Source organism: Sediminibacterium ginsengisoli, assembly GCF_900167075.1.
Classification (GTDB): Bacteria; Bacteroidota; Bacteroidia; order Chitinophagales; family Chitinophagaceae; genus Sediminibacterium; species Sediminibacterium ginsengisoli.
In genome coordinates this window covers 57,672-115,342 of record NZ_FUWH01000012.1, presented here as the reverse complement: position 1 = coordinate 115,342, position 57,671 = coordinate 57,672, and the positions used below count along the sequence as shown (strand labels likewise).

48 protein-coding genes (2 of these 48 cut by a window edge) are annotated in these 57,671 nt (G+C 46.5%); 37 read left to right on the top strand and 11 right to left on the bottom strand.

Translation table 11 applies throughout. The features are described from left to right. On the top strand, positions 1–2,058 hold the 3' portion of the coding sequence (locus B5D42_RS16325) for a glycoside hydrolase family 3 C-terminal domain-containing protein (protein WP_078832607.1). 120 nt of this gene lie to the left of the window's left edge; 2,058 of the gene's 2,178 nt are visible here — the last part of the coding sequence; its start codon lies off the left edge, out of view; the stop codon is at positions 2,056–2,058. A 103-nt stretch (positions 2,059–2,161) separates the two neighbouring features. After that, on the top strand, positions 2,162–3,691 hold the full coding sequence (locus B5D42_RS16320; protein ID WP_078832606.1) for a S10 family peptidase: 1,530 nt from the start codon (positions 2,162–2,164) through the stop codon (positions 3,689–3,691). Positions 3,692–3,758: 67 nt separating this feature from the next. Here B5D42_RS16320 and murA read toward each other — a convergent pair whose 3' ends face one another. Both murA and B5D42_RS16310 read right to left on the bottom strand, forming a co-directional pair. Beyond that, the gene (murA, locus tag B5D42_RS16315) at positions 3,759–5,066 is read right to left on the bottom strand and encodes a UDP-N-acetylglucosamine 1-carboxyvinyltransferase (RefSeq protein WP_078832605.1); all 1,308 of its coding nucleotides are present in this window, start codon (positions 5,064–5,066) and stop codon (positions 3,759–3,761) included. A gap of 116 nt (positions 5,067–5,182) precedes the next feature. After that, positions 5,183–5,947, bottom strand: coding sequence for a DUF4290 domain-containing protein (locus B5D42_RS16310; RefSeq protein WP_078832604.1), 765 nt, complete (start codon positions 5,945–5,947; stop codon positions 5,183–5,185). A 118-nt stretch (positions 5,948–6,065) separates the two neighbouring features. Here B5D42_RS16310 and pheS point away from each other — a divergent pair, with 118 nt between their 5' ends. The 4 genes from pheS (at position 6,066) to B5D42_RS16290 (ending at position 8,572) form a co-directional block, all read left to right on the top strand. Next, positions 6,066–7,097: a phenylalanine--tRNA ligase subunit alpha gene (pheS, locus tag B5D42_RS16305; protein ID WP_078832618.1), complete on the top strand. Its 1,032-nt coding sequence runs from the start codon at positions 6,066–6,068 to the stop codon at positions 7,095–7,097. Between the two features lie 72 nt (positions 7,098–7,169). After that, positions 7,170–7,907, top strand: a complete 738-nt coding sequence (gene recO / locus B5D42_RS16300; RefSeq protein ID WP_078832603.1) for a DNA repair protein RecO — start codon at positions 7,170–7,172, stop codon at positions 7,905–7,907. A 46-nt stretch (positions 7,908–7,953) separates the two neighbouring features. Further along, a complete protein-coding gene (locus tag B5D42_RS16295; protein ID WP_245825733.1) occupies positions 7,954–8,262 on the top strand; it encodes a type II toxin-antitoxin system RelE/ParE family toxin in 309 nt (102 codons plus the stop codon). A 10-nt stretch (positions 8,263–8,272) separates the two neighbouring features. After that, positions 8,273–8,572, top strand: a complete 300-nt coding sequence (locus B5D42_RS16290) for a HigA family addiction module antitoxin (protein WP_078832617.1) — start codon at positions 8,273–8,275, stop codon at positions 8,570–8,572. 92 nt (positions 8,573–8,664) lie between these two features. On the opposite strand, the gene B5D42_RS16285 is transcribed toward B5D42_RS16290, so the two are convergent. Continuing rightward, entirely contained in the window at positions 8,665–9,837 is a 1,173-nt protein-coding gene (locus tag B5D42_RS16285) for an amidohydrolase family protein (protein ID WP_078832601.1), read from the bottom strand. Between the two features lie 317 nt (positions 9,838–10,154). Here B5D42_RS16285 and rplM point away from each other — a divergent pair, with 317 nt between their 5' ends. From rplM to B5D42_RS16245, 8 genes are all read left to right on the top strand, one after another. Beyond that, positions 10,155–10,598 carry a 50S ribosomal protein L13 gene (rplM, locus tag B5D42_RS16280; protein ID WP_078832599.1) on the top strand — a complete coding sequence of 148 codons (444 nt, stop codon included), beginning with the start codon at positions 10,155–10,157 and terminating at the stop codon, positions 10,596–10,598. Positions 10,599–10,633: 35 nt separating this feature from the next. After that, on the top strand, positions 10,634–11,023 hold the full coding sequence (gene rpsI / locus B5D42_RS16275; protein WP_078832598.1) for a 30S ribosomal protein S9: 390 nt from the start codon (positions 10,634–10,636) through the stop codon (positions 11,021–11,023). A gap of 105 nt (positions 11,024–11,128) precedes the next feature. Next, positions 11,129–12,028, top strand: coding sequence for a 30S ribosomal protein S2 (gene rpsB, locus B5D42_RS16270; protein ID WP_078832597.1), 900 nt, complete (start codon positions 11,129–11,131; stop codon positions 12,026–12,028). Between the two features lie 139 nt (positions 12,029–12,167). Further along, positions 12,168–13,007, top strand: a complete 840-nt coding sequence (tsf, locus tag B5D42_RS16265) for a translation elongation factor Ts (protein WP_078832596.1) — start codon at positions 12,168–12,170, stop codon at positions 13,005–13,007. A gap of 161 nt (positions 13,008–13,168) precedes the next feature. Continuing rightward, the gene (gene pyrH, locus B5D42_RS16260; protein ID WP_078832616.1) at positions 13,169–13,885 is read left to right on the top strand and encodes a UMP kinase; all 717 of its coding nucleotides are present in this window, start codon (positions 13,169–13,171) and stop codon (positions 13,883–13,885) included. Positions 13,886–13,943: 58 nt separating this feature from the next. Further along, positions 13,944–15,242 (top strand): TolC family protein, encoded by a 1,299-nt coding sequence (locus B5D42_RS16255; RefSeq protein WP_078832595.1) that lies wholly within the window; start codon positions 13,944–13,946, stop codon positions 15,240–15,242. A 125-nt stretch (positions 15,243–15,367) separates the two neighbouring features. After that, on the top strand, positions 15,368–17,764 hold the full coding sequence (locus B5D42_RS16250; RefSeq protein WP_139367209.1) for a hypothetical protein: 2,397 nt from the start codon (positions 15,368–15,370) through the stop codon (positions 17,762–17,764). A gap of 34 nt (positions 17,765–17,798) precedes the next feature. Continuing rightward, on the top strand, positions 17,799–18,947 hold the full coding sequence (locus tag B5D42_RS16245; RefSeq protein ID WP_217698847.1) for a methionine aminotransferase: 1,149 nt from the start codon (positions 17,799–17,801) through the stop codon (positions 18,945–18,947). Positions 18,948–19,005: 58 nt separating this feature from the next. Here the strand turns inward: B5D42_RS16245 and B5D42_RS16240 are convergent, their stop codons facing one another. Both B5D42_RS16240 and B5D42_RS16235 read right to left on the bottom strand, forming a co-directional pair. After that, a complete protein-coding gene (locus tag B5D42_RS16240) occupies positions 19,006–19,755 on the bottom strand; it encodes a hypothetical protein (protein ID WP_078832593.1) in 750 nt (249 codons plus the stop codon). 3 nt (positions 19,756–19,758) lie between these two features. After that, entirely contained in the window at positions 19,759–20,940 is a 1,182-nt protein-coding gene (locus B5D42_RS16235; protein WP_139367208.1) for a hypothetical protein, read from the bottom strand. A 684-nt stretch (positions 20,941–21,624) separates the two neighbouring features. Between B5D42_RS16235 and B5D42_RS16230 the strand changes: the two genes are divergently transcribed. From B5D42_RS16230 to B5D42_RS16220, 3 genes are read left to right on the top strand one after another with little or no spacing between them, the layout of a single operon-like run. Further along, positions 21,625–22,833: a hypothetical protein gene (locus tag B5D42_RS16230; protein ID WP_078832591.1), complete on the top strand. Its 1,209-nt coding sequence runs from the start codon at positions 21,625–21,627 to the stop codon at positions 22,831–22,833. Then, positions 22,826–23,578, top strand: a complete 753-nt coding sequence (locus B5D42_RS16225) for a hypothetical protein (protein ID WP_078832590.1) — start codon at positions 22,826–22,828, stop codon at positions 23,576–23,578. The genes B5D42_RS16230 and B5D42_RS16225 overlap by 8 nt, the downstream gene beginning before the upstream one ends. A gap of 22 nt (positions 23,579–23,600) precedes the next feature. Then, positions 23,601–24,314: a hypothetical protein gene (locus B5D42_RS16220; protein WP_078832589.1), complete on the top strand. Its 714-nt coding sequence runs from the start codon at positions 23,601–23,603 to the stop codon at positions 24,312–24,314. Positions 24,315–24,382: 68 nt separating this feature from the next. On the opposite strand, the gene B5D42_RS16215 is transcribed toward B5D42_RS16220, so the two are convergent. From B5D42_RS16215 to B5D42_RS16195, 5 genes are all read right to left on the bottom strand, one after another. Then, complete coding sequence (locus B5D42_RS16215; protein WP_078832588.1) at positions 24,383–25,177, bottom strand: TIGR00266 family protein; 795 nt, start codon at positions 25,175–25,177, stop codon at positions 24,383–24,385. Between the two features lie 142 nt (positions 25,178–25,319). After that, complete coding sequence (locus B5D42_RS16210; RefSeq protein ID WP_078832587.1) at positions 25,320–28,919, bottom strand: efflux RND transporter permease subunit; 3,600 nt, start codon at positions 28,917–28,919, stop codon at positions 25,320–25,322. 48 nt (positions 28,920–28,967) lie between these two features. Then, positions 28,968–30,161 (bottom strand): efflux RND transporter periplasmic adaptor subunit, encoded by a 1,194-nt coding sequence (locus B5D42_RS16205; protein ID WP_078832586.1) that lies wholly within the window; start codon positions 30,159–30,161, stop codon positions 28,968–28,970. Between the two features lie 26 nt (positions 30,162–30,187). Beyond that, on the bottom strand, positions 30,188–31,552 hold the full coding sequence (locus B5D42_RS16200) for a TolC family protein (RefSeq protein WP_078832585.1): 1,365 nt from the start codon (positions 31,550–31,552) through the stop codon (positions 30,188–30,190). Further along, complete coding sequence (locus B5D42_RS16195) at positions 31,549–32,178, bottom strand: TetR/AcrR family transcriptional regulator (RefSeq protein WP_078832584.1); 630 nt, start codon at positions 32,176–32,178, stop codon at positions 31,549–31,551. Before B5D42_RS16195 ends, B5D42_RS16200 begins: the two co-directional genes overlap by 4 nt. A 230-nt stretch (positions 32,179–32,408) precedes the next feature. Between B5D42_RS16195 and B5D42_RS16190 the strand changes: the two genes are divergently transcribed. The 16 genes from B5D42_RS16190 (at position 32,409) to B5D42_RS16115 (ending at position 51,770) form a co-directional block, all read left to right on the top strand. Further along, the gene (locus B5D42_RS16190; protein WP_078832583.1) at positions 32,409–33,041 is read left to right on the top strand and encodes a DUF502 domain-containing protein; all 633 of its coding nucleotides are present in this window, start codon (positions 32,409–32,411) and stop codon (positions 33,039–33,041) included. Between the two features lie 120 nt (positions 33,042–33,161). Then, the gene (gene serC / locus B5D42_RS16185; RefSeq protein ID WP_078832614.1) at positions 33,162–34,235 is read left to right on the top strand and encodes a 3-phosphoserine/phosphohydroxythreonine transaminase; all 1,074 of its coding nucleotides are present in this window, start codon (positions 33,162–33,164) and stop codon (positions 34,233–34,235) included. Between the two features lie 68 nt (positions 34,236–34,303). Next, positions 34,304–34,900, top strand: a complete 597-nt coding sequence (locus B5D42_RS16180; protein WP_078832582.1) for a TetR/AcrR family transcriptional regulator — start codon at positions 34,304–34,306, stop codon at positions 34,898–34,900. Positions 34,901–34,974: 74 nt separating this feature from the next. Beyond that, the gene (locus B5D42_RS16175; protein ID WP_078832581.1) at positions 34,975–36,300 is read left to right on the top strand and encodes an inositol-3-phosphate synthase; all 1,326 of its coding nucleotides are present in this window, start codon (positions 34,975–34,977) and stop codon (positions 36,298–36,300) included. Next, the gene (locus tag B5D42_RS16170; protein ID WP_078832580.1) at positions 36,297–36,749 is read left to right on the top strand and encodes a phosphatidylglycerophosphatase A family protein; all 453 of its coding nucleotides are present in this window, start codon (positions 36,297–36,299) and stop codon (positions 36,747–36,749) included. Before B5D42_RS16175 ends, B5D42_RS16170 begins: the two co-directional genes overlap by 4 nt. 3 nt (positions 36,750–36,752) lie before the next feature. Beyond that, positions 36,753–37,124 (top strand): GtrA family protein, encoded by a 372-nt coding sequence (locus B5D42_RS16165; RefSeq protein WP_078832579.1) that lies wholly within the window; start codon positions 36,753–36,755, stop codon positions 37,122–37,124. Between the two features lie 8 nt (positions 37,125–37,132). Next, positions 37,133–39,685, top strand: coding sequence for a DUF5686 family protein (locus B5D42_RS16160; protein WP_078832578.1), 2,553 nt, complete (start codon positions 37,133–37,135; stop codon positions 39,683–39,685). 85 nt (positions 39,686–39,770) lie between these two features. After that, entirely contained in the window at positions 39,771–41,093 is a 1,323-nt protein-coding gene (locus B5D42_RS16155; protein WP_078832577.1) for a DUF4833 domain-containing protein, read from the top strand. A 2-nt stretch (positions 41,094–41,095) separates the two neighbouring features. After that, on the top strand, positions 41,096–42,037 hold the full coding sequence (locus B5D42_RS16150; protein ID WP_078832576.1) for a phosphatase PAP2 family protein: 942 nt from the start codon (positions 41,096–41,098) through the stop codon (positions 42,035–42,037). 101 nt (positions 42,038–42,138) lie between these two features. Next, positions 42,139–43,374, top strand: a complete 1,236-nt coding sequence (locus tag B5D42_RS16145; RefSeq protein WP_078832575.1) for a DUF1015 domain-containing protein — start codon at positions 42,139–42,141, stop codon at positions 43,372–43,374. Positions 43,375–43,439: 65 nt separating this feature from the next. Then, on the top strand, positions 43,440–44,456 hold the full coding sequence (locus B5D42_RS16140; protein WP_078832574.1) for a tetratricopeptide repeat protein: 1,017 nt from the start codon (positions 43,440–43,442) through the stop codon (positions 44,454–44,456). Between the two features lie 50 nt (positions 44,457–44,506). Beyond that, positions 44,507–44,782, top strand: a complete 276-nt coding sequence (locus B5D42_RS16135) for a 2TM domain-containing protein (protein ID WP_078832573.1) — start codon at positions 44,507–44,509, stop codon at positions 44,780–44,782. 51 nt (positions 44,783–44,833) lie between these two features. Then, a complete protein-coding gene (locus B5D42_RS16130) occupies positions 44,834–46,615 on the top strand; it encodes an AMP-dependent synthetase/ligase (protein WP_078832613.1) in 1,782 nt (593 codons plus the stop codon). Between the two features lie 244 nt (positions 46,616–46,859). After that, a complete protein-coding gene (locus B5D42_RS16125) occupies positions 46,860–47,837 on the top strand; it encodes a c-type cytochrome (protein WP_078832572.1) in 978 nt (325 codons plus the stop codon). A 118-nt stretch (positions 47,838–47,955) separates the two neighbouring features. Further along, positions 47,956–49,821 (top strand): PAS domain-containing sensor histidine kinase, encoded by a 1,866-nt coding sequence (locus B5D42_RS16120; protein ID WP_078832571.1) that lies wholly within the window; start codon positions 47,956–47,958, stop codon positions 49,819–49,821. A gap of 101 nt (positions 49,822–49,922) precedes the next feature. Beyond that, entirely contained in the window at positions 49,923–51,770 is a 1,848-nt protein-coding gene (locus B5D42_RS16115; RefSeq protein ID WP_176113045.1) for a hybrid sensor histidine kinase/response regulator, read from the top strand. 1 nt (position 51,771) lies between these two features. Here the strand turns inward: B5D42_RS16115 and B5D42_RS16110 are convergent, their stop codons facing one another. Further along, positions 51,772–53,325: a hypothetical protein gene (locus tag B5D42_RS16110; RefSeq protein WP_078832569.1), complete on the bottom strand. Its 1,554-nt coding sequence runs from the start codon at positions 53,323–53,325 to the stop codon at positions 51,772–51,774. A 212-nt stretch (positions 53,326–53,537) separates the two neighbouring features. On the opposite strand from B5D42_RS16110, the gene B5D42_RS16105 reads away from it, so the two are divergent. The 4 genes in view from B5D42_RS16105 to B5D42_RS16090 are tightly spaced (at most 39 nt apart) and all read left to right on the top strand, a layout consistent with a single transcriptional unit that may run on beyond the window. Beyond that, complete coding sequence (locus B5D42_RS16105) at positions 53,538–54,704, top strand: 2-isopropylmalate synthase (protein ID WP_078832568.1); 1,167 nt, start codon at positions 53,538–53,540, stop codon at positions 54,702–54,704. Between the two features lie 39 nt (positions 54,705–54,743). Continuing rightward, positions 54,744–56,147 (top strand): 3-isopropylmalate dehydratase large subunit, encoded by a 1,404-nt coding sequence (leuC, locus tag B5D42_RS16100; protein ID WP_078832567.1) that lies wholly within the window; start codon positions 54,744–54,746, stop codon positions 56,145–56,147. A gap of 16 nt (positions 56,148–56,163) precedes the next feature. Next, on the top strand, positions 56,164–56,748 hold the full coding sequence (gene leuD, locus B5D42_RS16095; RefSeq protein WP_078832566.1) for a 3-isopropylmalate dehydratase small subunit: 585 nt from the start codon (positions 56,164–56,166) through the stop codon (positions 56,746–56,748). Between the two features lie 6 nt (positions 56,749–56,754). Further along, on the top strand, positions 56,755–57,671 hold the 5' portion of the coding sequence (locus tag B5D42_RS16090; RefSeq protein WP_078832565.1) for an ATP-binding cassette domain-containing protein. The gene runs 520 nt beyond the window's last position; the window shows 917 of its 1,437 coding nt (coding positions 1–917); it begins with the start codon at positions 56,755–56,757; the stop codon falls past the right edge of the window.

The following is a 57,671-nucleotide window of genomic DNA, read 5'->3' as shown; positions in this document are numbered from 1 at the left end:
AGCAAACTTACGCTTGAGGAAAAGATCAAACAGATGAACTACAGCAGCCCGGCTGTGGAACAACTACACATTCCGGCCTACAACTGGTGGAACGAAGCCCTGCACGGGGTAGGGCGTTCAGGTGTGGCTACCGTATTTCCCCAGGCGATCGGACTGGCCGCTACTTTCAACGATAGTCTTGCAAAAGCAGTTGCAACGGCTATATCGGATGAAGCCCGTGCCATGTATAACGCGGCCATCCGGAAAGACTACAGGATGCAATATGGCGGATTAACTTTCTGGACACCCAACATCAATATATTCCGCGATCCGCGCTGGGGGCGTGGCCAGGAAACTTATGGTGAAGATCCTTTTCTCACTTCGAGAATAGGTGTGGCATTTGTAAAAGGATTGCAGGGGGATGATCCGCGCTATCTCAAAGTAGCCGCATGTGCCAAACATTACGCTGTGCACAGCGGTCCGGAAAAAACAAGACACGAGTTCAATGCCCAGGTTTCGATGAAAGATCTCTGGGAAACGTATCTGCCCGCCTTCAAAGCACTGGTAGATGTAAAAGTGGAAGCGGTAATGTGCGCTTATAACAGAACCAACGATGCGGTCTGCTGCGGCAACACCTATCTTTTAAAAAATGTATTGCGGGACCAGTGGAATTTCCGCGGTCATGTGGTATCAGATTGCTGGGCGCTTTCCGATTTTTACCAGGGGCATAAGATAGTAACCGGCGCCGTACCAGCAGCCCTGCTTGCACTGAACAGTGGTGTAAACCTGGAATGCGGCAGCACATTCCCAGCATTGCTGGAAGCAGTAAAGCAAGGCCTGGTAACAGAGAAAAAAATAGACAGTTCACTGGCCATTTTATTAAGAACACGTTTCCGGCTGGGTATGTTCGATCCGCCGCAATCGAACCCATACAACAAAATTCCGGAAACAGTGATCAACAGCCAGGCTAACCGCGATCTTGCACGGAAGACGGCACAGCAGTCCATCGTGCTGCTGAAAAACAACGGGGTGCTGCCGTTAAGAAATGATCTCCCCAAATATTTCGTTACCGGTCCGAATGCCACTTCCATTGAAGCATTGCTTGGGAATTATTACGGCATCAACAATCAATTCGTAACAGTGCTGGAAGGGATCGCCGGCCAGGTAAAACCCGGAAGCCAGTTATTATACCGGCAGGGAATTTTACTGGATCGTCCGAATGCCATTGATGCGGACTGGACTTCAGGTGAAGCTAAAAATGCGGATGCCACCATTGTTGTGATGGGTATTAACGGGCAGCTGGAAGGAGAAGAAGGCGAAACCATTGCATCTCCTTTCAACGGCGATCGCTTAGATTACAATATCCCGGAACACCAGGTAAATTTCCTTCGTAAACTGAAAGCGGGGCATAACAAACCCGTGATCGCGGTGATCACCGGCGGCAGCCCGATGAATCTTGCGGAAGTACATGAGCTGGCAGATGCGGTATTGCTTGCATGGTATCCCGGCGAAGAAGGTGGCAATGCAGTGGCCGATCTGATTTTCGGAAAAGTATCACCTTCCGGAAAACTGCCGGTTACCTTCCCAAAATCGCTGGATCAGTTACCGGCTTATGAAGATTATTCGATGAAGGGAAGAACCTATCGTTACATGACGGCAGAACCCATGTACCCGTTCGGCTATGGCCTGAGTTACACAACATTCAACTACAGCAACCTGAAGCTTTCATCATCCGTTACCGATAAAACGAAGACAATAACGGCAACGGTAACAATTCAGAATACCGGCAGCCTTGCGGCAGATGAAGTAGCGCAGTTATACCTTACAACTGAAAACGCGGGTGCAAATATGCCTTTGTATTCGCTGAAAGGATTTAAACGGATCCGGATAAGGGCTGGCGCAACTGCAATTATCAGCTTCACCTTAACGCCGGAAATGCTGATGCAGGTTAACGAATCTGGTCAGCGGCAATTGCTGCCGGGGAAAATAAAAATACAGATCGGCGGGGCATTGCCCGGGAAAAGAAGTGAAACACTCGGTGCGCCGAAGCCCGTGGAAGCGATGCTTACCGTTCGTTGATCGGGTCGTTCCTGAAACAATAAATTACCTACATTTAGGCTTGAGAAAATGAAAACTGAGCGCATATGCGCTCAGTTCTTTTATGCTTTAAACCAAATCTAACATGAAAAAAAGCCTGCTGTCCCTGGCACTCTGCTGCAGCATTATCTCGTTTGCGCAAAGGCCGGTTGTTTCAGATTCAGTAGCGGCCAGAAACGACAAGCCGCAATCTGCTCCCAAAAGAACCCTTGACGCGGAATCCAGTGTTACCACGAAAGGTGAAGTAACCATCAAGAACCAGAAAGTTCCTTATAAAGCCATTGCAGGCACATTGCCTGTATGGGACGACGACGGCAAAGCCATCGCCGGCATCTTCTATACCTACTATGAGCGCACAGATGTGAACGACCGCACTACCAGGCCACTCGTGATCTCCTTCAACGGCGGACCCGGCACGGCTTCCGTATGGATGCAGATCGGTTATACCGGCCCGCGTATCCTCAAAATTGATGATGAAGGCTATCCGGTACAACCTTATGGTATGAAAGATAACCCGCACTCTATCCTCGATGTGGCAGACATTGTATACGTAGACCCTGTGAATACCGGTTTCTCACGCCAGCTGGTCAAAGATGTTCCGGGATCGAAATTCTACGGAGTTAACGCAGATATCCGTTACCTCGCAGAATGGATCAATACTTTCGTGAGCCGGTACAACAGGTGGGCCTCGCCTAAATACCTGATCGGCGAAAGCTACGGCACAGCACGTGTGGCGGGCCTCGCACTGGAACTGCAGAGCAATCACTGGATGTACCTGAACGGTGTGATCCTGGTATCACCTACCGATCTCGGTATCGAAAGGGATGGCCCGGTTGCAGCGGCATTGAAACTGCCTTATTTCGCAGCTACAGCCTGGTACCACAAAGCACTCAGCGCCGACCTGCAGAAAAAAGACCTCACTGCATTCCTGCCCGAAGTAGAGCAGTTCACCATCAATGAATTCATCCCCGCGCTTGCCATGGGACATACCATCAGCGATGCGAAGAAAAAAGAAATTGCTGCAAAAGTGGCCCGCTATTCCGGCATCAGCGAAAAAGAAGTGCTGCAGCAGAACTTCGATATCCCTACCAATTATTTCTGGAAAGAACTGCTGCGCGACAGGGGTTATACCGTTGGCCGCCTCGATTCACGTTACCTCGGGCTTGATAAAAAAGACGGGGGCGACGGACCTGATTTCAATGCGGAACTTACTTCATGGCTACATTCCTTCACACCGGCCATCAATATGTACCTGCGTGAAGAGCTGAAATACAAAACCGATCTGAAATACTATATGTTCGGACCAGTTGGCCAGTGGGACAGAACCAACAACAGAACCGGCGAGAACCTGCGTGCCGCTATGGCGCAGAATCCTTACCTGCATGTGTTTGTACAGTCGGGCTATTATGATGGCGCCTGTGATTATTTCAATGCGAAATACAACATGTGGCAGATGGATCCGGGCGGAAAACTGAAAGACCGTATGTCGTGGGAAGGCTACCGCAGCGGTCACATGATGTACCTGCGCAAGGAAGATCTTTCTACCAGCAACGAGCACCTGCGCGAGTTCATCAAAAAATCGACTCCTAAACCAGGTCAGCCTGCAAAATACTAGGTCGGCAATACAATAATGAGAAAGCCAGTGTACAACACTGGCTTTTTTAATGCGATGAACGAACGGCTTAGTCAATTCGCCGGATGGCTGCGCCGATATTATTTAACCGTTGATCGATGTATTGATAGCCGCGATCGATCTGTTCAATGTTCTGGATAATACTTTTTCCTTCTGCGCTCAATGCAGCGATGAGCAATGCCTGACCGGCGCGGATATCGGGGCTGCTCATGCTGATGCCGCGGAGGTTATGTTTTCTGCCCAGACCTATCACCGTTGCGCGGTGCGGATCGCAGAGGATGATCTGTGCACCCATGTCGATCAGCTTATCCGTAAAGAACAACCTGCTCTCGAACATTTTCTGGTGAATGAGTACGCTGCCGATGGCTTGTGTGGCTACAACGAGTACAATACTCAACAGGTCCGGCGTGAACCCGGGCCAGGGATGATCATAAATAGTGAGAATGCCGCCATCCATAAAGGTCTGGATCTCGTAGCTGTCCTGCGCGGGAATATGAATATCGTCTCCCGTAATAGAAAACTGAATACCCAGCTGCGCAAACTTATCAGGGATCACACCCAAATGAGCAACACCGGCATTTTTGATGGTGATCTCGCTCTGCGTCATGGCGGCCAGGCCGATAAAGCTTCCGATCTCTATCATGTCGGGGAGCATGCGGTGTGTGGTACCTTTCAATGTTGTTACGCCCTCAATCTGCAGCAGGTTGCTGCCGATGCCGGTGATCCTGGCACCCATCCTGTTCAGCATATGACAGAGTTGCTGCAGGTAAGGCTCGCAGGCGGCGTTATAGATAGTGGTGATCCCTTCAGCCAGAACAGCTGCCATTACAATATTGGCCGTACCGGTAACGGAAGGTTCATCCAGCAGCATATAAGTTCCGGTAAGCTGAGATGCCGATAATTTGAAACAGCCGGCCTCTTCATCGTATTCGAATTTCGCGCCCAGCTTTTCAAAACCGATGATATGGGTATCCAGCCTCCTGCGTCCGATCTTGTCGCCGCCTGGTTTGGGGATATAGGCTTTTTTGAAACGGGCGAGCATGGGCCCTGCCAGCATTACGCTGCCGCGCAGTTTCCCGCCTTTTTTACGGAAAGCTTCTGAAGCGAGATAATCCTGGTTGATATCATCGGCCTGCAGTATACAGCTATGCCTGTCGGTACGGGTAATTTTTACGCCGATATCTTCCAGCAGTTCCAGCAGCAGGTTTACATCGAGAATATCCGGTATGTTGGAAATGGTTACGGGCTCTGCGGTGAGTAATACCGCTGCCAGGATCTGGAGCGCTTCGTTTTTCGCACCCTGCGGGTGAATATCTCCCTTCAGCTGACGGCCACCTGTTACTTCAAAAGCACTCATAAAGACGTTGGATTAAATGACACAACGAATATAAGCAGGGATAAGAGTGTTTCAGCCGGTTAGCGGCAATAAAAAAGCCGGCGGATGCCGGCTTCCTGTAAATAGTATTCTTGTGATCAATACCTTTTTTTGAACTGACCACCGCCGTTATTATTGTTACGGTTATTATTGTTACGTCCGCCACCGTTATTATTGTTACGGTTGTTGTTGCGTCCGCCGCTGTTGTTATTATTGTTGTTGCGGTTGTTACGGTTGTTGTTGTTACGGCCACCGAAATTCTGCTGCCAGCGTCCGCCGCTTCTGCCACCGCTGTTGCCGTAGTCATCGCGCTCAAAATTCTGATTGCGGTGTTTGATATAAGGCGTGTTGCTGAACTCCAGTTCACCGCCGGTGATATTGTTCAGCTCACTGCGGATGGCATCATCGTGTACCAGTTCTTTATGCCAGTTACTGTAAGCAAGCTTCATGTAATAAGCAATGGCATGCGCGAAACCGGCTTTTTTCTCAGGGTTCTCTTCTTTCAGCGCCTTGTCGATCACCACTTCCAGGTTTTTACCCAGGTGGGCATACCTCGGGTGGCGTTTCGGATAAGGCAAAGGATCCGGTTTCTGTTTATAGGTCTCTCTTTGCGGAATAGGATATGGACTATCTACATCCAGCTTGAAATCGCTGATGAAGAACAGGTGATCCCATAATTTATGCTTGAAATCCTCAACGTTTTTCAGATGCGGGTTCAGAAAGCCCATCAGTTCAATCACTGCATTCGCCTGCTGCTGCCTCTTTTCCCTGTCTTCAATGGTAAGGAGAAATTCAACCATCTTCTGTACGTGACGGCCGTATTCCTTCATCCCAAGGTAATTTCTGTCGGTATTATATTCCATGTAATTGTGAATCTGCAAAGGCAAATGTAAGCATTGCCGGCGCTATATGGCAATATTTATGCAACAGGCGATGTTAAATCCTCCTTTACACATATCAAATCTGCGTTATCTTCGCCCCATGGAACAGTTAGTGCAACAGATGGAGGCCTATAAAAAGGAAATGGCCGCTTTTGAAGGTAAAACACCCGAAGCGGTTGAGGCTTTCCGTATTAAATTCCTCGGTACCAAAGGAATTGTAAAGGATGTAATGGGCGGGATGAAAGAAGTGCCGAACGAGCAGAAAAAAGCTTTCGGCCTGGTACTGAACGAGTTCAAACAGTTTGCAGAAGCAAGATACGAGGAACTGAAAGCAGCTACCGCTACTGAAGGCGGCGAAGCTGCTGCCGGCTACGACTGGAGCCTGCCCGGCGACCAGATCGGTGTGGGAACAAGACATCCGCTGAGCATTGTCCGTAACCAGATCGTTTCCATTTTCCGCAGGCTGGGTTTTGCGGTTGCCGAAGGACCTGAAATTGAAGACGACTGGCACAATTTCGGTGCTATGAACCTGCCGGAAGACCATCCGGCGCGCGATATGCAGGATACATTTTACATCAGTCAGAACCCCGACTGGTTACTCCGTACGCATACCAGCAGTGTACAGGCGCGCGTAATGGAAAGCCAGAAACCCCCGATCCGCGTGATCTGTCCGGGCCGTGTTTACCGTAATGAAACCGTAAGTGCGCGAGCGCATTGCTTTTTTCACCAGGTGGAAGGTTTATATATAGATGAGAACGTGAGTTTTGCAGACCTGAAACAAACCCTGTATTTCTTTGTGCAGGAAATGTTCGGCAAGGATGTAAAAGTCCGTTTCCGGCCCAGCTATTTCCCCTTCACCGAGCCCAGTGCAGAAATGGACATCAGCTGCCTGATCTGCGGTGGTGATGGATGTAATATCTGTAAACATACCGGCTGGGTAGAGATCCTCGGCAGTGGTATGGTGCATCCGAAAGTGCTGGAAAACTTTGGCATCGATCCGAATAAATACACAGGTTTCGCATTCGGTATGGGTGTGGAAAGGATCACGCAACTGAAATACCAGGTGAACGACCTGCGGTTATATTCCCAGAATGATATCCGCTTCCTGAAGCAGTTCACAGGAGCAGTATAAGATAATAAGGGTCTGGTTACAGGCCCTTTTTTATGCTTATGCGGTAATTTTACGCAGATCAATTTTCCCGCAATGGTGCACACAACCAAAGGAATTGTTTTACGGACAGTGAAATACGGTGACACGAGCATCATTGCAACCCTGTACACGGAATTATTCGGCATCCAGAGTTACATGGTAAAAGGGGTACGGAAAAGCACCCGCACATCCGCCGGAAAAGCCGGTTATTTTCAGCCTGCCGCCATACTGGATATGGAGGTTTATCACAATGAGCAGAAGCAACTGCAGTTCATCAAAAATTTTGAGTGGGGCTACCTGTACGAGAACCTGCTGTTCGATGTAAAGAAAAATGCGGTGTCGATGTATGTGATCGAATTATTGCAGCATACGCTGAAACAGCCCGAAGCAAACCCGGAACTTTTTTACCTGATAGAAGATACGTTAAAGCAGCTGGATAAGGGAAGTGACACGTTAAGCGCCAACCTTCCGCTCTATTTTATACTGCATCTCGGCAGCGAGCTGGGTTTCCGCATGCAGGGAACTTATCACAGGGACACACCCATACTGGATTTGCAGGAAGGGGTGTTCATGCATGAAAAACCGCTGCATCCATATTTTCTGGATGGAAGTCAGGCAGAGATCACTTCGCAATTATTGGCACTGCATTTTTACAATGACCTTGAACGGATTGCATTGAACCGGCACATGAGACGGGAGCTGCTGGAGGCTTACCACAGTTACCTGGCGCTTCATATTTCCGATTTCGGTGAAATGAAAAGCCTTTCCATTCTGCAGGAAGTGTTGAGTTAGGAGCAGTTAAGTTTAGTTTTTTTAATTCCTGAAAAAATGCATACCTTTGGCGTTAGTAACGCAAAACGATAGTATGATTATTTCGTTTGGTAATTCTGAGACAGAGAGCATCTGGGAGGGGATTCGGGTTAAAAAATTGCCTGTTGAGATTCAAAATATCGGCAGGCGTAAATTAAGGATGATTAACAACTCTGTTAATTTGACAGACTTAAGAATTCCACCAGCTAACCGCTTAGAGAAGTTGTCTGGAAATTTAAAAGACTTCTATAGTATTCGGATCAATGATCAATGGAGAATTATCTTTAAATGGGTTGCCGGAAACGCAAGAGAAGTTGAAATAGTTGATTATCATTAAAACAACAACAATGGCTAAGCTGAAAAATATTCATCCGGGAGAAATTTTAAACGAAGAATTTCTATTACCGTTAGCAATTTCGGCCTATAAACTGGCGAAGGATATTGAAATACCTCAGACACGTATTTCTGAAATCATAAAAGGAAACCGGCGAATCACGGCAGACACGGCACTGAGGTTGAGTAAGTATTTTGGTAATTCCGCAAAATTCTGGCTTGGTCTGCAGGATGACTTTGATATTGAGGAGGAAGCTCAATCCAAGAAAGTGATTTTAAATTCAATTAAATCGTTCTCCTCCAGCGTTGCATAACTGCACCTGGCCGGGTATTCTAAAGTCTGGCCATCAACAGCTGAAATTCCAGATCAGAGCAGGAACAACCATCCTTCACAAAGCTTTTAATGTCAAAGAATCCTTTGTACAGTCGTAACGGTTTCAATTTTGCCGGGGGCCTGCTGTAACAGGATGATACCCGGACGTTTCCCTTTGTCAAAGCTACCCGCAACATCATCCATCTGCAAGGCTTTTGCACCGTTAAGTGTTGCCCATTGTAACATTTCAGACATGGGTACCTGCGGAAAATGCTGTGCGATACTTTTCAGCTCGTCGAGGATACTGAGACTGTGATTGCTGGCAAGGCTGTCTGTTCCAACCACCATCGTGTTGCCGTATTTCCGGAACAGTTCCACCGGCGGGACGGCATTTTCAATATAGAGATTGGCGTTGATGCAAAGGCATAGATATGCTTCGAGCCCGGATGCAGCCAGCAGGTCAAGATCCTGTGCTCCGGTAAATGTATTGTGTACGAGCAGGAGTTTCCCGGCATCTGCAAAACGGGAGATGGAAGAAGCGAGGCTGCTTTTGCCTGTTGGTTGGAAGAAAGAAGTATCTAGCTTCATCATTTCGTACATCCTGGAAAACCCGCCGGTTCCGGAAAGGAAAAGCTCGTCTTCAAAAGCCGTTTCCTGGTTATGCATGCTGATGGTTTGCCTGCCGAATCCCTGCTGCAGCAAGGTCCAGAGTGGATCCGACACGGAATAGGGAGCATGGGGTACCAGCACGGCGCGGCCGGAAGATTCGTTCCGGAACAGGGCGCACTGCTCGGCAGCTTTAGCATAACGTTCCGCAGCTACAGCCGGAGCCCAGCCGCTTACCTCAACAAAATTATAATAAGCCAGGTTTTCCTTTTGCTTCTGCGCGAGGGTTAAAGCAGTGTTGCAGATATCGCCTACGCCAACGATACCGTTTTCCCGCATTTCATTTTCTGCCCTGTCTATCGCGTCCCTGATCTCCGCTTCGGGAAGATGGCGCTGGGTAACCACGTTGAAAACAAAATCCACCAGTCCGGTGTGTTCGGGAATCTGCCCGCGCATATGGCTGAGCTCGAGATGACAATGGGCGTTGATAAACCCGGGCGAAAGCAAGCCATCCAGGCGCAGTATATCATCGCCGGCGTCCTGTTCAGGTACGATATCGAGGATCATGCCCGAAGGATCGGAGATAAGGACCAGCCCGGCATTGGTATGCAGGGAATGGCCTGTAAAAAGCTGGTCAGCAAGGAATTTTCTGTAGCTCAAGCCGGATGAATTAAGTGATCAAAGGTAATGGCTGGAGAACTGAACATCATCTTCCTTATTTCCCGAATACGGGATCTTGCTGTAAGCCTTGCTGCAAGGGACAAAATAGTTCCTGTAACCTTAAATGCCTTGTTTTTAGCGGATTCCAGGGATGATGATAAATTAATGTGCAAATTCTTTATTGATTATCAATTAATTATAAAGATGCGATTTTAAATAAGGCCCCTTTTTGTTGGAAAAATGCCTAACAGGCCCGTACCTTTGCCGTCCATTAAAAACCGGCGGGATAGCGCCGGCATCACTTAAACAGAAATATCATGAGTAAACTTCATTTCACCACCAAGCATGCGAATGCGGCTACCGTACAGCACAACTGGTATGTAGTTGACGGTACTAATCAAACCGTAGGACGTATTGCCTCCAAGATCGCGGCGGTACTGCGCGGTAAAAACAAAGCATATTATACGCCACACGTAGATTGCGGCGATTATGTGATCATCATCAATGCAGAAAAAGTTGTTTTCACAGGCAACAAGTTCGAAGACAAGCAATACCTGAACTACTCTGGTTATCCGGGTGGTAAGAAGGAAGAAGCAGCTCAGGATCTGATCAAGCGTCGTCCTGAAGTGATCATGGAAAGAGCGGTAAAAGGCATGCTGCCTAAAAACCGTCTTGGCCGTAAAATGATCAAGAAGCTGTTTGTATATGCTGGTACGGCTCATCCGCACAGCGCACAGCAACCTAAAGAACTGAAATTCTAAGAAACTACTTTTAAAACGCTTTAATTCCAACATAAATGGAAAAACAAAAAAACGCAGTTGGTCGCCGTAAAGAAGCCGTTACCCGTGTTTTCATCAGCAAGGGCGATGGTAAGATCACTGTAAACGACAAAGATTATAAAGAATATTTTCCGCTGGTATACCTGCAGAACCAGGTAGAATCTCCATTGAAAACAGCTGATGTTGTAGGTAAGTACGATATCGTTATCAATGCTGCAGGTGGTGGTTTGAAAGGCCAGGCCGAAGCTGCGAAGCTGGGTATTGCACGTGCGCTGCTGGAAGTAAATGCAGAATTCCGTCCTTCACTGAAAGCAGCAGGTCAGCTGAAACGCGATCCGCGCGGTGTTGAACGTAAGAAATTCGGCCATAAGAAAGCACGTAGAAGCTACCAGTTCAGCAAACGTTAATACTTGGTCTGGGGTTTGGAGTTTGGGTCTGGTGTTCAGAATCGGCCACAGACAACAAACTACGAACAACAAACATTATTTAAATCATTACAACAATTATATAAGATGGAAAATAACACTTCATTACAACAACAATTGCTGGAGGCCGGTGTACACTTTGGTCACCTGAAAAAGAAGTGGAATCCTAAGATGCTGCCTTACATCTTCGCTGAGAAGAAAGGCATTCACATCATAGACCTGAATAAAACTGTAGACCATCTGCAGGAAGCAGCTGCGGCTGTTAAACAGATCGCAAAAAGCGGTAAAAAGATCATGTTCGTTGCTACCAAGAAGCAGGCGAAAGAAATCGTAAGCGAGTGCGCAAAACGCGTGAACATGCCTTACGCAACTGAACGCTGGCTGGGTGGTATGCTTACCAACTTCAACACTGTTCGCAAGAGCGTGAAGAAGATGCAGAGCATCGAGAAAATGCTGGCAGACGGCAGCGCAGAAAGCCTGACCAAGAAAGAGCGCCTTACTTTAAGCCGCGATAAAGATAAAATGGAGAAAGTGCTGGGTGGTATCGCCCAACTGGGTCGCCTTCCTGCAGCGCTGTTCCTGGTTGATATCGGACATGAGCACATTGCGCTTTCAGAAGCAAAACGCCTGGGCATCACTACTTTCGGTATGGTTGATACCAACAGTGATCCCAACAAGGTAGACTTCGCGATCCCATCTAACGATGACGCAACTAAATCTATCGCAATCATTGTAAACTATATTGTAGCAGCTATCGCTGAAGGTCTCACTGAGCGTCAGGCATCTAAGGATGAAGACGAAACAGAAGAGTCTAACAACGAGAACGAAGCAAAAGCACGTCGCCTGGAAGCTGAAGCACAGTCTGAAGGTGGCCGTGGCGGAAGGCAGCGCAGCAGCGGAGCACAGTCTGGTCCGGGTGCAGCGCCTAAACGTCGCGTACCGGGAGGTAACAGCAATCGTCGCCCTGCTGGTGGTGGTAGCCGCTAATCATTGAAATATTGAGCCATTATGTCATGGTTGTAAGGCTATGGCGTGATGGCTCAATTGTTGTTAAACAACCGATGTTCATCTCATCTGCAACCGGATGGGAACGCCTACATTCAAAATCTAAAAAACTATAAACAATATGAGTACTGTAACAATTACAGCCGCTGATATCAACAAACTGCGCCAGGCTACAGGCGCCGGCATGATGGATTGCCGTAAAGCTTTAACTGAAACCAATGGCGATTTTGAAGCAGCCATCGACTGGCTCCGTAAACAGGGCCAGAAAGTTGCCGCAAAACGCAGCGACCGTGAAGCGAAAGAGGGTGTGATCATTGCGAAAACTTCTGCTGATAACAAAACAGGATTCATTGTTTGCATCAGCTGCGAAACTGATTTCGTTTCTAAAAATGCTGATTTCGTTGCTTTCGCACAGAGCATTGCAAATGCTGCGGTAGAAAACGATGTAAAGAGCGCTGAAGAACTGAATGAAGTGCTGATCGGTGGTGCTAAAGTTGCAGACATGATCAACGACAAACTGGCTGCTATCGGTGAAAAAATCGGTGTGGCTAAATTTGAAAGACTCGAAGCTCCTTATGTAGCATCTTATATCCACGGTGCAAACCGTATGGGTGTACTGGTAGGACTGAGCAGTGAATCTGCTGAAGCAGGAAAAGATATCGCTATGCAGATCGCTGCGATGAATCCTGTAGCGGTAGATGCTGATTCAGTACCGGCAGAAACTGTAGAAAGGGAAAGGGCAATCATCATCGATACCATGAAGGAAGATCCTAAAATGGCAGGCAAACCTGAAGATATGATCGCAAAGATCGCTGAAGGTAAACTGAACGCCTTCTTCAAAGAACAGACACTGCTTGCCCAGGCTTTTGTAAAAGACGGCGGTATGAGCGTGGCTGATTACCTGAAGAGCGCAGGTGCTGATCTGAAAGTAACCGGATTTAAACGTGTAGCACTGGGTTAATTCCTGTGATTACAGTATAGAATAGTATGAAAAGGGGCGCCAAATGCGCCCTTTTTTATTTTCGGGATCGCCATGAAGCCATGTATACAGCAGGTCCGGTTCTTTTTCGTTTGGCAACTCATCGAAAAATCAGGTTATTTGCATTTAAAATAATCCCGCTCATGTTACCTAAGTTCAAACGAGTTCTTCTGAAATTATCCGGTGAAGCCCTGCTTGGGGAACAACATAACGGAGATCCATTTAATCCAAAGATCATTGAACAATACGCACACGATATTAAACTGGTAACCGACCTCGGTGTTCAGGTGGCAATAGTGATCGGTGGCGGTAATATCTACCGTGGCATGAACGAAGCCGACAGCGGTATCGAAAGAGCGCATGGCGACTATATGGGCATGCTCGCAACCGTGATCAACGCGATGGCGATGCAGGCAATGCTGGAAAAAATAGGCGTGTATACCCGTTTACAGAGCGCTATCAACATGGAACAGGTTGCAGAACCTTATATCCGCAGGAAAGCATTACGTCACCTGGAGAAAGGCCGTGTGGTGATCTTCGGTGCCGGTACAGGTAACCCTTATTTTACTACAGACACAGCCGGCTCACTGCGTGCAATTGAAATGAAAGCTGATGTGATCCTGAAAGGAACACGTGTAGACGGTATCTACACTGCTGATCCTGAAAAAGACCCTGCGGCCGTTAAATATGAAAAGATCACATTCCAGGATTGTATTTCCAACAACCTGAAAGTGATGGATATGACCGCTTTCACGCTCTGCATGGAAAACAAGCTGCCTATCATCGTATTCGACATGAACAGACCCGGAAACCTGCTGCAGGTGGTTCAGGGAATGAACGTGGGTACCTTGGTAAGCTGATGACCCGTTGATGTAATTTTTTGTACTTCTTTTGATGGTGTTGGTAATTTCACTAAGCATGAAAAGATCACTGTTCATTCTGCTGCTTGCAGTTTCTGCCGGCAGTCACGCCCAACAAAGGTTAACATTGGCTGATGCGGTAAATACTGCATTGAAGAAAAGCTATGATATACAGCTGGCCAAAAACAGCCTTGAGATCAATACCATTAACAACAATGCCGGCGTTGCCGGCGGCCTGCCAACCGTTAATGCCAACATCAGCGATAACGAGCAGATCACCACGATCAACCAGAAGTTCACAGATGCTACCCGCGACACCAAAAGAGATAATGTAGGATCCAATAATCTTACTGCAGGTGTAACAGGCAGTATCCTGCTCTTCAACGGTTTCAGGGTAACAGCTACCAGGCAGCGTCTGAATGAGTTGCAGCACCAGAGCGAAAGTCTGCTGAATGCTCAGATCCAGAATACGATCGCGTCTGTAGAGACTAAATATTACGAGATCGTAAGGCAGCAACAGTTCATGAAAACGATCCAGCAGTCGATCGAGGTTTCAAGGCAACGTCTCGCGATTCTCCGCGCCCGCCAGGAAGCAGGCATGGCCAATAATGCCGATATTTACCAGTCACAGCTCGATCTCAATACACTGCTCCAGTCGCAGATCACGCAGCAGCTCACCATCGACCAGGCAAAAACCGACCTGCTCCGGCTGGTTTTCACCACACCGGATTCCTCCATCGTAATACAGGACACGATTACATTTAATAATGAGATCAGCCTGGATGCGATCCGCGGCCGGATACAGTCGAACCCCTTACTGGTATCGGCAGATCAGCAGATCAGAATCAACGAATTCATAGAAAGAGAAGTGGCGGCACAGCGTTATCCTACCTTACGTGCCAACACAGGATATAATTTCAGCAGCAACAAAAGCGGCGCGGGTTTCAGCCTGCTTAACCAGAGTTATGGTCCGTTCGTGAGCGTGAGCCTTGCCATCCCGATCTACAATGGCGGCATTTTCAAAAAACAACAACAGGTAGCTGCCATCAACACCCGCAGCGCCAAAGCGATCAGGGAAACTACGGCCCTGGATCTTGAAACGGCTGCGGTACGTGCTTACCAGTCATACGCCAGCACCCTGCTTCAGATCAAAACAGAAAAAGAGAATTATAAGCTCGCCCAGGACCTGGTAAATCTGGTTATGCAGCGTTTCCAGCTGGGCCAGGCCACTATTGTAGAGGTAAAACAGGCACAGGAAAGTTTTGAGCTGGCCGGATTCAGGCTGGTTAATCTTTCCTATACGGCCAAAAATGCCGAAATTGAACTGAAGCGCCTCAGCAGCCAGCTGACTCCCTGATCAGAATAAGCTTTTTCATTAGCAGGATTATCCGGATCATACTTCAGCCGGACGTTGGCACTATTTGTGTGCGTTAAACCTCGTCTGGCTTTATTAGTCTGTATGAAATGGATAAATCCTTCTTTATGAAGCTAAAACCGGCTATTTTACTGCTTACCTGTATGTTCCTTGCAGGCGTATCACACACCCAGGTGATCGATTCATTACTCATCAATTACAATAAACGGCTGCCGCAGGAGAAAGTATATGTTCAGTTCGATAATGGCACTTATGGCCCCGGGCAAACGATCTTTTTCAAAGCGTATCTGATGTCGGGCACGGCAACATCGCAAATCAGCCGTAATTTTTATATCGACTGGTATGATGCAGGGGGAAAGCTGATCAGTCATCTTGCGGCGCCTGTTGTTTATTCATCAGCCTCAGGAAGTTTTACCATACCTGCACAATATGCCGGCGACAAGCTGGAGGCCGTTGCCTATACCAAATGGATGCTCAATTTTGATTCTGCGTTCCTCTTCAGGAAAAAATTCAATGTAGTGGGAGCGAAATCTGCACAGGTTGTACAGAAAACAGGTGTTCCTGTTACTAATCTCAGTTTCTACCCGGAGGGCGGAGATCTGGTAGAAAATATATCCTGCCTTACGGCATTCAAAGCCATCAATACTGCCGGAGAGCCCGTTCAGCTGAATGGTATTGTGAAGAATAACAAGGATGAGCTGGTGGCCGAATTTTCAACTGTGCACGACGGAATGGGGTCACTCAGGTACACGCCAAGACCCGGCGAGATCTATACTGCTTACTGGAAAGATGAAACCGGAAAGGACCGCAGCGTAACATTGCCCGCGGCCAAACCATCGGGTGTTGTATTGTCTGTTCTGAATGGGAGCCAGCAAAGACAGTTCTCGATAGAGCGCTCAGCCAGCGTGCCTGATGAGCAGAAAAAAATAACCATCGTAGCAACGATGAACCAGCAGGTGGTGTTCAGGGCATTGGCCAATCTTGAAAATAAAACAAGGGTTGCGGCGCTGCTGCCAACGGGTAATTTTTTCTCGGGAGTATTGCTGTTAACACTTTTTGATAAGAACCAGAAGCCGCTGGCAGAGCGGATACTGTTCGTAAACAATAACGAATATCATGTAGAAGCATCGGTTGCAACTGATACGGTGAGCCTTGAAAAAAGAGGTTATAATGCTTATGAGATAGTATTGCCCGATTCCACGCCGGTTAACCTGTCCATGGCTGTTACTGATGCAGAAGCGGGCGCTGATCCATCGTCTAATATCATTTCAAGGCTGTTACTGTCGTCGGAGATCAAAGGCTATATCAAAAATCCAACCTATTATTTTTCTGACGGGGAAGACGCGGAAAAAGCTTCGCGGCTTGATCTTGTGATGCTGACGAATGGCTGGAGGAGATATAACTGGAATGATATCTGGGCCGGTAAAATCCCAGCGCCGAAATACGGACCCGATACTTCCTACCTGACCATTGCGGGAAAGATCGATAATCTCAATGAGAGCAAGATCAAAAAGGCACAGATGGTGAACCTGATCCTGCAGAGCAAAGATTCGTCGCGGCAGTTTATTTTCTCACCCTTAAAACCGGACGGCAGTTTTGAAGAGAATAACCTGATCCTTTTCGATACCACAAAAGTGTATTACCAGCTGAACCGGACAAGCCTGCCCGGAAGAAGCCAGGTGAAAATCGGCAATAATTTCTACCAGCCGGATCCGCGCAGTTTATTACCCGCAACACCGCCTTTTTTCATTACAGATACTGCAGCTATTGCACGGACAAGAATACTGGCTGAGCAACAGGCCAAAGCAGATGAGCTCATGAAGCAATCGACCCTACAGGAAGTAGTGGTTAAAACAAGGGTACGAACCAGGCTGGAAGAGATGGATGAAAAATATGCAAATGGCATGTTTACCGGGTCGGATGCGATCATGTTTGACGTGATTACAGACCCGCGGTCGCAATCTGCGGGAACGGTGCTGAATTACCTTCAATCTACTGTAGCGGGATTAAAGATCACCAATTCATTGAGTAATGATGCAACCGTAAGCTGGCGCGGCAGTGGTACAGCCATGTTCATAGATGAAATGCCCACAGATGCAGAAAGACTGAATACCATTTCCATGGCGGATGTGGCCTTTATTAAGGTTTTCAGACCGCCGTTCATGGGTGCGATCGGTGGCGGAGCCGGCGGTGCGATCGCCGTGTATACACGTAAAGGCGATGACCAGGGCGGACAGTATAAAGGACTCGATTATACTTTGTTGCCGGGCTATTCCCCTGCAAAGCAGTTCTATCATCCCAATTATGCGGAACAGCAGCAGACTTACACAGCAAATGATTTCAGGAAGACCCTCTACTGGAAACCCTATATTGTAACCGATGGCAGCGTAAAGAAACTGAAGATCAGGTTTTACAATAATGATATCAGTAAATCCATCCGGATATTACTGGAAGGTGTATCAGAAGACGGAAGATTCATACATATCAGTAAATTGCTGAAATAATGTATTGAATCAACAATCAACCTAAAAGAAAAACGTGTATCCATCTATTCAGTCGAAACTGCCGGAGGTAGGCACTACTATATTCACCGTAATGAGCCAGCTGGCTGCTGCGTCCGGCGCAGTAAACCTGGGTCAGGGTTTCCCGGATTTTTCCATGAGCGGGGAGCTTACAGATTTAGTGGCCAAAGCCATGAACGATGGGTTTAACCAGTATACCCATATGAACGGCTACCCGTTGTTAAGGCAAAGACTTACTGAAAAAGCCCAGCGTCTTTACAAAACAGCAATAGATCCGGAGTCTGATATTACCATTACACCCGGCGGAACCTATGCCATCTATACAGCACTTACTGCCGTATTGCAGCCGGGCGATGAAGTGATCATATTTGAACCCGCGTACGACAGCTATATTCCCAATATAGAAGTAAACGGTGCAATACCCGTTCGCATACCGTTGCAGTTTCCGGATTATGCAATCCCATGGCAGGAAGTACGAGCGCGTATAACAGCGAAAACACGTGTGATCATGATCAATACACCGCATAATCCGACAGGAAGTGTATTGAATAAAGAAGACATGCTCCAATTGCAGGCAATAACAACAGGCACCAATATCATTGTATTGAGTGACGAAGTATACGAACATCTCATCTTCGATGGCATAGAACACCAGAGTGTACTGCGTTATCCAGAATTATTAAAGCGGAGCTTTGTATGCTTCTCCTTTGGAAAAACGTATCACTGCACGGGCTGGAAACTGGGTTATTGCATTGCTCCGGAACCTTTGATGCGCGAATTCAGGAAAGTGCACCAGTTCAACTGTTTCAGCTGCGATACACCTAAACAGGTGGCGCTTGCAGCGTATCTGCTCAATGAAGAGGCTTATCTTTCACTGGGTACGCAGATACAGCAGAAACGGGATTTTTTCAGAACACTGATGCAGGATACACCGTTCCGTTGCATTCCTTCTCACGGCAGTTATTTTGAATGTTACAGCTATGGCCACTTTTCTCAGGAAGCGGATAAGGAAATCGCCATCCGGCTCACAAAAGAATATGGCATTGCAACCATACCTGTATCTGCTTTCTATAAGGATAATACAGATCATAAAGTACTGCGGTTCTGTTTTGCGAAAAAAGAAGAAACATTGGCAAAAGCAGTGGCGCAGCTGAAACATCTTTAAAATCATCTCCGGCACCTTCCGGCAACCGGAGACTATGAAAGGAAAAGAGCGCAGCCGTTTATTTCAGCCTGCTGCTGAATTGATGGAATAGTTGAATAACATCTCTTTTATTATAGTTGGCCAGCCTGCCATATTCAAACAGGAAATTCCTGGGCGGGAACATGGTTTTATCGGGCATGGCAACAGAATCCGAGAAGAGCCTTACTTTATACAATCGCATTCCTTTTGAACTATCCAGTTTTTTTGAAAATGTATACGGGATATCGGAAAGCGCATTCGTAAAATAATAGCTGGCCGAATCCGGTCTTAGCCTGCCAGGCCTTTGTTTGCCATAAAACGTTTCAACTACGACCTGGCCTTCCTTCTTTATTACCGGACCCAGCTTGCCAGGATAATAATAGGATACATAGAATTCATCGCCGCGTATCATATTCTTAGCGAGAAAAGAATCCAGTTTCAGTTTTATGCCGCGGGCGTCTTTTGACCGGAATAAAAAACCAACGGAATCGGTTTGTTTATAAATGAAATAGGGAGCAGTGCCTGGAATCGGCGCATCTGTTTCAAATACAAATGTTGGTCTGAGCCTGAATAAGATACTGTCTTTATAATAAAACAAGGCAGACGTGTCTTTAATATAAACGAATTTATTTTTATCAAGCACGTGAAGACTTTGCGGGAAGTGCATGATCAATGCAATTGCCTTCATGTCTTTATCAGAATTTATATTGTTCTTACAGGAAACTGATGCAAGCATAGTTGACAATAAGAGGAGTACTACGATGAATTTATATGCGTTGTAATTTTTCATTTATCAGGGATTTGCATTCCAGAAGCCATACGATGAATGATATTGTTTGGAAACCGGACTGACCAGCTTCCCGATATTAGTACCCAGGAACGAACAATCGCTGAGGAAAGAATAAGTAATACCATAATCAAGTTCCATCCCTGCATATAAGATGAGGCTGTTTTGTGCAGCTTCGGGTGTGAAGGATGGTGTACCTGTTCCCTGCGTATAGTCTATTGCTGTTCCCGGAGGCGCACTGCCATTCATGACGATACTGCCATGTGTGAGTGATACCCAGGCCCATGTGTTGGTAAGCGGGTCTGCCAGCTTTACCTTGCCAATTTCTTTTGAAACAAGCCACCAGCCACCACCTGCACCGGAAAAACATTTCCAGGAAGGATTTTTGAATTTTGTAATCCCGTTAATATCCATCACATCCGCACCGATACCAACAGATAAAGGCGTGGAGTTATTTGCTTCAAAATGAAAATCGGCTTCCTGTTCATCATAACAGGAAGTGGGGCTGACGGGCACAAACGCTGAGCCATTCCCAAAACTGCAATTACCCGTACTGAAAACATATACTTCAGAAATGATCTCGCCTGTGCGGATATCGAAGAGGATCCAATACCAATCAATACAGAGATCCTCTTCCGGAGCACGGCGATCAGGCCGGTTAACTGTAGCATCTGAGATCTTTACTGCAGTATTACTGATACTTTTGGCCTTTTTTATCTGCTCCCTGCCATCAACTGTGGTTTGCCAGCCCATTGATGGCGTTCCATCTATATTCCATCTTGTTACAGCCTGTCCAGAATTTAACCTGTTTATTGTAAAAAGCGCTTTTAATTGTTCAATGCTCCCGGCTTCATAAACACCTTCTGCTTCATAACGCTGATCCTTTTCACGCAGGACAAGAAATTTTTTTGCATCCGGATCTTCCGCTTTCAGCTTCGCGGGAATAATATGACACACTGTTCCGTCCGGCTTTACAAAACGAGTGCTACGCGTGCAATCCAGAGATTTCATGATAACGGCAAGATTGCGCCTGACCGGTTCCGAACCCTGTTGTATTGCCTGCTGGTACCAGGCGGAAACAGATTGAAAAGAAGCGCCGGTATGATCTCTCACCCGTGTATCGTTTTTTTTACAAGCAAAAAACGCTGTGCCAACGCCACATACAAACAGAAAAGCTTTTTTACTCATGGTCTGTGATTTTTTTTGGAAAATAACAGACAAAAAAATACTTATCAAAGGAGGAAAATACCCTATTTTGAAAAATTGCCGTAGCAGATCGCATGACCAATATGCGGCAATCATATCTAAGTTTGCAAGTTGTTGTTGGTTCTGCTGATTCCAACGTCCGGAAGACATTTTAATTCTTTAAACAGCTTTAAGCTCATCACTACTGGTCACTCAGGCCGCTGGGCCTAGCCTAAGCTGATGTCTCCCGGAGGGGACTCAGCGCAGCACGCAGTCGCTATTTTTAAAGCTGCTTATCAATTCTAACGTTCAGGCGGGTACCGGCATTTGTCGCTCAGGCCGTTGGGCCTCGTCTTTGCGCCAGCGCTTCTTTGGTCTCTATCGGAATATGCTGCGCATCATTTCGATTACCTGCACCCGAAAAGACGCCTCTGCAAAGACTGGTAGATTTATTTGATTGATTCGTGGAGAGATAACTTTTGGAAAGTTCCGGAACTTTCCAAAAGTTTAACGCTTTTTTGCTGCTCGACTAACTGCAACATGAAAACGATAGGGTGATTATTTAGACTTATAAAGTTATTGGTGATTAGATAGCAATAACGGGAAAAGCAAGCATTGGAAGACCTGGTCAGATAAAAAACTTTTTTATATACAAAAAATATTTAATTTTAAAACAAACTAACTCTGATGCAAAGAAAAAATAATATCCTGCTCTTTTTGTTGTTTTTAGGAATAACGATTATCTCCTGTAAGAAATTCGGCGACAATACACAGCATATTATTCAAATCGAAGAATCTGTAATTAGGGGTATTGCAAAAGCTTGGGATAATGCAAACAATGAAAATAAAATAGCATATAAAGATCGAGCACACGATTTTTATATGTCATTAGATTACAGTCAGGCGTTTATTGCAGAACGCCCTAATAAACCGGACCTATACGTGATTAAGATCAATAGACAATCTGTAAAAGGTGAAAATTGGTATTTATCCATTAGCAAATCAAATAAAGGATATCAAACGGAAGGGATATTTACAACCAGAGATATAGAAAATATTACCACATTACTCACTAAAAAACGCGTTCCGAGGGGGACTCTGGTAACGCAATATCTTATCGATGGATCGCCCAATATGGCTTGGGAGACAACCGCATCAGGCCAATCGAAAGAGAAGAAGATCAAAAAATATATCAAACAAGTTGAGACTACTAATGCCGCTAAAAACAAAGTAAATAGTACAGAAAAAGCAGTGAATGTGCTTCCTCCGGATGAGCAACCTTGCATTGATTGGTACTGGACCGTTTGGGATGTTGATACAGGTGAAATACTTTCTGAAGAATATCTTTATAGTACAGGTAATTGCGTAGAACCACCTTCTGGACCAGCGCCGGAGCCAATGAATCCCGGATGCGCAATTAGTCCAGAAGATGCTGATGCTATTATAAACGATATTATTGCATATGGTAATGGCACAGGAACTGTTACTGGTACAGTTGGACCGGAAACAACTAATTCAACTACAGGTATTACAAAAAGAACCATGTCACTACAGTTAGAATTTTATTCTACAACTATCCCCGGTTCTTCCGGGCCAGTACATTATTATGCATACTTTAGCGGCATTCATAAAAGGAACCCGGGCGAGCCGTGGAAGTGGGAATATCTAAATTACGTGAGTTCTGGTTCCGGGGGTGAACTACCTCCATGCATTGAAACCGATTGGACCTTTTCGCCAACACTGTTAATTGCTGGGGATTCTACAAGCTATTATTTAAGCTATAATCACCTAATTAACTTTAGAGTATCTTGTTTCGGCTGGGGTAAAAAATTAGCTTCTGCATCAGGATCTTCAAGTAATTTGAACTTTAACGCAGCAAAAACACAGTATGAATAAGTTAATACTTATTTTTCTTCTCTTCTTCACCAAACAGGCTATTCATGCACAAGTCAGCCATGAGATTAAAGCAGTGTCGGTTACTTATTTATTCCCATTAATTGATAATGCAGGCAAGTTTATCAGGCACGAAGTTTTTGACGTTAATATTTATGCTTATAAAGATCTTCGTCTATACGAGATGCCATTTTGGGAGTTGGGCATAAAAGGAGAATATGAGCGCCCCCCTCTTAAACACGAAGTTTATTATTTATATAAAGTTGGAGATACCATTGGCTTCAAATCAGAGAACCACGAAAAACTTTTTAATCTATGTATTCCGATAGATACGTTTATGAAACAAAGCTGGTTTTCGAATGAAAATTTTAATCAATATTCTCTTTTTAAAGACTCCTATATGAAGCTTATTTCTATTAAAAAAGATTCAATCACTGGAGCAGTTGAGGAAATATATGATGCAAAAGAAAAAGAAGACACAACAAGCACTGCCCGGTGCTATTTCCTTTATAAACCCATGATTCATTCATTTGGCATTACATTGTCAAGAGAATTAGACAGTATAAAACAAATGCGCCTGTGCAGGGTAAAAGTAATGAATAACCCAAGATTATATAAAAATTTACTGATTGAAACCGCGCCATTAGAATTTCGTCTTGATGAAGTGCCGGTAGAAGTGCCCGAACGTTATATAAAACTGTTCAACATGTACTACGATCTTAAAAAAAGGTCAAGGCAGGCTGAATAGCATAACAAAAATCTCCGTTCTTATGATTAAGAACCTTTTAGTTGTTATATATTTTTCATGTATTTGCATCTCCGCAGATGCACAACATCCTTCAGTGAAAGCTGTTACTATTAATTCATTGTTTCCGAAAATCAGTGATTCCGGAAAATACATGGGACACGATACCCTTACGGTAAAGATCATCGGCTACCAGGATCTGCGCATATATGAGATTCCATTGTTTACTTTTAATGATTCTACCTCAGGAAAAACGGTTTTTTATCTTATGCATAAGACCGGCGACAAGACCGGCTTTAAAACAGACGGTAATAACAGTTTGTTTACCCAGCAGGTTTCTGCAGATTCAATCATCGCAGCCAACTGGTTTTCAAATGAAAATCTTGATCAGTATGTGATTTTCACTTTGTCAGATATGCAGTTGTTGTCTTCTGAGAAAGATAAGGAAACAGGGATAGTGCAAGACGTCTACCGTGCACGTGCAAAAAAGGATAGCACACTTACGGGAACCTGCACTTTTATTTATAAACCGGCTATGAATACATTTGAAGCTACGCTGTCAAAAGAATTGGATAGCCTCAAACAGATGCGGTTGGCTGAGGTAAGGATTGTCAACGATTCCATGAAATATAAGAACATTGTTATCGATCCGATTCCAATGAAACTTTGGCTGGAAGAAACTCCTGTCTCAGATCCTGAGAAATACATGGAAATGTTCCGTAAGTATAAAAAGCCGTAACCGGTGCAGAGATAACTTTTGGAAAGTTCCGGAACTTTCCAAAAGTTTAAGCTATATACGGTGATGATTTACCAGCCATCACCATCTACCATATTTCCCAGGCCGCCCAGTATGCTGCCTTCTTCTTTTCTTTTGAAGGTGCCGTATTGCAGAATACGCCCTGCAAGCCTGCTGATCGGTAAGGTCTGGATCCAGACGGTGCCGGAGCCGCGGAGTGTGGCAAAGAATAAACCTTCACCGCCGAATATGGTATTTTTAATACCGCCCACAAACTGGATATCGTAATCGATGCCATGCGTAAAACCGACTATACAGCCGGTATCGATCTTCAGCACTTCGCCGGGGATCAGCCTGCGCTCTATCACATGGCCGCCTGCATGCATGAATGCCATACCATCGCCTTCCAGTTTTTCCATGATGAAACCTTCGCCTCCGAATAAGCCGGTACCCAGCTTGCGCTGAAATTCGATGCCAATGCTCACGCCTTTGGCTGCACAGAGAAATGCATCTTTCTGGCAGATCACACGATTGCCAAGCCGTGCGAGATCAAGTGCGATGATCTTTCCCGGGTAAGGCGATGCGAAACTCACACATTTCTTGCCATGTGCCACATTGGTAAATGCGGTCATGAAAAGACTTTCGCCAACAAGGATCCTTTTGCCGGCATTGAACAATTTGCCTAAGAGCCCGCCCGACTGCTGCTGGCTGCCATCGCCGAACATGGTCTGCATCTGGATCCCGTCGTCCATCATCATAAATGCACCCGGCTCTGCAATCGCTGTTTCGTTGGGGTCGAGTTCTATTTCTACGTACTGCATTTCTTCGCCGAAAATGCGGTAGTCGATTTCATGGTTCTGTATCATAATAAGTATGTTTAATAGCGGGGTTAAATTAAGTAATTAAATGAGTGGCGGATAGCCGCTGGTGTAAAAGATAATAACTTCAAAAAAAGGGCCGCTCCTGAAAAGAAGCGGCCGATGATTATTAACCAAAACCCAAGGCAGTCTAGAACCAGCTGCCCGTAAAGGATTTATTTACTGTTTCTACATTTCTCATTCTCGCTTCACGGCGTTTCCTGTGGATCCTGTGACGGATCATGGTTACTACCATCATTGGCAGGAACACCAGCGTAAGCGGCGGAATACCCATCATACTCACCCACTGACCGCCGTACATCCTGCGCATCGGCCTGCGCAGACGTTCTGCGATGAGGTACATGCTCGGAACAATCACCAGCGTCATGAAGAACGCGAATGCAAGTCCGAAGATGATGGTCCAGCTCAACGGCTTCCAGAACACCACGTTATCACCTCCGAAGAAGATATGCGGGTTGAGTTCTGAGAACAGCGTAATGAAGTTGATGTTGAAGCCGATCGCGATCGGGATAAAGCCCAGGATCGCTGCCAGTGCGGTAAGCAGTACCGGGATGATACGTGTTTTACCCGCCTCAATAACAGCTGCCCTGGTTTTCATTCCCCTCGAACGTAACTCATCCGCAAACTCGATCACAAGGATACCGTTCTTCACCACGATACCAGCCAGACCTACGATACCAAGACCTGTCATCAGACCCGATACTTCCATTCCCGTAATGGTGAACCCGAGGAACACACCGATCACGCTGAAGATGATCTCGGTTAAGATGATCACGGATTTACTTACAGAATTGAACTGCAGTACCAGTACGAACAGGATCAGCATCAGTGCGATCAGCAGCGCCTTACCAAGGAACGCAACGGTTTCTGCCTGCTGCTCTCCTTCTCCGGTTTGTTTGATGGTTACCCCATCTGCCTTGCCTTTGAAGTTGCTGATATGTTTCGCGAGCACCTGGTTCACAGCAGTTGCGTTATAACCTTTGGAGGTAAGCACATTAGATCTTAACGTGATCAGCCTTTTCTGGTTCTTACGCTTTACACTTCCGAGTGTGCTGGTTGGTTCTACTTTCACCAGTGCGCTGATAGGAATGCTCTTCACCTGGCCGGTTGCCATATCGCGGAAAGATACTTTCATGTTCAGCAGATCTACCAGGTTCTTGCGCTGCAGTTCGTTGTTGCGCAGCTGGATCTTATATTCATCTTTTCCTTCCTTGATCTTCGATACTTCACGGCCAAACAGCGCCGTACGGATCTGCATACCGATCTGGGCTGATGATACACCTTCGATCAATGCACGCTCACGATCTACAGACAACGTGATCTCAGGGTTCTTCAGGTCCACATCCATCTTCAGTTCTTCTACGCCAGGCACCTGTAACAGGTCGAGGTAGTTTTTGAGCGAAGTGGCTGTTTTGATCAGGTTATCGAAATCTTCACTGGCGATCTCGATGTTGATCGGTGGATCTGTTGGCGGACCGCTGCTTTCCTGGTCTACACTGATCTCTGCACCAGGAATGCCTTTCATTTCAGCCCTGATCTGGTCCATATATGGTTTTGTAGCTACCCCATGACGTTTTTCAAATTCCACGAATGAAACCTGGATACGTCCGAGTTCGCTTCTTGTACTTCTGTCGCCCAGGCTCGGATCGTTTGCACCTACTGCCACGTTACTGATCACACTTTCCACAACCGGGTTTTCTTTACCGTTACCAATGCCGAGCACTTTGTTTACGCGGCCTTCGAGGATTCTTGTGATAGAGTCGGTATATTCCACATTGGTTCCTACAGGTAATTTCAGGTAAACGAAGATCTGGTTCGGATCTCCTTTAGGGAAGAAGGTTACAGGAACCCTTCCGCTTCCGATAGCACCGATAAAGATGAAGAGCGAAAGGAAGAACAGTCCGATGGTTCCCAGTAACAGGTGTACCGGACGCCAGCCTTTCAGCGCCCAGTTCAGCAGGCTCTCATAATGGCTCATGATCCATGGCAATGCACGGTGCTGGAATGAGTGGATCGCATGATCCAGTACAAAACGATTCAGCAGGATCAGCAGCATGAAGAACAGGAGCAGGTTACCCCAGAACGGAGCTCCGAGCAGGTCGAGCAATATGCCGAGGCCGATAGCGATCCAGAACCCTGGTTTTTTGAAGATGGCGTTTTTAGGCTCTTTATTGTCTTCGTCATCACGGTGGTTCATGAAGTCGACCGCAAATACGGGGTTCATGATGAACGCCACTACGAGCGATGCCGCCAGTGTAAAGATGAGCATCGTTGGCAGGTATACCATGAACTTACCGATGATACCCGGCCAGAAGAGCAGCGGGAAGAACGGTGCAAGTGTGGTTAATGTACCCGCAAGTACCGGAACGAATACCTCTCCAGCCGCCATACGTGCCGACATGGTGATCGGAATTTTTCCTTTTCCATCCATGAAGATCCGGTGTGTATTCTCGATTACCACGATCGCATCATCCACGATGATACCCAGACCGAACAGCAATGCAAAGAGCACAATGAAGTTCAATGTTACATGCGTACCAACGATCAGGTCGGCTCCCGGCAGGAACACAAAGGCCAGGAACATACTCAGCGGCACCGATAAGGCCACGAAGAACGCGTTGACCACACCCATGAAGAACATAAGTACGATCAGTACCAGCACGAAGCCGATTACGATGGAGTTTACCAGCTCATTGAACGATGTTCTTGTTTTGATACTCTGGTCGCCGGTTACAACGGCTTTCAGGTCATTCGGGAAAAGTACACCTTTCGATTCTTCCACGATCTTCTTCACACCATCACTGGTCTCGATCAGGTTCTCTCCGCTACGTTTGATGATGTTCAGCGTTACCACATTCTTGCCGTCCAGGCGCGCATAACTCTCTTTCTCTTTGGTGGTATCGATGATCTTGGCGATGTCTTTCAGGTAGATTGGTGCGCCGCTTGTATTGCGGAGGATGATCTTTTCGATATCGAAAGCCGTTTTCAGCTGACCTTTCAGCTGCAGGTTCCTTTTCATGTTCCCCACATCCAGCAGACCACCGGAAATATCCATGTTCTCACGCTGTACTGCATTGGAAATATCATCAAAAGTGATACCTGCGCTCTGCATGCGATAGTTGTCTACATTGATCTGGAACTCTCTTTCAGGAGCACCTACAATGTCAACACGGTTGATCTGCGAAAGATCTTCCAGCCTGTCTTTCAGATCATCCGCATATTTTTTAAGACGCTGGAGATCATAATCACCGCTGAGGTTCACGTACATGATCGGCTGCTCGCTCAGGCTCACTTCCAGTACGGTTGGTTCTTGTGTAAGGTCATTGGGCAGATCCTGCTTGGCCTTGTCTACCGCATCCTTCACTTTCTGAAGTGCAATATCCGTTTTAACATCGGTATCGAACTCTACGATCACGGCAGAATAATCCTGCTGGGAGGTACTGGTGAACTTTTTGATCTTGGCACCGGTAATACCCTTGATCTGTTTTTCAATCGGCCTGGTTACCAGGTTCTCGATGTCTTTGGGTGAGTTACCTACATAAATGGTCTGAACATAAATAGTAGGGATCACGATATCGGGAAACTGCTCTTTCGGCAGCGTCACGAACTGGAAGATCCCGGCCAGGCTCACGAACAGCATCATCAGGTAGATGGATGTCTTGTTCTTGATACTCCAGGTAGTAGGACCGAACTCCTTGAACTTCCCTTTTATATTTTCTAATACACTCATACAATTAGTTTAATGTTTGATCCTCGGTGAGAGGGTATGATTACAGGTCTATTTTGTATCTGTTGTGATCATCTGTCCTTCGTACAGGCTCTGGAAACCATCTGTGATCACTACATCACCTGCCTGTAATCCGCTCCTGATCTCGAGGCGATCGCCATAGAGTTCACCTGGTATAACGGTTTTCTTACGCGCAACCAGCTTACCGTTCTCTTTGGATGCAACGAGCACATATTTGCCTTTCTCATCGCTCTGTAAAGTGTTTACAGGTACGGTGATCGCATTTGGTGCTGTGTAATCCTGGATTTTCACAAGTGCAACCTGGTTTGGTCTGAAATCTTTGTCTGCAGGGATCTTTGCTTCAACAAAGAAGCTGCGGCTGTTCGGGTCGATGAGGCGGCCTGATACGCTTACAGTAGCATCGATGGTCTTGTTGATATCGGGCAGCGTTACTTTCACGCGGCTTCCTACTTTCACTTTATCGAGATAATTTTCAGGGATCTGTGTGGTTACTTTCAGCGTACCGGTGTTCACGATCTTGATCTGGTTCATACCGGTGAACAGTTCGCCCACGCGTACATTCACATCTTCTGCAACACCTGACTGCTCGGCATATACATTCGAAAACTGCAATTGCTCTTTCGTGATCTTCAGTTGTTCCTGCGCACTTTTCAGCTGGTTCTCGATATTGTCTACATTGTTCTTTGCAGTGATCAGCTGTACTTCGGTACCAATGTTCTGGTCCCACAGGTTTTTCTGTTTCTGGTACAGGTTCTTTGCAAATGCAAGTTGTGTTTTGAGGGTTTCAAGTCCCTGTTCTGCAGTGGCTACGCTTTGTTTGGCAATTGCGTCGTCCAGTTTTACCAGCAGCTGGCCTTTGCTCACCATATCACCACGTTTTACATAGATGGCTTTTACCTGGCCGCCACCACCACGCGGGGTAACGTAAGAAATATTCTCAGATTCGATCTTACCCTGCAGGTCGATGAAGTGCGAGAAGGTTTCAGGCGCTACCGTTGCAAGTGTAACCAGCTTTGGTTTTTCTTCCTTGGCAAGTGCAGGGTCGATCGCTGCGATCTCTTTTTCGAGCTTTTCGATATCCGTGCTTAACGCTGTCTGCTGCTTTCTTAATTGTTCCAGCTTCGCTTTTTTCTCGCCCAGCTCACCTGCTTCTTTTTTACCGCCGCAGGCTGCAAGCGTAATCGCTGCCGTTGCAACAACTATTACCTGTATGATCTTTTGCATATAATGATATTTAAGTTTTGGTTTAATTATAATTTTCCAATGGCTTTCTGATAGTCAACACTTGCAATAATGGCTGAATAAAGCGCATTGATGTAATTGGTCTGTGCTGTTTTCAGGTCGAGCTGCGCGGCTGTGATCTCTGTGTTGGATCCTGTGCCCACTTCAAATTTCTTCTTGGTCTGGTAGTAAACTGTTTCTGCGAGCTGCATGTTCTTCTTCTGATAGTCCATGGTAACAACGGCCGACTGGTAATTGATCTTTGCCTGTGCCACTTCATTATCGATGTTCAGCTCCATACCTGCCAGCTGGTTTTCTGTCTGCTGCAGTTCCAGTTTCGCTTTCTTGATCTTTGCGTCTTTGGAGAAGCCATCGAAGATCGGGATGGAGATATTCAGACCGATATAAGATGTGGTGAACCAGTCGCCCTTACCGAAGAAATCGAATTTGTTACGCTGTGCATTTTTGCTGTATACACCCGTGAGTGCTACTGTAGGGATATAGCTCAGCTTGTAACGCCTGATGTTGAACTCGTTCAGTTTCCTGCCTAATTGGAGGTACTGGTAATCCGGGCGATCTGCATACTGGTAAGGCGCATCTGTGAGCAGGTCTTTTTTCACCTGGTCATCTGTGATCTTATCGGTAAGGATCAGCGTGTCTTTTACAGGCATGCCCAGCAGTGTTTTAAGGCCGAGGTAACCGATATCGATCGAATTCAGCGCTTTTGTTTTTTCTGTCTGCAGGTTCGCTAACTGTACGTTCACTTTATCAACATCCAGTTTCTCAGCAAAGCCGTTTTTATAGAGTTCGCCGGCATCGTGCTGTAATTTCTGTAAACGGGTGATGTTCGAATCCAGCAGTTCTATCTGGGTTTTGCTTACTACGAGCTGATAGTATATTTTATAGATATTGCTCTTGATGTTCTGCTCTGTTACTTCTACACTTTTTTTCTGCCATTCGATGGATGTGGCACGGGCCTGCAGGCCGATAAACACCTGGCCGTCGAACAGAAGCTGCTGCAGCTGGACGCTGGCGGTTGAATTGTATTTGGTACCGAACTGAACAGGAATATAGGTTCCTGCCGGCTGGCCAAACACTTCGCCCGGCAACAGCGATGTAGGGATCTGAAGATAGTCTGTGGCCTGAATGCTGCCCGTTATGTTGGGAAGCGCCGCTGAAGTAATGTCCCTGTTGGTCTGTTGCTGGATCTGAACACCCAGCAATGCATTTTTAACCTGGACATTGTTCTGTTTTGCGTAATCTGCAGCTTGCTGAAGAGAAAATTCGTGCCTAACCGGCGGTGCTTTGACCGCGGTAGTCTGGGCCTGCGACAGGTTTGCCCCTGCCAGCAGGCAGAATAACCAGATCAGTCTGCTGCGTCCTCTTTTACTCATACAATTGTGGTTTTAGTCTTTAATCGTTGTTGCTTATATTTCTGAATCAGTTTTAATCCTTTGGGCGTAACAATCCCGCAGAGGAAATTGTCCGACATTTCTTCGAGTATCTGGTGAAGGTTGTATTTGTCCGAAGGAAATACACCGGGGTTGAACATAAGGAAAACAGTGCCCAGCCTGTAAGCGGTGAGGATTTCGGTATTGATGTCGGAACGGTAAAGTCCCATTTCAACGCCCTGGTCCAGGTTCGATTTGATGGTATCGTAGATAAAGCGGTTCTTATGCTCATTCAGCTTCCGGAATGCGGCCGAATGGTATTTTTCCAGGTCGTACATCACGGAAGGGTTCATGTTTTTCAGCAATTCCTGTACCATATCAACACTCAGGAAGATCTCGTGTACCGGGTTTTCAGAACGGGAGCGGTGCTGTGCGCATTGCACTTCGTTATCGGCGATCTCCATTCCGATCACGGATTCAACAAGGGCGTCCTTATCGGCATAGAACTGGTAGATCGTTTTTTTGCTCATCCCCAGGTGATTGGCGATCTCGTCCATGCTCACGCTCCGGATGCCATAACGCATAAAGAGCTCGTGGGCCTTGGTTACTATTCTTTCTGCTATCTCCATAATTTTTAAAAACTGGTCGCAAAACTATGGAAACTTTTTTCGTTGCAAAAGTTTCCATGGTTTAATTTATGTTTTTTGTGTTGAGCGGTTTTAAAAGCTGAACGGATACCTGTTTGTCTGAAGACGATCAGGACATTCGTATATTTTAAGGGTATTTAAAAATCAGCTGCTTTTTTTTAAAAGTCTCCCGCCGTATTTTCTGCTATCTTGCAGCTCAAATCACAGACCACATGATCCGTATCCGGTTTTTCCTGAAAAAGCTACTGCAACTGTTTTTCCAGGGCCTGATCGTGCTGGCGCCGATTGGTATAACCATCTGGGTTGTAGTAGGTTTATTCAACCTGGTAGACGGTTTCCTGCCCAATCTCCTGAACACTTTATTTCCTTCATTTGTAGAAAAAGATGCTGCCGGTAACCTTACACGTGTGCCCGGACTTGGCTTTGTGGTGGTAATAGGGCTGGTACTTTTTGTGGGCTGGCTTTCATCCTTATTCGTGGTAGGCAGGCTTGTAGCCGTATTTGATACCGTGCTGGAGAAAACGCCCGGGGTAAGGTTTATCTATAGTTCTGTAAAAGATTTCCTGGAAGCCTTTGCTGGCAATAAGAAGAAGTTCGACAAGCCTGTTCTTGTAAATATAGATGCGCCGGGTGTGTGGCGGATCGGCTTCATTACGCAGCAAACGGCACGTGAATTCGGGATGGAAGACCATGTAACAGTGTATGTGCCGCATTCCTATGCCATTTCAGGTATAACTTATGTGGTACCTAAGAGCCATATCAAACCGCTGGAACATATCAGTGCTGCAGAAGCCATGAAATACGCCGTTTCCGGTGGCGTTACCGATGTGCACGACCATGGGTAACAGGATTTGTCCATTCACCACTTTCAGACACCACTCAGCATTGCCTGAAAGCCATTCACCATCCAACCCGTATTGGTGATTCATAAATTCGCTGTTACTTTGCGCCTTCAAGCAAGCAACATGAAACTGCATAACTTCAATTCAGGCCCTTCCATATTACCGTTGCCGGTACTGGAAGAAGCTGCCCGCGCAATTCATGATTTCAACGGAACGGGATTATCGATACTCGAGATCGGACACCGCACCAGCTGGTTCCAGGAGGTACTGCAGGAAGCGGTTACATCGGTTAAACAGCTGATGCAGCTGGACGACAGTTATGAAGTATTATTCCTTCATGGCGGTGCTACTACCCAGTTCATGCAGGTGCCGATGAACCTGCTGGATGAGAAGGCAACCGCAGCTTACGCCGATAACGGCATCTGGGGGAATAAAGCCGCAAAGGAAGCAGCACTCTTCGGTAATGTTGTGATTGCGGCCGATACTTCAGACCGGAAGCATACCTATATAAAGAAGGATCTTAACCTGCCGGAAAACGCGGCATATCTCCATATCACTACCAATAACACGGTGGAAGGAACACAATGGCACGAATATCCGGATACCGGTAATATTCCGCTGGTGGCCGATATGAGCAGCGATATTTTCAGCAGACCGGCAGACTTCGGTAAGTTCTCGCTCATTTATGCCGGTGCACAGAAAAACATGGGCGCAGCAGGCGTAAACCTGGTGGTGGTAAAAAAGGATGTGCTTGGTAAAGTGAGCCGGAAGATCCCGACGATCATGGATTACAGCAAACATATCGCCGCCGGATCGCTGATGAATACACCGCCGGTATTTGCCGTATATGTAAGTATGCTTACGCTGCGCTGGATCCTGGCAGAGGGGGGATTAACAGAAATGGAGCGCCGGAATACGGCAAAAGCTGACCTGTTATACAACACGCTGGATCGCATACCTATTTTTAAACCGACTGTGGCCAAAGAAGACCGCAGTTATATGAACGCAGTCTTTTTCCTTGAGAACCAGTCACTTGAAGAGTCATTCCTGGAACTCTGCAAAAAAGAAGGGATGGTAGGCGTGAAAGGCTACCGAACAGTGGGCGGCATCAGGGTGAGTATGTATAACGCACTTGACCTTGAAAGCGTACAGGCATTCTGCTCTTTGATGGAGCACTTCGCCGGTAAGAATGGCTAATTGGACGAATGGTAAGCGGTCAGATGTAATTTTTACTACTTTTGGACCGAAAAACGATTTTGGTCGAAATGATAGCAACCGCAAAAGATGAAATTATAAAGGATGATATCCTGAAAGAGGCTCAGAAGCTTTTTCAGCAATTCGGCCTGAAAAAAACCACCATGGAAGATATTGCAAGGTCCATGGGCAAAGGGAAAAGCACACTCTATTATTACTACTGCAGTAAGGAAGAAATCTTCGATGCTGTGATCGTAAGGGAGATGCAGGAAGTGTTCAACCTGGTAAAATCGAATGTTGACAAGGAGATCACTGCAGAAAAAAAGCTGACCAGCTTTGCGCTCACCAAAATAAAAGTACTTCAGAAAAGAGCCAACCTGTACCGCATCGTAAAAGGTGAGATCCAGGAAAGCGTCCGTTGTATGAAGCACCTGTATACGGCGTATGACCTGCAGGAGACCAACCTGGTTAAAGAAATTCTCAGTTTCGGTCTTCAGAACAATGAGTTCACACCGGCTATCAGAACGGAACTCGATCTGCTTCCCTCGGTGATTGTCAGCTCGTTAAGAGGACTGGAGCGTGATATGTTCATCTCAGACCGATATCATAATATGGAAACAAGGCTGGGTTCGATCATAACAATCATGATCCGCGGATTAAAAAAATAAAATATATCGGCATGTAAAACGTTACTACAGGATACGGCCGCTAATTATAGAACAATAAAACAAACAATACCAACATGAAAGAACAAGTTCAATCAGCTGATGGCAAACTGGGTATATTACTGCCTGGTATGGGAGCTGTGGCTACTACAGTAATAGCCGGTGTGGCAGCTGTAAACAAAGGCATTGCACAACCGATAGGCGCGCTGACGCAAATGGGTAATATCCGCCTGGGAAAAAGAACCGAGAACCGCTATCCGTTAATTAAGGAGTTTGTTCCGTTGGCAGAGCTGAATAATGTTGCTTTTGGTGGCTGGGATGTGTATGAAGACAATGTGTACGATGCGGCCATGAAGGCGAAAGTACTGGAACCTTCCTTGCTGAATGCCATCAGGCCCGAACTGGAAGCGATCGTTCCGATGAAAGCGGTTTTCGACAAATCGTTCATCAAAAACCTCGATGGTCAGAATGTGAAGGAAGCGGCTACCAAAATGGAGCTTGCGAAAGAAGTGATCAATGATATCGAGAACTTTAAAGAAGCCAATGGCTGTAACCGTATTGTAATGGTATGGTGCGGTTCTACCGAGAAATACATCGAAACATCTGCCGTGCATGAAACACTGGCATCTTTCGAAGCCGGACTGGAAAACAACGACCCTGCTATTTCACCAAGCATGATCTATGCTTATGCTGCCCTGAAACTCGGCGTTCCTTTCGCCAACGGCGCGCCTAACCTTACCTGCGATATTCCTGCACTGATCGAACTCGCGAAAGAAACAGGAACTCCTATCGCCGGTAAAGATTTCAAAACCGGTCAGACACTGATGAAAACCATCCTCGCACCAGGCCTGCATGCAAGGGCACTGGGTGTACGCGGCTGGTTCTCTACCAATATCCTGGGTAACAGGGATGGTCTTGTACTGGATGATCCGGATAACTTCAAAACCAAGGAAGTATCCAAACTGAGCGTACTGGAAGACATTCTCCAGCCAGATATCAACCCGGAACTCTACGGAGATCTCTACCATAAAGTAAGGATCAACTATTACCCTCCGCACGGCGATAACAAGGAAAGCTGGGATAACATCGACATCTTCGGATGGCTGGGCTACTCTATGCAGATCAAGATCAACTTCCTCTGCCGCGATTCTATCCTTGCCGCACCGATCGTGCTGGATCTTGCTTTATTCATGGACCTCGCGAAACGCGCGGAAATGAGCGGTATCCAGGAATGGCTGTCGTTCTATTTCAAATCGCCGCAGACCGCACCCGGACTGAGGCCTGAACATGATATTTTCAAACAGCTGATCAAACTTCAGAACACTTTGCGCCATATGATGGGCGAAGATCTGATCACGCACCTCGGACTGGATTACTACCAGGACCTGGTTGAAGCATTATGATCAAACTGTATAAACTGATAGCGAACTGCCTGGGTATCGGATATGTGAAAGGAGGCGGAACCATTGCAGCCCTTGTTTGCTGCGTAATATGGTATCTGGCCCGGGCAGTTGTTTCTTTACCTGTTGTTGCTGTAATTATTACTATACTGGTAATACTGATCGGTGTATTTGTATCCGATAAAGTGGAGCCGGACTGGGGTAAGGACAGCAGTCGTGTGGTAATTGATGAAGTAGCCGGCATGTGTATCAGCCTGCTGCTCATCCCGGTTGAATTAAAATATATAGCAGCAGGGTTGTTGCTTTTCAGGGTCCTCGATATTACCAAACCGCTGCTCATCAGGAAAATGGAGGCATTGAAGGGAGGATGGGGTGTAATGATGGATGATGTTCTTGCCGGGATCTACGCCAATCTGATCATGCATATAATCGTACAGAATAACCTGTTCTGACCAATGATCACTTTTATAAAAGCACAGGCCGCTTCATTAATGGCAACGATTGTGGACTTTTCTATCTATATCATACTGGTAGAAGGGTTTCATACATGGTACCTGGTCGCCAGCATTACGGGTACCATCAGCGGTGGTATTGCCAATTTTATGCTGGGGAGGAAATGGGTCTTCAGGTCTACGGACAGGAAAATACCTGTACAGGCGATTAAATATATGCTGGTGTGGGGCGGAAACCTGTTACTCGTATCAGGTGGCGTATATGCATTGAAACAATTCGGCGGCGTGAATTATATCGTAGCTAAAGTGATTGTATCAATCGTAGTGGGGTTCAGCTACAACTACCTGCTGCAAAAAAGATTTGTGTTTAAATAATTCAGAAAATGAAAACGAAAAGAAGAGGGCTGATAAGATGGGGATTGCTTACACTGACAGTTATATTGGGATTGATCAACACCCATGCACAGACCGTTGTGCGTGGTATTATTACAGAGGTTTCCGGCCGGCCACTGCAGTATGTAAGCGTGGTATTTAAAGGCGGACGTGGTGTTGCAACGGACAGCACCGGTAACTACATTCTCAGAGGCACCAATAATACAACCACCATACAGATCTCTTATGTAGGTTATAAAACCCAGCTCAAAACGATCGTGCCGGGCAAAGAACAGGAGATCAATATTGTAATGGACGTGGATCCGGCATTTGTGAACAATGTAACGGTGAGCACCAACAAAAGAGCGCCTTACCGTAACAAGGGAAATCCTGCCGTGGAACTGATCCGCAAAGTGATCGAAAACAAGCCTGTGAACAGGATGGCAAGCTACGATTATGTGGAGTATGATCAGTATGAAAAACTGCAGGTGTCGCTCAGCAATATTTCCGACAAGATCACCAACAGCAAGATGATGCGGAAATACCAGTTCCTTTTCGAGAACAGGGATACCACCAAACTGGAAGGGAAATCGCTCCTGCCTGTTTACCTGGAAGAAACCCTCTCTAAAAAATATTACCGTAAAAGTCCGGAGAAAACCAAGAGCATCATCACCGGTGAGAAAAGGGTGAACTTTGGCGAATACATCGATAACCAGGGCGTGAGCAGTTACCTGAACCGCCTTATCATGGATATCGATATCTATGATAACAATATACCTCTCTTCACTTACCAGTTCCTGAGCCCGATCGCTGACCTGGCGCCTACTTTCTACATGTTCTACATCCGCGATACCATTACGGATGCAAACGGCCAGAAACTCGTTAAAATGTATTTCACGCCGCGTAATACCAACGACCTGTTATTCCGCGGTAATATGTTCATCACGCTCGACGGAAACTACGCCGTTCAGAAGCTGAACATGTTCCTCAGCAAGAACGTAAACCTGAACTGGGTACGTGAACTGCACGTTGACCTCGATTTCGAAAAGAATGAAGACGGCCGCTACCACCTCAGCAAAAGCAATGTCATGGCCGATGCAGGGATCACCAAAGGCAAGGGCGGCGGCTTTTTCGGGGAACGGACAGTATCATTCAAAAACTTCACCATCAACAAACCGCAACCCGACAGTGTTTATGCCGGTGATGCAACGGTTAAGCTGGTTAAATCCGACGAGCGGGATGAGCAGTTCTGGGAAACCAACCGTCACGATACGCTCACACGCACCGAATCGAAAGTGTACAGCAATATCGACAGCCTGGAAAAAATGCCTTCATTCAGGAGAACCATGGCCATTGCCACACTGCTGATTGCGGGTTATACATCATTGGGTCCTGTGGAAGTTGGACCGGTAAACGCATTCTACAGCTTCAACCCTGTAGAAGGTTTCAGGCTCAGGCTCGGGGGCAGGAGTACGCCTAAGCTCAGCAAAAGGATCTACTTCGAAACCTATGGCGCATACGGATTCAAGGATGAGAAGTGGAAATATTTCCTGAGTACCACCTATTCGCTCAACAACAAATCGATCTATACTTACCCGCTTAATTTTATCCGGGCCAGCTACCAGCGCGATACCAAGATCCCGGGCCAGGAACTGCAGTTTGTGGCGGAAGATAACTTCCTGTTGTCGTTCAAGCGTGGTAATAACGACAAATGGCTTTACAACAACGTATTCAAACTGGAATACGTGCGTGAGTTCAAAAACCATTTCTCTTATACACTAGGCTTCAAGAACTGGAAACAGGAACCGGCAGGAGCTATCATTTATTCAAAAGAACAGAATGGCGCTACGGTGAATGTAAAAGACCTTACAACTACTGAATTGTCTGCCGAGTTCCGCTGGGCGCCGCATGAGCAGTTCTATCAGGGTAAAGTGTACCGTATTCCCATTATCAACAAATATCCCATCATCACCCTGCGCTTTACGGCAGGCGTAAAAGGATTGTTCAACAGCGAATACAATTACCAGAACGTAAACCTGCGCCTGGAGAAGAGAGCGTATATGTCGCAGCTGGGTTACAGTGATATCGTACTGGAAGGAGGTTATATTTTCGGTCGGCTGCCTTACCCGCTCATGACCATCCACCGCGCCAACCAGACTTATTCTTACCAGCTGAACTCTTATAACCTGATGAATTTCCAGGAATTTGTGAGTGATCATTTCGCAGGAATTATGATCGATCACCATTTTAACGGGCTTATTTTCAACCGGGTTCCGCTGCTGAAAAAACTGAAGCTGCGCGAAATGGTATCTGCCAAAGTACTGTACGGTGGTGTAAGGGAAGTGAACGATCCGGTTAAGAACCCGCAACTGATCAATTATCCTACATTATCCGGAACGCCAACCACATTCTCCTTAAAAGATCAGCCTTATGTGGAAGGAAGTGTGGGTGTAGGTAATATTTTCAAACTGATCAGGGTAGATGCGGTGAAAAGGTTCACCTACCTGAACAATCCTTATATCGCCAACTGGGGTATCAGGGTTCGTTTCAAGTTCGATTTTTAGAGAAAACGGGTACGGCATGTTTGTTGTGTGACCAATGCCGTCTGAATATTTAATTATTTTGCAGTCAAGTAAAAGAATTCCTTTAATGGAAAAAGTGCCTTTAAGAATAAAACTACAAAAGGGTATTTATGTTGTGATCGATCCTTTTGTGAAATTGCTGATCAGGCTCGGGCTTACACCCAATGCCGTTACCATGATAGGGTTTCTGCTGAACATCGGTGTTACCTTCATATTTATCGAAGGCGGTGAAAAAGGTCACCGCGGAGATCTTTCCTATGTTGGCTGGGCCGGCGCACTCATCCTGTTTGCCGGTCTCTTTGATATGCTCGACGGACAGGTGGCCCGCCTCGGCAACATGAGCTCTTCTTTCGGCGCTCTTTTCGATTCGGTGCTCGACAGGTACAGCGAACTAGTGATGTTCTTCGGGATCTGTTATTACCTGGTGGCACAACATTATTTCCTCAGTTCCATTTTCGCATTCGTTGCCATGATCGGCTCCATGATGGTAAGTTATACCAGGGCAAGGGCCGAAGGTCTGGGTATACAATGTAAAGACGGATTGATGCAACGTCCTGAACGGATCATCACAATCGGTATTACTGCCATCGCCTGCGGCGTTACGGCACATTATATCGGCGGAGATCATAAATGGTACATCCCGGGAATTAAATTCCATGTGCTGGAAACCATGTCCATCTTTACTATACCCATTGCTATCCTCGCTGTACTTACCAATATTACTGCCATGAAAAGACTGGCAGATGCAGGTAAGGCATTGCAGGCACGCGATGCAGCTAAAAACGGTTCTGTGCAGAAAACGGCATTGGTTGCAGCACTGCTGTTTACTTCTGCAACATTATTTGCCGGCCCGGTAAAAAAAGCTGACGCGGTTTCCCATGCAGCAATTCCTGCCGCTGTGGCGTTCATCGATCCGCAGGATACATTTCCTGTTCCTTCGGGCATACCTAACCAGCTGTTCTATTTACAACGTACTTCCAATACCAATACCATTGTAGTAGAACTTAATCTCAATTCAAAAGGCCAGCTGGACGAGTCGGACCCGGTACACGTTTTCTGGATCCGTTACCCGGAAGGAGGGATGAAAAAAGAGCTTTCCTATATCCAGCGTGTATTCGCCTACGGCATCAAAACAAGAAAGCAGGACGACGGCAGCTATGAAATGCATTTCGTTTCGTACAAAAAGCAGAAATTATACCTCCGCAAATCACCAAGAGACAATAAATACCGCGTATACACTACCATCAATCAGAAAACAGCGGTGCTGAACAGGATCTTTATCAGGATCGATCCGGGCGGAAGCTTCTGGTCGCCCAACGTGATCTATATGGAACTGAAAGGGCATGAGGAAGGAACCGGTAAGGAATTGATGGAAAGAATGAAACCCTGATCATGCAACAACAGGAATTGAACAGAAAAAGTCTTTATACAGCAAGGGATTTTATTACAACCGGTCTTTTATCAGCAGCTTACCTGCTGGTATCAAAGCTGCTTATTGGTTTCAAGCAGGACCAGGTTACACTGGTCGTACTGTTCAACGTTTGTTACTACCTCACCCGTACCACCCGTAAACTGATCACGGGATTTTCTATTTTCATCGTCTTCTGGATCATTTTCGATTACATGAAGGCATTTCCCAATTATCTCTACAATACCGTTCATATAGAAAGCCTGTACCAGGCAGAGAAAAGCTGGTTTGGCATAAACGATAATGGTGTTCGTGTTACGCCTAACGAATACTGGCTGCAGCACAGCAAAACAGTGCTCGATGCCATTACCGGTATCTTTTACCTGAGCTGGGTGCCTGTTCCGCTTGCCTTTGCAGCGTTTCTTTTCTTTAAGAACAGGACAATGTTTCTTCATTTTTCACTTACGTTCCTGCTGGTAAACCTGATCGGGTTCGCTATCTATTATATTTATCCTGCCGCGCCGCCATGGTATGTGCAGCAGCACGGTTTTATCTTTAAGGCAGCAACGCCGGGTAATACAGCAGGCCTGGAAAAATTTGATCAACTGTTCAATGTATCAACATTCAGATCCTTATATGCTAAGAGTTCCAATGTATTTGCAGCAATGCCATCCCTCCATTCGTCTTACCCGCTGATTGTATTCTTTTACGGAATGAAGAGCAAGCTGGGCTGGATCAATATTTTCTTTGCCACACTGATGATCGGTATCTGGTTTTCTGCTGTGTACACAAGTCATCACTATGTGCTGGATGTACTGGCGGGCATCAGCTGTGCCGTTACGGGCATTGTTTTATTCCGGGTACTGGTGAATAAAAACCCGCTGGTGAAAAAATGGGTGGCTGCTTATGAGAAAGCGATCCGGTAATAATACCGTTTTTTACGTTTAAAGGGTCATTTATTCCCCACTGGGTACAGCTCGTACCTTTCCTAACTTTTCTTTTATAATTATTTACAGATATTTGTCCAATGGCAATAATTAAACCCTTCAAGGCGCTTCGTCCGCAGGCACAACTTGCAAAGCAGGTGGCGAGCCGTCCTTATGATGTATTGAACAGTGCGGAAGCAAAAGTGGAAGCACAGGGCAATCCCAGTTCGTTTCTGCATATTACCAAAAGCGAAATAGATCTGCCCGAGTCAACAGATATTCATGCTGCAGAAGTGTATGAGCAGGCAAAGTCGAACCTGGCAGCATTCATCAAACGTGATGTACTTTTCCGCGACATCAAGGAATGTTATTATATCTACCAGCTGATCATGAACGGCAGAAGCCAGACCGGCCTTGTTTGCGTGAGCAGCATTGATGATTATGAGAACAACGTGATCCGCAAGCATGAATTCACAAGACCGGAAAAAGAGCAGGACCGCATCAACCATATTAAAGTTTCAGGCGCACAGACCGGAAATGTTTTCCTGGCTTACCGTAACAACAATGAAGTGGATGCACTGATCGACAAATGGAAAGAAACAAAAACAGCAGTATATGATTTTACTGCCGATGATGAGATCAGGCATACGATCTGGATCGTGAACGACAGTGATACTATAGAAAAGATCACCTCGCTTTTTGAAAAAGAAATTCCCTGTACTTACATAGCAGACGGTCATCACCGCGCAGCTTCGGCGGCTAAAGTACGTGCGGCACTGGGCGATAAAGCCACGCCGGATGCAGATTTCTTCCTGACAACGCTCTTCCCCTCCAACCAGTTACACATCATGGATTATAACAGGGTGGTGAAAGACCTGAACGGATTGGATACGGAAGCTTTCCTCGAAAAGCTGCGTGATAAATTTGAACTGACGCTGCTGGGCAAAGAAGCATACAGGCCTGAGCAACTGCATAGTTTCGGATTATATGTGGCAGGCAACTGGTATCGGCTTGTTGCCAAGCCGGGTACATACACCGAAGACCCGATCGGTATCCTGGATGTGACAATTCTCCAGAACAATATATTAACGCCGATCCTAAAAATAGAAGATCCGAGAACGGACAAGCGGATCGACTTTGTAGGCGGAATCCGCGGACTGGCAGAGCTGGAAAAAAGAGTAGGCAGCAGCGATATGGCTGCAGCATTCAGTCTTTATCCGGTTACAATAGAACAATTGTTCGATATTTCCGACAGTGGTAATGTAATGCCGCCCAAGAGCACCTGGTTTGAACCCAAGCTCCGCGACGGATTACTCACACACCTGATCTACGAATAATAACACGCATTACGGGGCCGCTAAACCGGCCCCCTATTTTTATACTGTTATAAAACCCGACTTATATGAAACAGTTCCTGGCAAGCATCGTACTCGTGCTGAGTTTTTTTGTAGCTACAGCACAACAAAGCGCTACCGAATTACAGCAAACGGCAAATTCGCTGATGCGGAAAGGCGATCTGGATAATGCAGTACTGGCATTGGAAAAAGCGTTTAAACAGGAACCGCAGAATATAAGTATCCAGAAAGACCTGGCATTTGCCACTTATCTGAAAAGAGATTTCGCCAGGTCCATGGAAATAGCGAAACCGCTTACCGAAAAACAGGATGCAGACGAGCAGTCGTTCCAGCTGCTCGGCATGAACTACAAAGCCACGGCACAGTATAAAGAATGCGCAAAACTGTACAAGACCGCACTTAAAAAATTCCCGAACAGCGGCGTGATTTACAATGAATACGGCGAACTGCTCGGAATGGATAACGGTATAGATGATGCAATCGCCCAGTGGGAAAAAGGGATTTCCGTTGCACCGTCCTACAGCGGCAACTACTATAATGCTGTAATGTACTATGTAACTAAAAACGACTGGATGCGTGTATGGCTCTACGGCGAGATCTTTGTGAACACCGAAAGCTATACCGAAAGAACAGCTACCGTAAAAAAGAACCTGCTGGCAGCATATAAAGCACTTTTCAGCGGCGATTATATCAGTCAGCTGCAAAGCGGCAGGAAGCTGACGGCATTTGAAAAAGCGGTCCTTGATGTGTTGGCCAAAACAGTGCCGCTTGCTAAAGACGGTATCAATATCGACAACCTCAATACGATCCGCACACGGTTTATTCTCGAATGGTTCCAGGCCAAACAGCAGCAGTTTGCTTATCGTCTTTTCGATCAGCAGCAATACCTGCTGCGCGAAGGACTCTTTGAAGCCTACAACCAGTGGCTTTTTGGTGCAGCCATTAGTCCGGATGCGTACAAACTCTGGCAGGAAAATCATCCGAAGGAGGAAGCAGGCTATAAAGCATTCCAGCAAAGCCGTGTGTTCTCCATGCCGGCCGGTCAGTATTACCTCGGCCGCTAACTTTGCAATATCTGCTGTTTTGCGTAACTTAACCGTCTTAAAGCCTGCTTATGGAACCGGTTAACGAAGAAAAATATTGGCAGATAGCCCGCAAAAGGGCAGCCTTTAAAAAAAGTCTCTTTTCTTACATTGTTATCAATGCCTTTTTATGGGCGATCTGGTGGATGACGGTTGGCCGGACCGCCGGTGTTAAAGGCTATCCCTGGCCTGTATGGGTAATGCTTGCCTGGGGCGTCGGCCTGGGTTTTCAGTACTTTGAAGCTTATAACGGCAGTAAGCAGGACATGGTTCAGCAGGAATATGAGCGGCTGAAAAAAGATCAATAATTACACCAGCAGCCGTATTAAAATGATTGATAGTTACTCCAACGATTGTATATGACCCCCAAAAGATTATTTGATTGCTTAGAATACCAGCTTCAGCATTTTCCTAAAACAGATATGCTGGCGGCAAAAAAAGACGGGAACTGGATTACTTATGGTACTGCCGAAGTTGCAGACCTGGTAAACAGGTTCAGTGCCGGGCTTATACAACTGGGCGTAAGTGCAAATGATATGACGCCGGAAGGCAGCGACAAAATTGCTATCATCAGCAATAACAGGCCCGAGTGGATCTTTACAGACCTGGCTTCACAGCAGATCGGCGCCATACTGGTTCCTTTATATCCTACAACCAATCCGCTTGAACTGGAGTTCATCCTGAACGATGCTGCTGTCAAATACATTTTTGTGAGCAATAAGGAGCTCTATGAAAAAGTAAAGGACATCATTCCCCGCATCGCCTCCCTGAAAGGTCTTTATACGTTTGATAAGATAGAAGGTGTTCCGCACTGGACAGAACTGACAACAGAAAAAACACCTGCTGACATTGAAGAAGTGAACAGGATCAAAAAAACAATCCCTGTATCGCATCTTGCCACTATTATTTATACTTCCGGCACAACAGGAACACCGAAAGGCGTGATGCTGAGCCACAATAATATTTACTCTAACCTTTATTATGCCAAGCGCAGCTTTCCCTTCGAAGATGCGCCGCAAAGCCGCGTGCTCAGCTTCCTGCCGCTGAATCATATTTTCGAAAAAACAGTTACTTATATCTACCTGTACAGCGGCATCAGCATTTTTTATGCCGAGAGCCTGGATACCATTGGCGATAATCTCAAAGAGGTACAGCCTGATGGCTTTACAACAGTGCCGAGGTTGCTGGAAAAAGTATTCGAACGGATCATGAGTAAAGGCGCGGAACTGACAGGCGTGAAAAGGAAGCTTTTCTTCTGGGCCGTTGCCATTGCAGAACAATACGATAATAAAAGCGGCGGCCTCTGGTACGATATGCAGCTTGCGCTGGCCAACAAACTCATCTTCAGCAAATGGCGTGAAGCATTGGGCGGAAGGGTTGCCTTTATTGTAACAGGCGGCGCTGCCTGCCAGGTAAAACTGCTGCGTATTTTCAATGCGGCTAAAATTCCTGTGTATGAAGGATACGGCCCAACAGAGAACAGCCCGGTGATCTCTGTAAACCGAAAGGAAAAGAACGGGATGAAATTCGGAACCGTTGGCCCTGTGATCGAAGGTGTTAACCTGCGTCTCGAAGAAGATGGTGAGATCAGCGTAAGTGGTCCGTCTGTTATGGAAGGCTATTACAAGCGCCCCGATCTTACTGCAGAAACGGTTATAGACGGCTGGCTGCATACCGGCGATATCGGCGTTATCGAAGACAACAAATACCTGCGCATCACCGACAGGAAAAAGGAGCTCTTCAAAACAAGCGGTGGTAAATATGTTGCACCACAGCCGCTGGAAAACAAGATGAAAGAGAGCCCTTTCATCGAGCAGATCATGATCGTAGGCTCAGAGCGCAAGTTTGTAGGCGCATTGATCGTTCCGTCATTTACAGCGCTGAAAAACTGGATGAGCGAAAAAGGAATTCCGTTCACTACCAATGAAAATGCTATCCTTAATCCCCAGGTACTTGCCATGTACAGGGAACTGGTAGAACATTACAATACGTATTTCAATCATGTGGAACAGGTGAAGAAATTTGAACTGCTGCCGCACGAATGGACGATCGAATCCGGCGAAATGACGCCAAAACTCAGCCTGAAAAGGAAAGTAGTAATGGAGAAGTTCAAGGAAGCCATAGAGCGTATTTACCATTAAACAACAGAATTTACCGTTCTTCTTTAAACGATAGCTGAACAATTCTACCTGCGGTTATTTTTGTTCCTCATTTTTTTTAACAGCCAGTTAGAAAAAAGGAACATACCAGAATGTTATTGCCCATAAGCCGGTTGCTGCCGGTTCCCCCTTACAGGCCTCATTCAAGAACTGTGATACAGACTGATCCCGTTGGGATCATACTGTACATGCACGTCTTTTTTTAACGGCAATAAATCGATAAACGATGAAGAAGGTTTTCAAAGCGCTGCTTTTGATTGCAGCTGCATTTATTGTGCTGGCAGGCCTGGCCGCGGGCTATGTTGCTATTTTCCTCCCTAATGTGGGCAAAGCTCCCGAGCTGAAAGTGGAGCGTACACCTGAACGGATCGAAAGAGGCAAATACCTTGCCACAAGCGTAGCGGTATGTGTTGACTGCCATTCCACGCGCGACTGGTCGCAGTTTGCCGGACCTATGGTTTCCGGAACCGAAGGTAAGGGCGGCGACAGGTTCGGGAAGGAAATGGGCTTTCCCGGTGTCTTCTATGCAAGAAATATCACACCCTATTCTCTGAGTAAATGGACCGATGGCGAGATTTTCAGGGCAATCACAAGCGGTGTTGACAAAGATAACAAAGCGCTCTTCCCGCTGATGCCTTATTCGCATTATGGCGCTGTTGACCAGGAAGATATTTACAGTATTATAGCTTATCTCCGTTCCATGCCGGCTATCACCAACGATGTTCCGAAATCGGAAGCGGATTTTCCTGTTAACCTGATCATGAAAACAATGCCCTCCAAACCCGCATTTACAACAAAGCCTAAAACGGAAGATTCTGTGGCTTATGGTAAATACCTGGTTACGATGGCAGGTTGTGTGGATTGTCATTCAAAAGAAAGCAAAGGAGCTGTAATTGCCGGAACAGAGTATGGCGGGGGCCGCGAATTTGCATTGCCAGGTGGTATTGTACGTGCACCCAACCTTACTGTACACAGTACCGGTATGGGCAGTATGACGCGTGAGCAGTTCATCCAGCGTTTCAAGCTTTACCAGGACAGCAGCTATCGCTCGCCTTTATTACAACCCACCGACTTCAACACACCAATGCCGTGGATGATGTATTCGCGCATGACAGAATCGGACCTCGCTTCTATTTATAAATTCCTGCAGACCGTTCAGCCGATCGATAACAGGGTGCAGAAATTCACACCAAGAAAAAGCTGATCAGGATAAAATAATAATCGAAAAGCCCGCACCTGATGCGGGCTTTTTAGTTGGAAACAACCTTTGGCAGAATAAAAAAAAAGTGGAACTTGTGACAGCCTGCAATACGGATAGTAGTATGGAAATCGCCTCTGTGTATCAGTTACTTATAGAAAATGCGATGGATGCTTTCTTCATCGCCGGACCAAACGGGTCTATACTGGAAGCCAACCGGGCCGCATGTGATATGTTCGGTTATACGGAAGAAGAGATGAAGCGGATCGGTTGGGACAAGATCATAGACTACACTGCAGAAACACTGGAAAGGCTTCGGGCAGAAAGGAAGCGTACAGGTAAAATAAAAGGCGAGCTGACCGGCATCCGTAAAAACGGCAAGTATTTCCCCGTCTCTTTTTCATCGGTGATCCTGAGCGGCACTTCGGATGAAGACCAGGTCGTTTCTGTTGTGATCAGGGACATCACCGAACGGAAACAACTGGAAGCTGAATTGCACGCCAACGAACAACGCTTCCGTGCATTGGTGGAGAACAGCATGGACATGATCATGCAGGTTAATGCAGAGCGGGAAATAACGTATGTTAGTCCTGCAACCTGTCGTATCATGGGCATGGATGCAGCGGAGCTGACCGGCAAACGCATGAAAGACCTGATGCATGAAGAAGATGTGCAGCGGCTTCTGCCAGGCTTCGAGCGCTTTTTGTCGGAACCGGGCACCACCATCAGCAGTGAATACCGCGTAAAAATAAAAGATGGCAGCTATCTCTGGGTAGAAGGCAGCGTAACCAACCTGCTGCACCTGAAAGGACTGGAATCACTGGTGATCAACCAGCGCGATATCTCGGAAAAGAAACAGCGCGAGCAGGAACTGCTAAAGAGTAATGAGCGATTTCATTATGCGGCCAAGGCTACGAATGATGCTATCTGGGACTGGGATGTGGAATCGGGGACCATACTGCGCATCGGCGACGGGCTTAAAAACCTCTTTGGTTACGATCCGGTAGTGGCTTCGGCCAACCCCAATTTCTGGACCGATTCCATTCACCCCGATGATCTTTCAAGAGTACTCGAAAAAAGAAATAAAGTATTATACCATTCCCCGAATCTTTACTGGGACGATGAATACCGCGTGGTTAAAGCGGATGGCAAATACGCCTATATCTACGACAAGGGCTACATTATCCGCAACCCCGAAGGAAAGCCGATAAGGGTGATCGGCGCAACACAGAACGTGTCTCCGCGCAGGGAGGCAGAAGCATTACTGCTCGAACTGAATAACCGCCTGAAACGCAGGGCCGAGGAACTGGCAGCTTCAAATATTGAACTGGAGCGGTTTGCCTATGTGGCTTCGCACGATCTGCAGGAACCGCTGCGGATGGTGAGCAGTTTTCTGCAGCTGTTCAAAAAGAAATACCATAACCAGATAGATGAAACGGCAGACCAGTATATCCATTTTGCAATAGACGGAGCCGAGAGAATGCGTAAGTTGATCCTTGACCTGCTGGAATATTCCCGTGTTGGCTCCAACAGGGAAGGTTTTGAAGAAACGGATCTGAATAAACTGCTGAGTGAGATGGTAGCTTTTTTTAACCGCCTGATCTCGGATACAGGTGCAGTGATCAATATTGGTCCGATGCCAGAAATCTGGGCCAACCGTACCCAGATCTCCCAGCTCTTCCAGAACCTGGTAGGAAATGCGATCAAATACAGTGGCGACAAAACGCCCGAGATCAGCATCAGCTATACCGATGAGCCGGAAAAATACATATTTCATGTTCAGGACAATGGTATTGGCATCGACCCGGTCAATTTCAACAAAATATTTGTCATATTCCAGCGTCTGCACAGCAAAAGGGATTACAGCGGAACAGGCATAGGGCTTGCAATCTGCAAAAAAATTGTAGAAAAACACGGCGGCACCATCTGGGTGGAGTCAGAGCCAGGCAAGGGCAGCAGGTTTTCTTTCAGCATCAGCAAAACCTTATAAACAACTTTTTAAAACCGCCGGCGAACAATAGCTTTGCTTTTTTTGTATATTGAGTAATCACCCATGAGTAAAGGTAGTTTCAGTCAGAAAACCCGATGAGTATGTCAGATACACAACAGCCACTCTCCATACTTATCGTAGAGGATAACCCGGGTGATATGTTTTTGCTGGAAGAGTGGATCCGTGCCTCAGCGCTCAGCGTCAATAAATTATACAAAGTAACCAATACCGCACAGGCAGTAACAGTGCTGCAGTTGCAGGAAATCAACCTGGTGCTGCTCGATCTGTCGTTGCCCGACAGTGATGGCCTTCAATCCTATCATCTCATCAGCCAGTATGCCGAATCTATTCCCGTTATTGTACTTACGGGTCTTATCGATATGGAAATGGCGCTGGAAACCATGGCCAGCGGGGCACAGGATTACCTGATCAAGGGCGAATTCGATGAGAAACTGCTGTATAAATCCATCCAGTACAGCATTGAACGTAAGCGTAACCAGGAAACACTCCTGGAAAGCAATGAACGGTACCGTTTTGCCATCCGCGCAACAACTGATGTGATCTGGGACTGGAACATGGATACGAATGAATTATACTGGGGCGCGGAAACCATGAATGCCATGTTCGGTTATATACTTCCCGATTCGATAACCCCGATCGGTTTCTGGGAAGATCGCATACATCCGGAAGATAAGGAAAGAGTATTACGAAGTATATATGCAGCCATTCATGACGAAACACAGACACAGTGGCGGGAAGAATATCGTTTCCGTAAAGCAGACGGCACTTATGCGTACATACAGGATAAAGGCTATATGCTTTACAAAGGCGCTACAGTAACAAGAATGATCGGCGCCATGCAGGATATTACAGAACGTAAACTGGCAGAGATCAAATTGCGCAATAGTGAGGAACGTTTCCGTAACCTCTTCTTCGATAACCCGATGGCGATTTATATCTGGGATGTACACACCATGCGCATCCACGAGGTGAATGGCACAGCAGAAAAGGAATATGGTTACAGCCGTGAGGAATTCCTGAATATGACTGTACTGGATATCAGGCCGCCCGAAGAAGTACACATGATCATGGAATATGCACGCCGGGCAAAAATGGGAATCGAAAACAGGCTGGAAGGTATCTGGCGCCACCGCAAGAAAAACGGTGAGCTGATGTATATGGAAATCTTTGCCCACCAGATAGAATTCAACGGCGGGCAGGTGATCATGACCATCGCCAACAACGTAACCGAAAAAGTAAAACTCGAAAAGAAACTGCAGGAAGAGCGCATGCTGAAGCAGAAGGAAATCACGGAAGCCGTGATACGCGTGCAGGAAAAAGAACGTTACGAGATCAGCAAGGAATTGCATGATAACGTGAACCAGCAGCTGACCGTTGCCATGATGTATATAGCTACTGCGCAGAAAGGCGGCGATAATCACCAGGAGTTATTACGGCAATCATCAGGCTTTATTTTCAATGGTATTGAAGAGATCCGTAAACTGTCCAAGGCACTCGTTACGCCGCTGATCAAGGATTTCGGATTGGCGAAAGCAATAGACGGTCTTGTGGAAGACATCCTGCTTGCCAACGAATCCATGACCATCGATTTTTTTGCCGATGCTTTTTATGAAGAAGACATCAATTACGAGTTCAAGCTGAATATATTCCGGATTGTACAGGAGCAGATGAACAACATCATCAAACATGCACAGGCATCTCATATCACAATAGAACTCTACCGCCAGAAGAATATCACGCTATCTATTCAGGATAATGGTAAAGGGTTCAATCCGGCAGAGAAACGAAAAGGGATCGGTCTGAACAATATCGTAAGCCGCGCCGAACTATACGGCGGTACTATTGAGTTGAAAACATCTCCCGGACAGGGCTGCAGGCTGCATATTGCATTTCCCGCAACATCGGATATGATCGGAGAAACGATGTAACCTACCGGTTTTTCTGAATCGCTTCAAGGTATTTATTCCGGATCACTTCCTGCACAGGCGTATGCGTGATCTTGCTTTCCAGCCACGAGATAATATCGAGATACATGAAGGCACGGCTTTCTAGGCCGCTTTTTTCCAATGGTTTAAGGGTGGCCAGCAATTGTTCGAACTGCGGTTTCAATTGCCTGGGCGATAAACGGAACGACTTACGCAGAAATGCAAAGATCTCTTCCTCCACAATGCTGAGGTTTTCCATTTTGGCCATGAACCGGTACACAGACTTCAGCAGGTATTCCAGCAGTTCAAAATTGCCAAGCTCATAATGCGCAATCAGGTGCAGCAATCTTGCATAACACTGGATATCCGTACGCAGATCCATTTTCCAGTTGATGATCTTGTTGAGGAAATCAACACTGCGGCTGTAATCGCCGCTGCCGAAATAAAGCGAAGCGATCTTGTAATAGAAAACGAGCACACGGTGCCTGTCGAGATACAGTTCATAATCGCGGATCTTTTCTTCGATATAGGGAACCATATCCAGCCCGGCCGTAAAAGTACCTTCCATGAAATGCTTGTTCAGCTTGGCTGTGGTAAGGTATATAAACGTTTGTATCTGGTTATTGGTATTATGCTGTACGATATCGGATGCGGTGAACTGTTCAAAAGCGGCAATGGTATCATTGAATTTCTGGTAATTGCGCAGATCGAAATGAGCGCTTAACAGGTTGTGAATGCCCTTGATATAATGTGCGGTCTCTATTTCTATCATTCTGGGCTCGGCATCGAAAAGATCAACCCATTTCTGGCAGTAGCGGTAATACATCAGGAAATCCTGCACAATGAACGCATACCAGCAATAACACTGGTACAGGTACAGCTTTTCATAAAAACCATAACAATTGCCGGCATGCTGCAGCACATCGTTACGGAAAAAAACGTCTACATCTTTTTTATCCTTTTCATTCCGTGCATGTCCGTTGCGGATATACCAGCCGTATAATTGCAGCGACAAATTAGATAACGTACCGATGTTGGAAAGCCTGCTGTTGACTTCTTCCACTTCCTGGCTCAGTTTGTCGGCCCGGTCCTGCATGCTCCGGGTAATATGCAGCGCTTCGATCTTTTTTTCGAGAAAGAGCACCTGCATGATGTAGGTCACCTGGTTATTGGCCTTCGCAAGGTCTTTCACCTTATCCAGGATCTTGAGGCTCTGGTGGTAAAGGCCTTTGTTATATAGTAACCGCGCAAAATCGAGCTGCTCGTGCAGCTGAAGGTCGATGTTTTCATCCTGCCGCAACAGGCGCAGGCTGGTAAGCACTTCGCGGTACAGATGCGCTTTCAGGTTGGAAAGCTGTTGTTTCTGTATGCCCGGGTTCTTCTTCAGCAATGTTTCCTCATCATACTGCTTCATTTTCTCCAACGCATCGAACAGCTGCACGATCTTGAGATCGCCGCCGGCCGAATTACGGTTCATATAGAGCTTAAAATTCCGTTTTTCAGACCTTTCGAGCGACTGAACCAGTTGAAAAAGCGCATCTGCAGAACGGTTGGGCATCGTAATTGATTTATGCTGAAAATCAATAACAGCAAGGGTTATACACAATCATACACACTTTACAGGGTGTAAAATAAGGGCAATTTTAAACTATTTGCCGCTATCACCTGAACTATATTCGAAAATGGCGGGCTGTTTACCTGTTATTTAGCAACCATAACAGAAGTGAATAGCCTGCATTTTTTTCTCAATCATTCAAAATTATAGCAGATATGGCTCAGCAGGTCTACATTTTTGATACCACTTTGCGCGATGGCGAACAGGTGCCCGGTTGTAAGCTCAATACAAAAGAAAAGCTGGACCTCGCGCTCAAACTGGAAGCATTGGGGGTTGATATCATCGAAGCGGGCTTCCCGGTATCCAGCCCCGGCGATTTTGAATCCGTTGCACAAATAGCGCAAGCTGTTAAAAATGCCACGGTATGCGGGCTCACAAGGGCAGTGCAGAAAGACATTGAAGTGGCCGCTCAGGCGCTTAAATACGCCAAAAGGCCACGGATCCACACTGGAATAGGCACATCTGATCTTCATATCAAAGCCAAATTCAACACTACGCGCGAAGAGATCCTGGAAAGAGCGGTGCAGGCTGTAAAATGGGCAAGGAATTTCACAGACGATGTTGAATTTTACGCGGAAGATGCAGGCAGAACGGATAATGAATACCTCGCAACCGTAGTGGAAGCCGTGATCAGGGCGGGTGCAACAGTGGTGAACATTCCGGATACAACCGGTTATTGCCTGCCGCATCAATATGGCGAAAAAATTGCATTTCTCAGGAATAACGTTTCCAATATCGATAAGGCGGTGATCTCCTGTCATTGTCATAACGACCTCGGCCTCGCAACCGCCAACTCCATTGCCGGCGTGCTGAACGGTGCCAGGCAGATCGAGTGTACCATCAATGGCCTCGGTGAAAGAGCCGGCAATACATCACTCGAAGAAGTGGTGATGATCCTGAAGCAGCATAAAGACCTGGGCTATTACACCAATGTAAATGCACGCGAACTGAACCCGCTCAGCCGCGAAGTGTCTGAAGTGATGCGTATGCCGGTGCAGCCGAATAAGGCAATAGTAGGCGCCAACGCCTTCTCGCATTCATCAGGAATTCACCAGGATGGATTCCTGAAAGATGCACAGACCTACGAGATCATCAGCCCGGATGAAGTAGGCGCAGACGGCAGCAGGATCGTACTCACGGCCCGCAGCGGCAGAAGTGCACTGGCACACCGTTTCCAGAAACTCGGCTACCAGTATACCCGTAATGATATCGACGTATTATACGGCTCATTCTTACAGGTGGCGGATAAAAAGAAGGAAGTGGACGAGCAGGACCTCCACCAGCTTGCTAAAGCATACAAACCGGAAGAAGTAACCGCATAAAAACCTTTACAAACAATTACAGCAGTTTAAGTATTTATCATGGCGAAAACATTGTTCGATAAGATCTGGGAAAAGCATGTTGTGAAAGAGATCGAAGGCGGTCCCTCCGTGCTTTATATCGATAAACATTTCATTCACGAAGTAACGAGTCCGCAGGCCTTCAAGGGCCTTGAAAAACGCGGTCTGCGTGTATTGCGTCCACAACAGGTAGTGGCAACGGCAGATCATAATGTGCCTACGCTGAACCAGCACCTGCCCATCAAAGATGAGCTTTCGAGACTGCAGGTGCAGCAGCTGATCGAAAACTGCAAAAAATTCGATATTGAATTATATGGCCTCGGGCATCCTTACCAGGGCATCGTTCACGTGATTGGCCCTGAGCTGGGCATTACACAGCCGGGCATGACGATCGTTTGCGGCGACAGCCATACATCTACCCACGGTGCGTTCGGCGCCATTGCGTTCGGGATCGGCACCAGTGAAGTGGAAATGGTATTTGCCTCACAGTGCCTGCTGCAAAGCAAGCCAAAGCTGATGCGCATCAACATAGAAGGAGAATTGAATAAAGGCGTGGTATCGAAAGACATCATCCTTTACATCATAGCAAAGATCTCGGCGAGCGGCGCTACCGGCTATTTCGTGGAATATGCAGGTTCGGCTATCCGTTCCCTGTCTATGGAAGCACGTATGACCATCTGCAACATGAGCATTGAAATGGGCGCCAGGGGCGGAATGATCGCTCCGGATGAGATCACATTCGAATACATGCGCGGGCGTCGGTTTGCACCGCAGGGTGAGGACTGGAACATCAAACTGCAGGAATGGAAAACCCTGCACAGCGATGCAGATGCAACATTCGATCATGAGATCAATATCAATGCAGCCGATATAGAACCGATGATCACTTATGGCACCAATCCCGGTTTAGGTATTGCTGTAAATGCCGCGGTACCCGCAACAGACAGCATCCCCGATGAAGGCGAACGTAAAAATATCTTCAAGGCCCTCGAATACATGGGGCTCGAAGCAGGCAAGCCCCTGATTGGCATGCCCGTTCAGCATGTGTTTATCGGAAGCTGTACCAATTCAAGGATAGAAGACCTGCGCATGGTAGCAGCGCTTGTGAAAGGAAGAAGGAAGAATGACAATGTGCAGGTGATGATCGTGCCCGGATCACAGCAGGTTTCGAAACAGGTAATAGAAGAAGGACTGGATAAAGTATTTGAAGCCGCGGGCTTTGAAATACGCCAGGCCGGGTGCAGCGCATGCCTCGGTATGAACGAAGACAAGATCCCTGCGGGCGAATATTGCATCAGCACCAGCAACCGCAATTTCGAAGGCAGACAGGGTGCCGGCGCCAGGACATTGCTTGCAAGTCCGCTCACAGCCGCCGCCGCTGCAATCACAGGTGTGGTAACAGATGTAAGGGAATTGCTGCAATAACAAAACGTAAAAGAACATGAAATCATTAACAACGATACATAGCAGGTTTGTTCCGCTCCCGGAAGAAAATGTAGATACAGACCAGATCATCCCCGCCCGGTTCCTGAAAGCCACAACAAGGGACGGCTTCGGTAAAAACCTTTTCCGCGACTGGCGTTACGAACAGGATGACGAGACAAAACCTAAAAAGGATTTTGTACTGAACAATGAAAACTACAGTGGTGAAATACTGGTAGCCGGGAAAAATTTCGGTTGCGGTTCTTCCCGCGAACATGCTGCATGGGCACTGGAAGACTACGGATTCAAAGCGGTAGTATCCAGTTTTTTCGCAGACATCTTTAAGAACAATGCGCTGAATAATGGCGTATTGCCGGTTACAGTGAGTGAAGATTTCCTGCAGAAAATATTTGCAGGTGATGCAAAAGCAACACTCAGCATCGACCTGTCTGCACAGGCAATTACCATCGATGCAACAGGCGAACAGGAAAGATTTGAGATCAATGCGTATAAAAAAACCTGTTTACTGAACGGGTATGATGACATCGATTACCTGCTCAGTATCAGGCAGGAAATAGAACTTTTTGAAACGTCAGCTAATTAACCCCTTATGAAACAGTTGCTATTGGAAGTTTCGGACCTGACAGTAAAAGCCGGAGGTCAGCTTTTACTGGAGCATGTTTCCTTTGCAGTACATGCAGGGCAGCAGCTTGCAGTAGCCGGAGCTTCTGGTAGTGGCAAAACAAGCCTGCTGAAATGCCTGGCAGCTTACCAGAGCACGGGCGATCAGATCCGGTTTCACAGCATAACGGGTAAAAAGCCTTCAGTTGCAGTAATCGGCCAGCAGCTCAGGTTTAAGAATCTTGCCAATACCAGCACTTTTTATTACCAGCAACGTTATAATTCAACCGAATCATCGGATGCAAAAGATGTATATACTGTATTGTCAGAAACCAGCAGGAATGAAAGTGAAATAAACGAAGTGCTTGCATTGCTGCGCATCAGCCATGTAAAACATACCAGCCTGCTCCAGCTTTCCAACGGAGAAAACAAAAAAGTACAGCTTGCAAAAGCATTGCTGGAGCGGCCAGACTGGTTGCTGCTCGATAATCCTTATACCGGCCTGGATGCGGCTGCAAGAACATCACTCGATGAGATCCTTACACAACTCGCGGCTGCCGGTTTCCAGCTGCTTATCGTTACTTCGCCGGCATTGATCCCGCAGGTTGCCACGCATGTTGCCTTGCTGGAGAACGGGACAATGTCGGTACCGGAAGAAAAAGAAAAGTTCCTGGCACAACGTTCTGTAAAACCAGTTCCGCGCCTGGAAGTAAAAAACGAGCCACCGCAACTCTACGAATATCCCGACTTTGAAACAGCTGTTAAAATGAAAGGAATATCCGTATCGTACAATGGCAAAGCGATCCTTGACGATATCAACTGGGAAGTGAAGAAAGGGGAATGCTGGAATATCTCCGGACATAATGGTTCCGGCAAATCTACATTGCTGAGCCTGGTAAATGCAGA

Coding starts and splice junctions, on each gene's coding strand:
- B5D42_RS16210 (WP_078832587.1), bottom strand. CDS start 28,919: ATGAGTGTATTAGAAAATATAAAAGGGAAGTTCAAGGAGTTCGGTCCT.
- serC (WP_078832614.1), top strand. CDS start 33,162: ATGAAACTGCATAACTTCAATTCAGGCCCTTCCATATTACCGTTGCCG.
- B5D42_RS16155 (WP_078832577.1), top strand. CDS start 39,771: ATGGAAAAAGTGCCTTTAAGAATAAAACTACAAAAGGGTATTTATGTT.
- B5D42_RS16320 (WP_078832606.1), top strand. CDS start 2,162: ATGAAAAAAAGCCTGCTGTCCCTGGCACTCTGCTGCAGCATTATCTCG.
- B5D42_RS16165 (WP_078832579.1), top strand. CDS start 36,753: ATGATCACTTTTATAAAAGCACAGGCCGCTTCATTAATGGCAACGATT.
- B5D42_RS16200 (WP_078832585.1), bottom strand. CDS start 31,552: ATGAGTAAAAGAGGACGCAGCAGACTGATCTGGTTATTCTGCCTGCTG.
- pheS (WP_078832618.1), top strand. CDS start 6,066: ATGGAACAGTTAGTGCAACAGATGGAGGCCTATAAAAAGGAAATGGCC.
- B5D42_RS16115 (WP_176113045.1), top strand. CDS start 49,923: ATGTCAGATACACAACAGCCACTCTCCATACTTATCGTAGAGGATAAC.
- B5D42_RS16225 (WP_078832590.1), top strand. CDS start 22,826: ATGAATAAGTTAATACTTATTTTTCTTCTCTTCTTCACCAAACAGGCT.
- B5D42_RS16250 (WP_139367209.1), top strand. CDS start 15,368: ATGAAGCTAAAACCGGCTATTTTACTGCTTACCTGTATGTTCCTTGCA.
- B5D42_RS16190 (WP_078832583.1), top strand. CDS start 32,409: ATGATCCGTATCCGGTTTTTCCTGAAAAAGCTACTGCAACTGTTTTTC.
- B5D42_RS16180 (WP_078832582.1), top strand. CDS start 34,304: ATGATAGCAACCGCAAAAGATGAAATTATAAAGGATGATATCCTGAAA.
- B5D42_RS16205 (WP_078832586.1), bottom strand. CDS start 30,161: ATGCAAAAGATCATACAGGTAATAGTTGTTGCAACGGCAGCGATTACG.
- B5D42_RS16150 (WP_078832576.1), top strand. CDS start 41,096: ATGCAACAACAGGAATTGAACAGAAAAAGTCTTTATACAGCAAGGGAT.
- B5D42_RS16310 (WP_078832604.1), bottom strand. CDS start 5,947: ATGGAATATAATACCGACAGAAATTACCTTGGGATGAAGGAATACGGC.
- rpsB (WP_078832597.1), top strand. CDS start 11,129: ATGGAAAATAACACTTCATTACAACAACAATTGCTGGAGGCCGGTGTA.
- tsf (WP_078832596.1), top strand. CDS start 12,168: ATGAGTACTGTAACAATTACAGCCGCTGATATCAACAAACTGCGCCAG.
- B5D42_RS16235 (WP_139367208.1), bottom strand. CDS start 20,940: ATGAGTAAAAAAGCTTTTCTGTTTGTATGTGGCGTTGGCACAGCGTTT.
- leuD (WP_078832566.1), top strand. CDS start 56,164: ATGAAATCATTAACAACGATACATAGCAGGTTTGTTCCGCTCCCGGAA.
- B5D42_RS16290 (WP_078832617.1), top strand. CDS start 8,273: ATGGCTAAGCTGAAAAATATTCATCCGGGAGAAATTTTAAACGAAGAA.
- B5D42_RS16170 (WP_078832580.1), top strand. CDS start 36,297: ATGATCAAACTGTATAAACTGATAGCGAACTGCCTGGGTATCGGATAT.
- B5D42_RS16220 (WP_078832589.1), top strand. CDS start 23,601: ATGATTAAGAACCTTTTAGTTGTTATATATTTTTCATGTATTTGCATC.
- B5D42_RS16240 (WP_078832593.1), bottom strand. CDS start 19,755: ATGAAAAATTACAACGCATATAAATTCATCGTAGTACTCCTCTTATTG.
- B5D42_RS16230 (WP_078832591.1), top strand. CDS start 21,625: ATGCAAAGAAAAAATAATATCCTGCTCTTTTTGTTGTTTTTAGGAATA.
- B5D42_RS16145 (WP_078832575.1), top strand. CDS start 42,139: ATGGCAATAATTAAACCCTTCAAGGCGCTTCGTCCGCAGGCACAACTT.
- B5D42_RS16120 (WP_078832571.1), top strand. CDS start 47,956: ATGGAAATCGCCTCTGTGTATCAGTTACTTATAGAAAATGCGATGGAT.
- recO (WP_078832603.1), top strand. CDS start 7,170: ATGGTGCACACAACCAAAGGAATTGTTTTACGGACAGTGAAATACGGT.
- pyrH (WP_078832616.1), top strand. CDS start 13,169: ATGTTACCTAAGTTCAAACGAGTTCTTCTGAAATTATCCGGTGAAGCC.
- B5D42_RS16215 (WP_078832588.1), bottom strand. CDS start 25,177: ATGATACAGAACCATGAAATCGACTACCGCATTTTCGGCGAAGAAATG.
- leuC (WP_078832567.1), top strand. CDS start 54,744: ATGGCGAAAACATTGTTCGATAAGATCTGGGAAAAGCATGTTGTGAAA.
- rplM (WP_078832599.1), top strand. CDS start 10,155: ATGAGTAAACTTCATTTCACCACCAAGCATGCGAATGCGGCTACCGTA.
- B5D42_RS16255 (WP_078832595.1), top strand. CDS start 13,944: ATGAAAAGATCACTGTTCATTCTGCTGCTTGCAGTTTCTGCCGGCAGT.
- B5D42_RS16110 (WP_078832569.1), bottom strand. CDS start 53,325: ATGCCCAACCGTTCTGCAGATGCGCTTTTTCAACTGGTTCAGTCGCTC.
- B5D42_RS16160 (WP_078832578.1), top strand. CDS start 37,133: ATGAAAACGAAAAGAAGAGGGCTGATAAGATGGGGATTGCTTACACTG.
- B5D42_RS16140 (WP_078832574.1), top strand. CDS start 43,440: ATGAAACAGTTCCTGGCAAGCATCGTACTCGTGCTGAGTTTTTTTGTA.
- B5D42_RS16130 (WP_078832613.1), top strand. CDS start 44,834: ATGACCCCCAAAAGATTATTTGATTGCTTAGAATACCAGCTTCAGCAT.
- rpsI (WP_078832598.1), top strand. CDS start 10,634: ATGGAAAAACAAAAAAACGCAGTTGGTCGCCGTAAAGAAGCCGTTACC.
- B5D42_RS16175 (WP_078832581.1), top strand. CDS start 34,975: ATGAAAGAACAAGTTCAATCAGCTGATGGCAAACTGGGTATATTACTG.
- B5D42_RS16105 (WP_078832568.1), top strand. CDS start 53,538: ATGGCTCAGCAGGTCTACATTTTTGATACCACTTTGCGCGATGGCGAA.
- B5D42_RS16195 (WP_078832584.1), bottom strand. CDS start 32,178: ATGGAGATAGCAGAAAGAATAGTAACCAAGGCCCACGAGCTCTTTATG.
- B5D42_RS16125 (WP_078832572.1), top strand. CDS start 46,860: ATGAAGAAGGTTTTCAAAGCGCTGCTTTTGATTGCAGCTGCATTTATT.
- murA (WP_078832605.1), bottom strand. CDS start 5,066: ATGAGTGCTTTTGAAGTAACAGGTGGCCGTCAGCTGAAGGGAGATATT.
- B5D42_RS16135 (WP_078832573.1), top strand. CDS start 44,507: ATGGAACCGGTTAACGAAGAAAAATATTGGCAGATAGCCCGCAAAAGG.